This is a genomic window from Microbacterium sp. NPDC056569, from assembly GCF_042793475.1.
Classification (GTDB): domain Bacteria; phylum Actinomycetota; class Actinomycetes; order Actinomycetales; family Microbacteriaceae; genus Microbacterium.
On sequence record NZ_JBHTUV010000023.1, the window covers coordinates 1 to 44719 of the forward strand.

The window sequence follows — 44719 nt, forward strand, 5'->3', positions numbered from 1 at the left end:
CGGGGCGCCAGGGGGCGACCGTCGCGGCCGGGCGGCGGGGGGTCAACCTCGTCAGGCGGGGCGGCGACGTCGCCGCCCGGCCTGACGTCAGAACGCCTGCGGCCGCGCCGCGCCCTGTGCGTGGCCGGGCATGCCCGGCACCCCGGCGTGGGCGGGCGGGCCCGGCACACCGGCGTGCGCGGGGGCGCGACCCTGACCGCCCCCGGGCTGGGCCGGATCGGCCAGCCCGCCGTGCGTGAGGCTGAGGTGCGGCGCCGAGTGGATGGTGGTCATCGGCCCCTCCTCGGCGAGCAGCGCGTCGAGGGCCGCCGACGGGTGATGGTTCGCCGCCAGCTCGAAGTAGCTCATGCTGTGCGCGATCACTCCGACGGCGCGCAGATAGTCGATCGTCCGGACATTGGCGAGCTTCGCGACGTCCCCGGTGTAGTACGGGAAGCTCTCGGGCGCCGCCACCCACGAGCTCGCCGCGGCGACGGCGTCGCCGAGCCCGGTGCCGGCGGTGTTCACGTACGAATGCAGGTCGTATCCGTGTGCGCCGAGCGTCTCCGCCGTCAGCATGAGCGGCAGCAGCGAGAAGTGCGTGTACCAGATGCCGTAGTCGCCCACGCCGTTGTTGCGCGTGACCTCCTCGGGCAGATGACCGTCGGCGTCGATCTGGTGCTCCAGCAGCTCGGTGGCACGCGTGTGCGCCGCCTCGATCCCCGCGTCGTCAGCGAGATACGCCGCGGTCGCCGCCGTCAGCTCGAGCGCCCAGCTTCCCCAGTTGTTGGTGCGGTGCAGGATGGAACCGGCCACGGGCGTCGCGGTCTCGGAGAGGAAGCCGGCGAACCGGCGCTCGCCGTCCTCGGTCCACGCCGGAGTGCCGCGCAGCAGTTCCGCCGCGAAGACGAAGGCGGGGAAGTGATAGCTGAACGCCAGCGCGGAATCCTCGCTGGTGCGCACGCACTCGACCGTTCCCGTCCATGCATCGATGAACGCGGCGGCGTGTGCGCCGTATGCCTCGTCGCCGGTCAGCCGGTAGGCGAGGGCCAGCTGATACGCGGTGTTCGCGTCGTTCTGCAGCCCGTCGCGCGCCGCGCGATGGGCCGTGGGGTTGTTGTAGAAGAACGGCACGAAGAACACCTCGGGCGGCGCCGGTGTGCGCGCCATCCCGGCTGCGGCGTCGGTCATGAGCAGATCGAACGCGGATGCCTGAGGCTCGACTCCGCGAGCGACACGGGACGCGACCGCGTCGATGCGCTCGGGGCTGTTGAGGACGACGCCGCGTTCGCTCGTGACGGCCGCCTCACCCGACCACGCGACGCAGTCCGCCGGCGCCGGCTCGTCGCGTTCGACCACGCCCGTCAGCACCACGGAGTCGACGACCATGCGCAGGTCGCGGTGGGAGGCGAGCGAGAATCCGCCGGCGTCGAACGTGGCATCCGTCACCGAGAGCGCGGGCTCGGCAGCGCCGCCCAGCGAGACGTCGAGCCGGTCTCCGTCGAGGCGTGCGGTGAGGGTCACCCAGTCGACGCCCGGCCGGGCCGACGTGGCAGTGGCGCCGAGGTAGGTCACCGCGGAACCGCCCGCCGCCTTGATGACGGCCAGTTCGCCGTTGTTGCGGACCAGGACCGTGTACCCCGACTGCGTGTAGTCGTCGGTCGTGCCGGCGCGGTGAACGGTGAATCCCGCCCACGCGCTCGCGCCGCCGCCCTCGGTGCGGAAGGTCGCCGTCGCCGTGCTCGTGGCACCGAGTCCGAGATCGGTGAGTGCGAGCACGGAGCCCCGCGTGGATCCCGGCGTGACGACGCGCGCGGCGCCGTCCGAGGCCCGCCAGTCGCCTGCCGCGACCGCCCACGCACTGCTGAGCGTGTCGAAATCGTCACGGAACGTGCCGTCGTCGCCCGTCTGGGCCAGCGCGGGCTGCGCCGCCCCGACGAGCACGAGCGCCGCCACGACGGCGATCCCCGCTCTCCATCGCGTCTTCATCATGTTGTTTCCTCTCCCTCGATCTGTCTTCCGGCGGTGGTCATCGAACGGTCACGGTGATGGGCCTCGAGGCGGTCTCGCCGTGTGCGTTGGCGAAGACGGCGACGAGGGTGCGCACCCCCGGTGGGATGTCGTCCAGCCGTACGGTGGCGCGCTGTGCGTCCGGCGTGTGAGCGGGCAGCGCTCCCGAGCCGACGACCTCGCCGTCGAGCTCGAAGCGGTACGACGTCGCGTTGGTGCCCCACCACAGGTCCGCGGTCACCGTGAACGAGCTGTCGCGATCCCAGTTGTCATGACTGACGACGGGCGCGGCCGGCGCCGCGTGGGCGACCGTGACCGTGGTCGATGTGGTGCTCGTCGTGCCCCGGGCGTTGATGAGCTCGGCGGTGTAGACGTACGTGCCGTTCGGCTTGCCCGTGAACGCGATGCGCGTCGCCTGAGACATGCCGGCTGTCGGCTCGAGCACCCTGGTCTCTACCAGAAGTCCGTTCTCGTAGAGACGGATCGCTCCTCCCGGGATGCCCCACCACAGATTCATCACCACGTCGTACACGCCGTCGTGCAGGCCGTACGCGCGACCGCTGGTGTTCGCCAGCGTCCCTCGGCCGGGTGCGGCGATCGGATCGGTGTCGGCGTACACGTGGATCGTGGCGGTCGCCTCGGTGGCGAGGCCTGCGCCGTTGACGGCGCGCACGCTGACGGTGCGGGCCCCGGCCTTTCCGGAGAGGTCGATGGCCGCGTCGGGGTCGACGAACTCCCCGTCGAATGAGACGTAGAGCTCTGTGATCCCCGACTCCGCGTCGGAGGCGCCGACACCGAGGTGCAGCGTCTCACTGTCGGCCAGCAGCGTGCCGTCCGCCGGCGCGCCGGTGAGCACCGGCGCGGTGACATCCGGCTCCGCGACGGCGGTGACGCGCAACGACGCGGTCCGCGCGAACGGGCCGACGCCGTGGGCCACGGTCACCGTGTCGCCCTCGTGAACACCGAGGTCGCCCAGGTCGAGCCGGCCCGTATAGTCGCGCGCGTTGACATCGGTCTGCGACACCGTGATCGTCGCCGCCGGCCTGCCGTCCACCGACACCCGCACCTCGCCGGTGTTGCCGCCGGACGCGTCCATGTTGAGCGGCGCGCGCAGCGTGACCGTGGCGATTGCGTGGGCCGGCGCCTCGTCGACGTCGAGCGCGATCGCGCTCGAGGTGAAGGCGCGCCAGGCGAGGGACTCGATCCAAGCGGTCGTGAAGGTCACCCACCCCTCGGTGTGGCCGATGTTCGCGACTCCGGTGTTGAACGGGTAATGACCGTTCTTGGGGCTGCCGTCGAAGACGCCGCGCGCGCCCTGGAGCAGCCCGTAGCCGCCCTGGTACTCGGAGAACCAGCCGAGGTCGAGGCCCTCGAACGCGAGCGCCGGGTCGGCGATCCGGTACTGCGCGGCCCGGCCGGTGGGGTTGCGTCCGAAGACGTCGTCCACGTGCGCCTGGGCGATTTCGGCGAGCCGGACGTCGATCCCGTCGTCTTCGATCAGCGTTGAGGCGGCCAGCGCCGCCGCGGGGAACCCGAGTACGTTGCCGGATTCGTTGGGATCCTCCGACGAGCCGCCGGTGAAACTCGGGATGGTCCAGCGGTCGTCGCTGTACTTGCGGAAGTCCCACATGTTCGCCGACCGGGCGATCGCGATGTCGGCCCACTCGCGGGCGAACACCCCGAGCCCGTCGGGAGCATCCGCAGGCACCGTCGCCGCGAGTGTCGCCAGGGAGGTCATCAGGTGGTACTCGCCCTGGCGCTGCCCCTTCGTGGTGGCGGGATCGGCGAGGTCGAGGTTCGCCACCAGCCACTGGGCCTGGGCGATGGCGGCGTCGCGGAACTGTTCCGCGTCGTCGCGGCCCTCGCGGACGGCGACCTCCCACATCCGCAGGTTCGGCACGATCGAGTGGCCGGGCGGGAACTCGCCCTTGCCGGTGCCGATCTGCGTGTAGACCTGCAGCAGGTCTGCCGTGTGGGAGGTGTAGTCGTGCCAGAAGTACCTGCTGTACTCGGCTTCGCCCCAGATCGGGAACAGATAGTCGCGGACGTCTTGGTAGAGCGATTCGGGGATCCACTCCTCGAACTCGGGGTAGGCCCAGAGGAAGGAGGCGAGCTGCTCCTTCACGAGGACGTGGTCGTACTGCCCGCGCAGGTAGATCTCGGCTCCCCACGCCAGCAGACGGGCGATCTCGGGGCTGCCCTCCGCGGTCGGGTACTCGAGGCCCTGGTACACGGCCTCCGGCATCCGGATCGCGGCGATCGCCGACGGATTCGCCGTGTAGAGGTCCACGAGGCTCGACAGCTCGAACGACATCTGATGCGAATCCCGCCAGCCGAGCCCTCGCATGCACTGCGGATGCGTGCCGTTGAGCGGCTTGGCGGTCACGTCTCCGAAGAAGCACCTCACGTCACTCATGAACGCGATGGCGTTGTCGTAGCTGATGCGCTCCGTCCAGTCGGCGCCGATGCCGAACTCGTACGAATCGCCTTCGCCCGCCACGCCGTGGACGAGGATGCGATAGGGCCCGGTCGCCGCCGGATCGAACTCGGTGAAGTCGCCGATCCCGCCCTGGATCGTCCCTTCGTAGACGATCGCGTCGGAGGCGTCGACCACCTGGAAGCTCTCGCCGTCCTGCGCGTTCGGAGCGGTGAAGCGCTTGGGTCCGCCCAGGTCGTAGCCCGTCTGGTTGATGACGACGGGTTGCGGCGCGCCGGTGCCGGTGGACGGCGTCCAGTCGCAGCCGGTGGCGCTGGTGGGGTGGGTGGCCGGTGCGGAGGTCAGTTCCTCGATGCCGATGCCGCCGATTCGTGCATCGGCGCGGTAGGCGCCGATGCCGATCGTGCCGCCCGCGTTGTCGGCGGGCACGGCGGCGACCAGGGTGCTGTCGAGCCACACCGCGATGATGCCGTTCGCGCGGGTGATCTCGACGTTGAACCAATCGCCCAGTTCGAACGGCGCCCGGCCCGAGCACAGCACGGTGCCGCCGTTGGGCCGGGCGAGCTTGATGCCGGTCGCTGTGAGCTGGATGGCGGTGTTGCGCGCGACGTGGCTGACGGGCGCGGTCGCGTCGACCAGGAGTGACACTGTTCCGTTCGCTGCCAGCTGGTCGACTCGGATCGAGGTGCGCAGCGTGTAGGCATCGGGAAGCGCGATCTCCGACGTCGGACGCAGATAGCTGCCGGACGTGGCGGTCAGGTTCGCGATCGCCGCTGCGTCTACTTCACCGCTCTGCACGCTCCAACTGCCGAGCGTGCCGGACAGGGGCGTCCAGCCACCGAGTCCGCCCGACCACGTCTCGGTGAACGGCAGGCCGGAGATGCCGGGCTCCGGGGCGTCCTCCACGGCCACGAGACGAACACCCGCGGCGCGGGTGTTCGTCGCGCTCGATGTCGCCTGCCGCGCGAGCTCCACGGTCGCCATCTCGCCCGCCGCCAGCCGGATCGACCCCAGCGGCGTCCAGGTGCCGCGCTGCGCATTCTGGTCCACGGCGGTCGTCGTCGCGGGGCCGGCTCCGCCTGACACGGTGTACCGCGCGGAGGTCTCTGAGTTGGCGGCATCCGGCACGCCTGCCTCTACCCGGTAGGTGCCCTCACGCGCGACGGGCAGCGTCCAGATGGCGGTGGCGCCCAGGCTGTTGGCGTACAGCGAGGACGCGCCATCGGGGCCGGTTACCGCGCTGCGAAGCCACGAGCCGGTGGTCGAGAACGGCACAGAGCCGTCCGGCCGCGCCGCCGTGTCGGTCACCTGCACGGTGACCTCGGGCGCCGACGCAGTCACGGCTGCCGCGGCGGGTTCTGCCCCGGCGACCGCGGCGGCAGGAGCTCCCGCGGCGGTGAGGGCGGCGACGGCAAGGGATGCGACCACGACGCGGCCGCGTCTGCGCAGGCGTCGTGGCACCGCGCGAGTGACGGGAAGAGGCATCCGGATCTCCTTCGATCGGTTCTCGCGCGGCGGTCCGCGCCGGTCAGTACACGCGGATGGACACCACGTGGGCCTGCGGGGCGCCGTTGGTCGCGAGCACCCTCAGCCGCAGCGCTTGCACGGTGGCGGCCGATACGCCGTGCACGCGCTGGCGCCGGCGGTTGGCCTCGACGCGCACCAGCTCGCGCCAGCCGTCGCACTCCCTCGCCTCGAGCACGTAGTCGCGCACGAGCTCCGGGAAGACGCGGTCGGGCGTGCGGTGGTGGTGGAGTGTGTTGAGCTCCACATCCGTGTCGTCGTCGAACACGAGGCGGATCTCGCGCAGGCTCTGCGGCTCGTCCCACGTGAGCGTGAGGGCCGGCTCTTCGTCGGACGGCAGGGACATCCAGAGGTTGGGGCCTCCGTAGAAGCGCTGGTAGCCACCGACGGCCTTGCACGGGGCGAACGCGTCGGTGTCGGGGCTCACCCGCACTCGAGGCGTGCGGCCTCGCAGCGGGATCGCGGGCCAGGCGATGACGCTCTCGGACTCGTCCACGGCGACGTTCGCGTCGCCGTCGGCCTGCGGGCGATGGGGGAGCGCGAGGATGCCGGGCACCTGCGCGTGCGCGAGCACCGCCGACACGCCTTCGGCCGCCTCCACCACGACGACCGCGTTCTCGGGTTCGTCCGGCGCCCACGCGAGCGGGAACCGCACCCACTGGGGCTCGTCGGATCCGATCGCGTCGACCTCGACGCGCGCGCGCTGGTCGATGGGGACGGCGTTCTGCCGGTGCCCGGTGGTCCACAGCGACGCCGCCAGCCGCGTGTCGGCCGGAACGTGGAGCAGCAGCTCGACGTGGTCGATCCGCGGATCGACGGGGACGAGCACCCCGAGGTCGCGCTCGAGCGCGAAGGGCGCGGCGTCGGCGGCCGGGTCGAGCGCGTGGGGGTCGAGGGTGCGCGCGGTGCTCGACGCCGTGATGCGCGCCCGCCGGGCGAGGTCGTCGGGGTCCGAATTGCGGATGCCGAAGACCGCGGCATCCTGTCGCAGCAGGGTCTGGCGCAGCGTGTCGGCGTGCGCGCCCGCGAGGTCCCGGGGCCGCACCCCCAGGTCGAGCGCCAAAGCCGCACCGGTGCCGGCCGCCTCGCCGCCCGCGCCGCAGGTGGCCATGACGCGCGTCGACCCGAAGGCGACGTGGCTGGCCGAGATGTCGCGGCCCGCCAGCAGCAGGTTCGCGACGTTGCGCGAGTAGTAGCTGCGGAACGGGATGCCGTAGATGCCGTTCGAGTAGCGCTGGTGCGCGCCGGCCTCGGTCGCGTACATGCCCTCGACGGGATGGAGGTCGATCGACCAGCCGCCGAAGGCGACGGCATCCGCGTGGTCGACCTGGTCGAGGATGTCGTTCTGCGACAGCACGTGGTCGCCGAGGAACCGGCGGTACTCCCGCTTGCCGGGGAGCGCGCCGATCCATTCCAGATCGAGGTTCGCGGCGTCGAACTTCCCCGAGTTCTTGATGTAGTCCCAGATGCCGAAGATCACAGAGCGCAGCTCGTTGCGGATCGCCTCGTTGTCGTGGACGGTGTCGAGGTGCCCGCCCCACTCGATCCACCAGTAATGCGCGCCCGAGTCACCCGACCGCAGGATGCGGGACGTCGGGATCGGGGTCTTCGTGATGTCCTTCGCGGAGTCCGGTGCGACGAAGTCCACCGGACGGCCGAGATCCTTCGTGTAGAAGAGGATCGTCGAGCCGAGCAGCTCGGCGTCGGCCTCGTCGGGCGCCCAGCTCTCGCCGAGCTCGTGCGCCGCCTCACGTCCGATGCGGTACTCCGCCCCGGCGAGATGCCCGACCAGCCCGTCGCCCGTGCAGTCGAGGAAGTACGGGCTGCGGAACGTGGTGAGCGTCTCGGAGCCCATCGTCCAGCCGTGGACGGCGGTGATGACGCGCTCGCCGCCCCGGTCCTCGGCATCCACCTCCCGGACGTCGGTGTTGAGGAACAGCCGGATGTTCGGCTCGGCGCGGACGGCGTCGTGCACGACCTCGTCCCAGATGATCGGGTTCCCCTCGGGATTGCGGTACTGGTTCTCGACGTACAGCTCGCCGATGACGCCGCTCTCGCGCGCGAAGCGCTGCACGCCGTGCCCGGTCGCGCCGACGACCCACACACGCACCTCAGACGACGAGTTGCCGCCGAGCACCGGCCGGTTGCCGATCAGCGCGACCTGCTTGCCGAGCCGGGCCGCGCTGATCGCAGCGCAGACGCCGGCGAGGCCGCCTCCCACGACGGTGATATCGGCTTCGACGTTCTGAGTGCGCATGATTCCTTCGGCGTGTCGTGGTGGGGGCAGCGGCGGTCACCGGCCCGGGGCGGACCCCGGGCCGGTAGGGGAGGAGGGGATCAGATGAGGCCGTTGATCGTCTCGCCGGCGGCCTTCATCGCGTCGGATGCCGAGCTCTGGCCGATGAGCACGGCCTGAACCTGCTCGGCGATGGCGGTCTCCATCTGCGCGTAGGCGGGGTACTGCCAGAGGGGGCTCGGCTTGGCGGTGGCGGTGATCGTGTCGGTGAACGCCTGGACGAACGCGTTCGACGTGACCGCGTCGGAGCTCAGCGCTGCCTCCGTCGTGGGCGGGAGTCCCAGCGCGGTGAAGTATTCCTCGCTCTGCGTCGTATCACTCGTGAGCCACTGTGCGAAGTCGGCGGCGGTCTCGGCGCCCTCCCCGTCGACGACCACGACGAGGTGCCCCCACAGCACGTGCTGCGGCTGGGCGCCCGCCTTCAGGACGGGGCGTGCGATCGGGGTCATCTTGTCGCCGAGGGACGCGTCGGGCGACTGCGAGAGGACGGACGACTTGCCGACCGGGGCGTCGTCGTACAGTGCGGTCGCACCCTGCGCGAAGAGCGTGCGTGCAGCGGCACGGTCGACGTCGGCGGCGATGAGACCGTCGTCGTAGAGCTTCTTGTACCACTCGACCGCTTCGATCGAGGCGTCGTCGCCGATGGTCGCCTTGCCGTCCTCGATGATGGGCGAGCCGAAAGTCTGCATCCAGACGACGATGTCCTTCAGCTGCGCGGCCTTCGTGCTCGCGGCGTAGGGGATCACCCCGATGCCCTTGAGCGCCCGCAGGCCCTCCTCGAACTCCTCGATCGTGCCTGGGGTCAGTGACGCACCCGCCTTGTCGAAGAGCTCGGCGTTGCCGATCAGACCGATGGCCCCGATCGTCCACGGAAGTCCCAGCTGCGTGCCCGCGGAGGTGCCGGCGCCCAGCGCCGCCTCGGTGTATCCGCGACCGCCGGTGTAGGCAGAGAGGTCGACCAGCTTGCCCAGCGCGGCCAGGGCCGACAGCCACGCCACGTCGAGCTGCGCGGCACCGGCGAACTGGCCGCCGCGCACCTGCAGGGTGAGCTGATTGAGGTACTCGTTGTACGGGTACGCGCTGGTGTCGATCGAGATGCCCTCGGCGTTCGAGAAGGTCTTCAGCGCCGACTCGATCGCGGGCTTGGCCGCCTCCTCCGAGAGGCTCCACGAAGCGAATGCGAAGTCGGTCGCCGCCGCCGCGCCGGGCGTCGAGGCGGGTGTCGTGGAGCCGCCCGTCGAGCAGCCTACGAGGCCGAGCACCGCGGCTCCGCCGAGGCCGAACACGGAGTAGCGCAGCAGGGACCGCCGCGAGATGTCGTTTGCCATGAGTTCTCCTTCGAAACAGTGCGATCGGGTGGTGGATGGAAGCAGGACGAGAGGGTTCAGCCCTTGACAGCGCCGGCGGTGATGCCGCCGACGAGGAACCGCTGGAGCAGGATGAAGGCGATGCAGACGGGCACCGAGACCACGAGCGAGGCCGCCATCAGAGCGGGCCACGACGTGCTCGCTTCGGAGATGAAGGTGTTCACGAGACCCGGGGGCAGCGTCTGCCGATCCGGGCCCGCGAGGGTGAGCGCGAAGATGAAATCGTTCCAGCCACGGACGAACGCGAAGAGTCCGGCGGCGACCAGGCCCGGAGCCGCCAACGGCAGCACGATCGAGTGGAAGATCCGCCACGGGCCCGCACCGTCGATGCGCGCAGCCTCGATGAGGTCATCCGGGAGGGCGTCGAAGAAGCCCTTCAGCATCCACACGCACAGCGGCAGCGTGAACGTGGTGAACGACAGGATGAGCGCGAGGTAGGTGTTGAGCAGTCCGAACTGGGCGAACACCAGGTACAGCGTCACCAGCAGCAGCGCCTGCGGGAACATCTGGCTCGACAGCACGAAGTACATGAGGGACTTGCGCCCGGCGAACCGGTACTTCGAGAAGGCGTAACCCATGTACATCGAGACGATGACCGACAGCACCGCCGTGATCACCGACACGATCACGCTGTTGCGGAAGTACACGAAGATCAGCTCGTTGCCGAAGACCGTCGCGTAGTGGTCCAGCGTCACCTCGCGGGGGAACAGCGTGGGCGGGAACGTGAAGACCAGGTCGCTCGGGGTCAGCGAGGTGACCAGCAGCCAGTAGACCGGGGCGAACCCGAAGAACGTGATCACCCCGAGGGTGATCCAGGTGCCCCAGCGCACGCGCCGGCGACGGCGCCGGGCCTGCGCGGGCGGGTTGTCCTCGGCGAGGACCGTGATGGGCGTTGCCGTGATGGTGGTCACCGGGTTGCTCCCTTCTCGCCGCGCTCGGAGAGCCAGACGTAGACGACGACGAGGACGGTCAGCAGGGCCATCCAGACGATGCCCAGCGCCCCGGCCTGCCCCAGGTCGTATCCCTTGAACGCGGTGTCGTACACCTCGGTCGCGAACGTCTGCGTCGTGCCCGCGGGGCCTCCGCCGGTGAGGACGAAGATGGTGTCGAAGTGCTGGAAGTTCCAGATGAACTCGAGCAGCACCACGAGCCCGGCGACGCCGCGGATGTGCGGCCAGGTCACCGTGAAGAACCGCCGCACGGTGCCGGCGCCGTCCATCGCGGCTGCCTCGTGCAGTTCGTTCGGGACCGTCTGCAGCGCCGCCAGGAGCATCACCATGATCCAGGGGAACGTGTTCCACGTCTTCGCGACGATCAGCGCGACGCGCGCGGTGTCGGTCTGGAAAAGCCAGGCGACGGGGCTGTCGATGGCGCCGAGCGAGAGCAGGATGCCGTTGAGCACGCCGTAGTTGGCGTCGAAGATCCACATCCAGAGGAACGAGACCACCACGCCGGGGATCAGCCACGGGATGAGGAAGGCGCCACGGAGGAATCGCTGGCCGGGGAAGCTCTGGTTGAGCACGAGGGCGAGGGCCAGTCCGATGACGAACGGCGCCACCGTCGCCCCGATGGTGAAGATGAGGGTCTGGACCAGGAGCGGACCGAATTCGGTGGTCAGGACGTGGGCGATGTTCTCGAAGCCGACGAACGTCATTCCGGGATACAGCAGGCTCTCGTCGAAGAAGCCCGAGACCAGCGAACGGATCAGCGGATACAGCACGATCGTGCACAGCAGCACGACGCCGGGCAGCAGCAGGAACGTCAGGAACGCGCGGTCGCTCAGCGCGGTGCCGCGCGTGCGCCGGGCGGCGGCGGGTGCTGCCACACGGGAAGTGGTCATCGTCGTCCTTCGCAAGTCGATCCGGTGCGTCATCGCTGAGCGACCGGAGTGGCATCTTCGTGTGATGCCGACTACAGAGTGCACGAGCTGCGCAATATCCGCAACTGGCATGCACTATGTGCATGAGTGTGCTTTACTGGGTTCGCTCGGGGCCGATGACGAACCGGAGGACACATGGCTGCAGACAAGGGCGCGAACCAGAGCGTCGAGAAGGCGATCGCCGTTCTGGAGAGCTTCTCCGGGGGCGAGCCGATGCGCGTGGGCGACGTCGCCCGTGCCGCCGGCATCGGCCAGTCGACGGCCTCCCGCCTGCTGGCGACCCTCGAGGCCGGGGGGCTCGTCGAGCGCGACGCGCAGACGACGCTGTACTTCCTCGGCTCGGAGCTGCTGACACTCGCGGGCATCGCCATCAACCAGAACCGCGTGCACCGTGTGGGCCGCCAGATCGCGCAGGGGCTGGCGGGCAAGCTCGGCCTCGGCGTGAACCTGGCGCTGCTGCGCGATGCCGAGCTCATCTACCTCTGCAACTTCGAGGGACCCCAGTCGCCGAAGTCGCACACCCTGATGGGGCAGCGGGTGCCGCTGCACGCGACGAGCATCGGGAAGTCGACCCTCGTGGGCACGTCGCGCGAATCGCGGTACGCGCTGATGCCGCGACTCGCGGGGTACACCGAGGCGACCATCACGACGCACGAGGTGCTCGACCGCGAGGTGGCCCTGATCGCCCGCCGCGGATACGCCACGGAGGTGGAGGAGTTCGTGCTCGGACGCGCATCGGTCGCCGCGCCGATCCTCGACCAGTCCGGTCGGATCGTCGCCGCTGTCTCGATCTCCGGCCCGCGGTCCACCATCGATCTGGAGACCCGCGAGGCCGAGCTCGGCCGGATCGTCATCGAGGCTGCCGACCGCATCAGCTCCGGCCTCGGGTACCAGGGCCCCGCAGGCTGAGCCCGCCCGCGGGGCCGCATGTCGACGGAGCGGCGTAGCCTGAACGGATGCTGCAGCCCCCGCCTCCGCCTACGGGCGAGGCGCCTCCGGGTCAAGCCCTCGGAGCGCGCGCCCAGCTCGCCGCGCTGGCCGAGGGCGATGGCGCCGGAACGCGCCCGCTGCTCGCCCTGCCGTCGCCGGCCGATCCGCGCCCGGCGGCGGTGCTGATGCTCTTCGGCGTGCTCGACGCGCTCCCGAGCGACCACGACGCGCAGGCGCAGGCGGTCTCGCGCGACCTCGATGTGCTGCTCCTCGCCCGCGCGACGACCTTGCGCGCGCACCCGGGGCAGGTGGCGTTCCCCGGCGGCAGGATCGACCCCGGCGACAGCGGCCCCGCGGCGGCGGCGCTGCGTGAGGCGCAGGAGGAGACCGGCCTCGACCCCCGCGGTGTCGAGGTGCTGGGCGAGCTCGCCGACATCCCGCTCGCGTTCTCGCAGCACCTGGTGACTCCGGTGCTGGCGTGGTGGCAGCATCCGTCCCCCGTCCGCGTCGTCGACGAGGCCGAGTCCGCGGCCGTGTTCCGGGCGCCCGTCGCAGACCTGCTGAACCCCCTGAACCGCGGTGTCACGGTGATCCGCCGCGACGGCCAGGAGTGGCGCGGACCCGCGTTCCTCGTGCGGCATGCGACCGGCGAGCACCTCGTGTGGGGCTTCACCGGCATGGTGCTCGAGGCGCTGTTCGACCGGCTCGGCTGGACGGAGCCGTGGGACGGCACCCGGGAGCTGCCCCTCGTGCTGCCCGAGCCGGGAGGGGGCCGTCAGCGGTAGCGATAGTGGTCGGCGCTGCTGTTCACCCAGCTGATGAAGCGCCGGGCCTCGGCGTCCCGCGCGGGCGGGAACGGCGCGACCCACAGGTGCGAGCCGGCGATCACGAGGTGCGGTGCGGCGCGGTTGATCACCCGGTTGATCGTGCGCGGAGTGATCGGGCCGGCGGGGCCGAACATGCGCCGCTCCACCGCCGCCTTCGTGAACTCCGGCCGTCGCAGCAGCGCATCTCCCGAGTCGGCGGATGCCGCCACCTCGCTCACCGGCTGGCTCAGGTCGCCGAAGTGGATCCACCGGCCGTCGATCACGATCCCCGCGAAGTCCTGCTCCTGGCCGCTGTAGCGCACCTCGCTCGTCCAGCGCCGGCCGTCCCACCAGCGGGTGCGACCGCGCTGGTCGTCGTACCAGCCGGGCTGGGCGGGGCCGGACGCGGCGGGTCCGGCATCCGTCCGGAGCTCGGTGTCGCGCTCGCGCAGGTCGATGTACTGGTCGGTCCAGTGCGCGCCGTCCCACCAGCGCTGCTTGCCGGAGCCGTCGTCGTACCACCCCGGTGCGGGCTGCGTCGCCATGATCCGAGGGTAGTTCGTGACTGGCCGGTGTCCAGCGAGGTCGGCTATCCTCGACCCGTGCATTTCTACTTCTTCATCTGATCCGACGGCGCGGCCACGCCCGCACGTCGCTCGTCGAGTCATCCGAGCGACGCGTGTCCGCGGCATCCGGGCCCTCCGCGGGCCCTTCCGTCAGATCACCGCGCACGCGCGCGCCGGACCGGCGCCGTGCGCCGCAGAGGCCCCGGCCTCGGAAGTGGAAGCTCATGCCCTCCCTCACGCACACCCCTGCGCGCGATCGCGCGCAGCTCACCGCCGCCCGCGTCTCGTTCGCGCGCGCGGGTCACCGGATGCTGAACGACGTCGACCTCGTCGTCACCGCAGGCTCCCGCATCGCGATCGTCGGCGAGAACGGTCGCGGCAAGTCCACGCTCCTGCACCTGCTCGCGGGCACGCTGCTCCCGGATGCCGGCGAGGTCGCACGCGTGGGCACCCTCGCGCTGGCCGAGCAGGAGATGCCGGCGCATGATCGGCGCACGGTCGGAGATGCCGTGGCCGAGGCCATCGCGGACGCCCTCGCGGCGCTCGCGGCGCTGGATGCGGCATCCCTCGCTCTCAGCGCGGCCACCGCGTCCGACGCCGCCTCCGCCACGTACGCCGAGGCCCTCGACCGCGCCGTCGCGCTGGATGCCTGGGATGCCGAGCGGCGGGTCGAGGTCGCCCTCGAGGCGCTCGATGCCGAGACCGATCGCTCGAGACCGCTCGGTGAGCTCTCGGTCGGGCAGCGCTACCGTGTGCGTCTCGCGTGCCTGCTGGGCGGGGACCACGACTTCCTGCTGCTCGACGAGCCGACGAACCATCTCGACCGGAGGAGCCTCGACTTCCTCGCGGCCCAGTTGCGCGCCCGTAAGGGCGGCGTCGTCGTGGTCAGCCACGACCGTGCGCTGCTCGCGGACGTCGCCGACACGTTCGTCGACCTCGACCCGACGCCGGACGACCGCGCTCGCGTGTACGGCGGGTTCGACGCCTACCGCGAGGGCCGCGCAGCCGAGCGCGAGCGCTGGGAGCAGCTGTACGAGCGCGAGCAGGCCGAGCGTTCGCGGTTGCACGACGACCTGAGCGCCGCGCAGAATCGGCTCGTGACGGGGTGGCGCCCCGAGAAGGGGTCTCCGAGGCACGGTCGCGCCACCCGCGCCGCAGGCATCGCGCAGACGGTGCACCGCCGGCGGGCAGCCCTCGAGGCGCACGCGGTCACCGTGCCGCCACCGCCCATGCGGTTCGCGTTCCCGGCGTTGCCGTCACGCGGTGGCACGGCGCTGCTGGTCGCGGAGGATGTGCATGTGGACGGACGTCTGCTGCAGCCCGTGTCGCTGGTGCTGCACAGCGGTGCGCGGGTCGTGGTCACGGGCCCGAACGGCACCGGCAAGTCGACGCTGCTGGCGGTGCTCGCGGGCGACGTCGAAGGCCTCGACCCCCTCGCTGTGACCGGCGCGGTGCGCCGGGGCGGCGGCATCCGTCTGTCCTTCCTCCGCCAGGAATCGCTGCTCGATCCCGCCCGGCGCGCGTCGGAGCTGTTCGACGAGCGCGTCGGGGCCTCGCAGGCGGTGGGCCTCAGCGCGCTCGGCCTGCTCACGTCACGCGAGACCGGGAAGCGCATCGGCGAGCTGTCGATGGGACAGGTCCGCCGGCTCGATCTGGCCCTGGCCCTCGCAGGGCGTCCGCACGTCCTGCTGCTCGACGAGCCCACGAACCACCTCTCGTTCACGCTCGTGGACGAGCTCACCGTCGCGCTGCAGGCGACGGACGCCGCGGTGGTCGTGTCGACCCACGATCGGCAGCTGCTCCGGGACATCGACGAGTGGGACCGCATCGACCTCGGAGTGCGCGTGTGACGCCTTTGGGCCCTCGCGCTGCGCAGCCACGGCAGACTGGTGACATGCCTCACGTCGACGACATCGTCCCCGCTGACCGCCGCCACCTGCTCGACCTCCCGGTGTACGCGCACCTCGGGACCATCCGGCCGAACGACACCGTGCAGGTCAACCCGATGTGGTTCGAGTTCGACGGCGAGCACGTCCGGTTCACGCACACGAACTACCGGCAGAAGTACCGCAACCTGCAGCACAACCCGTCGATGTCGCTGTCGATACTCGACCCCGACTCGCCGTTCCGCTACCTCGAGGTGGCCGGCAAGCTCGTCGACGTCGTCCCCGACCCCGAGGGTGCGTTCTATGTCCGCCTGCAGAACCGCTACGGCAACCCGAGCTCCACGCCGCCGCGCGACAAGGAGGACCGCGTGATCCTCGTCATGTCGATCGACCGCGCGACCCGGCAGTAGAGCTCGCAGACGGAGAAGGGGACGGATGCTGCAGCCGCAGCATCCTCCCCACGCCCTCTCCACGCATCGCTTCGCGCTGCGCGGAGCCTCGGGGCGCGTGGGCCCACCTCGGGGAAGAGCATCCGCCACGCTCAGCGAGCGTGGCGGATGCGTCCCCTGTCGTCAGGCGTCGACGCGCGCGGCCTCCACGGCGGCGCGCAGCCCCTCGGTGACCGGAGTGGTCGGGCGCCCGAGCAGGCGTGCGAGCGTCGGGTCGGCGTCGGCGAGGACGCCGCGAGCGATGCCTGCCTCCATCTCGGCGACGAAGCCGACGGTGCCGGCATCCAGTCCTGCCTCGGTGAGCGCGGCCTCGAGCTGCTCGCGCGAGACCGGCACGTAGGCGACGTCGCGGCCGACGACCTCGGCGGCAGCCGCCGCGAGATCGGCGTACGAGACGGCGGCGTCGCCCGACAGCTCGTAGGTGCGACCGAGGTGGCCGTCCTCGGTGAGTACGACGGCAGCGGCCTCGGCGTAGTCGGCGCGGCTCGCGGCGGCGACCTTCGCGTCGCCCACCGACGCCGCGATCATGCCGGTCTCGGCGGCGCGCAGCACGTCGGGCGTGTAGTTCTCGGTGTACCAGTTGTTGCGCAGCACGACCGCGGGCACGCCGCTGGCGGTGAGGTGCTCCTCCGTGGCCTTGTGCTCGGGGGCGAGCACGAAGTCGACCGAGTCGGCGTGGGCGAGGCTCGTGTAGACGACCTTCGCGATACCGGCCGCCTTGGCAGCCTCGATCACGTTCACGTGGCCCTCGTATCGCCTGCCGGGCTCCGACCCCGAGATGAGCAGCACGGCGTCGACGCCCTCGAGTGCCGCGGCGACGGACTCGGGCGCGTTGTAGTCGAGCGGGACGACACGGATGCCGCGGTCCACCAGCTCGGCGACCTTCGAGGTCGTGCGGGCGCCCGCGACGATGTCGCCCGGCGCGACGCCGCGGTCGAGGAGGGCGTCGATGACGAGGTGGCCGAGCTGTCCGCCGGCGGCGGTCACGAGGATGGTCATGGGTGTCCTTTCGGTGGGGAGGCGCTCCGGGCGCGCTCACCGGACGCCAACGCCGACTGCGATCGCCTGCATTCCAGCCGGAGGGTACCCACTTTGAGGTAAGGTACCCACGTGGTGGTGAGTTTTGCGGAAATCCGGGCCGAGATCCCCGGCGTCTTCGACGAGGCATGCCCGACGCGCGTGGTCCTCGACCACGTTATGAGCAAGTGGGGCGTCCTGGTGCTCATGGCTCTCACCGAGGGCACGATCCGGTGGGGCGAACTCCGCCGCGCCGTCGAGGGCATCAGCGAGAAGATGCTCGCGTCGACCCTCCGCACGCTCGAGAAGGACGGCTTCGTCGCCCGCACGTCGTACCCCGAGGTGCCGCCGCGGGTCGAGTACTCCCTGACGCCACTCGGCGATGAGCTGATGGAGCGCATGATGCCGCTGATGGCGTGGATCGGCGTCAACGCCGGCGACATCGTGGACCGCTGAGGCGCCCGGCCGACGCGCCTGCCAGGATGACGGCATGGCGACCGTCCTGTTCTGCCCCGTGACGTTCAACCTCGCCGAGGTCACGCGCATGATCGAGGTGGCGCGCGCCCTCGATCCACGGCACCGGGTCGTGTTCCTGGGGTACGAGCCGGACTTCGCGCACCTGATCACCGACGCGGGCTTCGACTACCGCGCGGGTGAGCCGGCGATGAGCGCTGTACAGCGCGAGCAGCTGATGCGGTTCGATCAGGGCAGGACGCTGCGCAGCCCGCTCACCGATGACCTGGTCTCCGCGCGGGTCGATGCTGAGCGCGCACTGATCCGGGAGACGGATGCCGCAGCCGTCGTCATCGGCTCGAACGTGACGTCGATGATCTCGGCGCGGGCAGAGAAGGTGCCGCTGTTCTACGCGGTGCCGTTCGCCCTCACCCGCCCCCAGGTCGCGCAGACCGCGCGGCTCGGGATGGTGCGGGGGAACGGACGCGTCGCGCACGCGCTCGACCGTGTGGCGACCAGCCTGCTGCGCCTCGCGTACAACCGCCTGCCGCTCGCGCCACGGGCCTTCGGCCGGGTCGCGCAGGCGAACGGGGTGCCGCCGCTCAAGACGGTGGTGTCGCTGCTCGAGGCCGACCGCAACCTGCTGACCGTCATGGCGTGGGAGCTCGAGGGGTACACGCTCCCGGGCTCCTACCAGCGCGTCGGGCCGATCTTCGCGCACATCGACGCACCGATGCCGCCGATCGTGGCGGAGCTCGCCGAGCGGCCGGAGCCGCTCGTCTATCTCGGACTCGGATCGTCGGCGAACCGCGAGATGGTGCTCGCCGCGGCGTCGCAGCTCGGCACGCTGCCGGTGAACGTCGTCGCGCCGGTGCGGCACTACCTCGCGGCCGGCGACGTGCTGCCCGCGAACGTGTTCGCCACCGATCTGCTGCCGGCGCACCGGCTCGGCGGGCTCGTCGATGCGGCTGTGCTGCACGGCGGGCAGGGCACCGTGCAGACGGCGTGTGCGACGGGCATCCCGTTCGTCGGCATGGGTCTGCAGCCCGAACAGGTCTGGAACGTCGACCAGTGCGTCCGGCAGGGCAACGCGCTCGCGCTGACGCCGAAGCAGGCGGGGACGCCGGCGCTCGCGGCCGCGGTGCGGCGACTGCTGGCCGACGACCGGATGCGCGCCGCCGCCGAGCGCGTGCGCGCCGCCTATGCGGGCGAGGACGGGGCCGCAGCATCCGCTCGCGTGATCGAGAGGATCATCGCGTGACGGCGCATCGGCTCACGCGGGATCAGGCGCGGCGCATCGTCGTGCGCGCGCAGCTCCTCGACGCGGAGCGGCCCGGTGACGTGGTGGAGGTCGCCGAGCAGCTGGGCTACATCAAGATCGACCCGACCGCGACGATCGCGCCGTGCGAGCACACCGTGCTGTGGTCCCGGATCGGCTGGTCGTACGAGCCGGGGCAGCTCCGCAAGGTCGTCGAGGACGACCGGCTTCTCTTCGAGTTCGACGGCACGTTCCGGCCGATGAGCCTGCTGCCGCTCATGCTGCCGGCGATGCGTCGCTGGCCGCAGCGCGAGAGCAGCAGGCAGTGGCTCGAGGCGAACGCCGGCTTCCGCGCGGACGTGCTCGCGCGGCTGCGGGCCGAGGGGCCTCTGCTCGCGAGCGGCATACCCGACACCGCGCAGGTGAGCCGAGCCCCCGACGGCTGGTCGGGGTCGAACCAGGTGCCCCACATGCTCGACTTCCTGCTGCGCCAGGGCGAGGTCGCGGTGACGGGCCGTGAGGGACGGCATCGGGTGTGGGATCTCGCCGAGCGGGTGTACCCGCAGGACCTGCCGGAGTACGCCGATGACGAGGCCGCCGAACTGCTCGCGGCACGCCGCCTCCAGTCCGCGGGCCTCACGAAGCCGCATTGGTACTGGAGCGGGGTCGCGAAGGACACCGGTGAGCTCGCCGTCGTCGAGGGGAGCGCCACGAAGTACCGGGTCGACCCCGAGGCGCTCGCCGCGCTCGACGAGGAGGACTCCGGCGGTCGCGTCGCGTTCCTGAACCCGTACGACAGCCTGCTGTTCGACCGCAAGCGCCTCGAGGAGCTGTTCGAGTTCACCTACGTGCTCGAGCAGTTCAAGCCGAAGGCCCAGCGCCGCTACGGCTTCTTCGCGCATCCCATCCTGATGGGCGACCGGTTCGTGGGGATGCTCGACGCCGAGGTCGACCGCGACCGCGACGTGCTCAAGGTCACCGCCGTGCACGAGTTCCTGCCGTTCGAGCCGGAGGAGTCCGAGATGGTCCGCGCCGAGATCGCCGACCTTGCAGAGTGGCTCGGGGTCTCCGTCACCGGTCTGCCCTGACGGCCACGGACGCTCCCGGGCATCGGCACGCTCGGTACGCTCGAGCGCATGATGTCTCGCACGCTCTCGGCCGACGCGACCCTCCGTGAAGCCCGCCCGGGAGACGAGCCGGGGATCCTGAGCCTGATCCGTGAGCTCGCGATCTACGAGAAGGAGCCGGACGCCGTCGAGAACACCGTCGAGGCGTTGCGGGCGTCGCTGTTCGGCGCCGAGCCGAAGGTCTTCGCCCACGTGGTCGAGCGCGATGGCGAGATCGTCGGCATCGCGATCTGGTTCGTGACCTACTCGACGTGGACCGGTCGCCACGGCATCTGGCTCGAGGACCTCTTCGTCGACGAGTCCCAGCGCGCCTTCGGCTACGGCAAAGCCCTGCTCGCCTCCCTCGCGGCCGTGTGCGTGGCGCGCGGCTACTCACGTCTCGAGTGGTCGGTACTGGACTGGAACGAGCCCGCGATCGGCTTCTATCGTGCGATCGGCGCCGAGCCCATGAGCGAGTGGACCACGCAGCGCCTCACCGGCGGGGCGCTCGGCGCGGTCGCTGCGGCGCTCGGCGACTGAGCGACCGCGGCCGAGTCAAGGCACGCGGTTCGAGACGGTCAGCAGCACGACCGAGTCCTCGAGCGCCGCGAGGCTGTGGCGCTGCGGCGGGACGGTGAGGTGGTCACCGGATGCCCCGTCCCACGCGTCGTCGCCGGCGATGAGTCGCACGCGCCCCCGCAGGACCTGCAGCGTCGCCTCGTGCGGGCTCTCGTGCTCGGCGAGCTCGTGCCCGGCGCACAGCGCGATCACCGTCTCGCGCAGAGCGTGCTCGTGACCGCCGCGGATGGTGCGCGCCGCGCGGCCGCTGGACGCGTCGCGCGCCTTCGCCGTCAGGTCGTCGATCAGGTCGGCCAGGTCCGTGCTGTCCATCCGCGTCGCCTCCATCGCCTCGACAGGCCGGAGTCTACCCGCGTGGGTCGTCGCGGAGACAGATCTTGCGCCGGCCGCGCTCAGGCGAGCGTTTCCGCTGAGCCCCCGTCGTCGGGCGGTTCCGCGACGACGTGGAGGCCGGCCGGGGAGTTCGCGGTGCGCATCAGCGCCTCGAGCCACGTGCGATTCGTCTTCGCGGTCCGGCCGCCGTAGAACGAGAACACGAGACTGGCGCCGGAGTGCACCCACACGGTGGTGCGGCCGCCTCCGGTGCTGACATCGCCCTGCCACGTGAAGAAGAACGGCTCGTTGCGGCGGAGCTTGGTGCCGATCGCGACCTGCAGGTGCGAGAGCACCCGATCATCGAACTCGGCTCGGACGCCGCCCTCGTAGATGAACCTGCCCACGTGCCTCCCTCGACGGGCGCCATGCCCATAGGGAGACTCTCAGCCAGATCGATTCCGAGCCCGGCGTCGCTGACCGCCGGGCGAAAGCGCGGCACCCGAAACGAAACGACTCAGCGGCCTCGCATCGTCTGACGCGGGGATCGTCCGTACGCGTCGCGGTAGTGGCGCGCGAACCGCGACGCGCTGGCGAATCCCCAACGCTGCGCGATCTCGGAGACGGACACGCCCGTCGCTTCCTGCAGGTCTGCGTGCGCCCCGGCGAGCCGCTGCCCCCGCAGATACTCCATCGGCGTCTGGTCCAGCGCCCGCCGGAACGCATACTGCAGCCCGCGCGGCGAGATGTCGGCGGCGAGCGCGACGTCGTCGATCGTGATCGGCTCGTGCGCGTGCCGCTCCATGTAGGCGATCGCGCGGCGCACCGTCCTGGGTGCCGCGCCGCGCTGCGCCGAGCGCTCCAGGGCGGCCACGAAGGCCGGGGAGAAGACGGCGAGCGTGGTGTGCAGCGCGTGCCGGCGCAGCTCCGCCTCGACGATCGCGGAGCTGCGCCCGGGGACGAAGAGCGTGCCGGCGATGTGCTGGAAGACACGCTCCCAGTGCGCGCCGAGGTCGCGATCGACCGGGGACGCCCCGACGGTCGCCGACCGGAGCGAGAACCGGTCGTCGCCCGTCATGCGGCGCGCTCCGTCCTCGGCTTCCGACCGGTCGAACACCAAGGCGCGCACGTCGGCCTGCTGCTGCCAGCGGGCGGTCGTCGGACCGTCCAGCGCCAGCCATGGCAGGCCGGCGTTGAGATCGCCGCGCGGCGTGCCCACCCAGGCACCGCGAGAAGCGACGCGGCAGGCCATCAGCTGATCGTCCGGTTGGATGGCGGACTGGACCGACGCGCTCAGGCGGTAGCTGACGACCGAGAAGCCGGGCAGCGCGGCCGATGTCCACGAGAAGCCGAACGTGCGGGGATCAACGCGCTGCAATGCCGCAGAGGGCACGAACTGGCGCCACGTCTCTTCGACGTCGCCGACGTCGCGCGACGCGAGCGTCAATACCTCGCCCAAACTGCCCCTCCCGGCATCCCGGAGACAGAACATCGTGTCCGGTCCGCACACTCTAACCCGTGCGGGCGGCCGGGTCGCATCGCCGTCCTCGCGGCACGCGCTCGGAGGCTGCCGCGTCGCTAGGCCGCGGACTCGCGCAGGCCTGCCGTGATCAGGTCCGCGAGCGCGGGCAGGTCGGCAGTCTCAGCGGGACCCGTCACCGCGTCCTCGGCGCCGTCGCCTTCGGGCTCGTCGCCACCGACGTGGTCGAGGAGCGTCGGGGTGGTGATGATCGCCACCCAGGCGGCGGCGGCGGTGCGCACCCGGCGCGCCGCGATCGGATGGAGGATGCTCGCGCCCAGCACGCGCTCGACGATCGCCTGCAGCTCGGCGCGATAGTCGCGGAGCCTGTCGCGCACCTCCGGGTGCGTGCGGTGCTCGCGCCACACGATGACTCGGCGTACTGCCGACTCGGACTGCAGCTCGCGCAGCCGGCCGGTGACGTTCAGCAGGGTGCGTGCCGGATCCCCCCGCGCGATCAGCCCGGAGGTGTCGATCGGATCGAGGTCCAGACGCTCACCCACCAGGGCGCGCAGCAGATCGGTCTTGGTGGGGAAGTAGTAGAACAGCAGCCCCTTCGGTACGCCGGCGAGGTCGGCGATCGCCATCGTCGGCGTGGCATCGAAGCCGCGCTCTGCGAAGAGGCGCTCGGCGGCGTCGAGGATGAGTGTGCGGCTCTCGCGACTGCGGGTCATCTCGGGTCCTGGAGAAAGTCGGCGGGGGCGTCGGTGTCATCCGGCGCCCCCGTCTCGGCTCGCACCTCAGTGCGGGAGGGCCTGGTCGTGCATGTGCATGGCGGGTCTCACGGCGAGGGCGGCGACGATCACCGCGACCGCTCCGCCGATCCAGCTGACCCAGGCGGCGCCGGACTGCATGTCGGCGTATCCGCCCAGCCAAGGAGCGACGAACAGCACCGCGCCCAGCGCGAGCTGCACGTACTCCATCGCCACCATCCCCGGCATGGCCAGGTTCGCGACGCCCGCGGCGATCAGCAGGACGCCGACGATCAGCATCCACGGCATCGAAGCGCCCATCTGCGGCAAGACGAACGCGCAGACCGCGGCGACGAGGCCGACACCGGCTGCGACCCAGTCCTCCCAGCGAGTCCACTTCTTCATTCGGATCTCCTCCTTTCGACACGTGATGGCTCCCGATCGGGGGTCGATTCGAACGGTACGCCTGACTGACCGGCCGGTCAAGAACCCGCCGACACGAGGAAAGGCGACCCGGCGGAACCGCCGCGAGGGAACGACGGCGGTCAGGCGCGCGTCGGCCGCCAGCCCAGCTCCGGCGCGACGAGCTTCGCGAACGATTCGACCACCCGCAGGTTGAACTCGACGCCGAGCTGGCTCGGAATCGTGAGCATGAGCGTGTCCGCGGACGCGATCGCCGCGTCCTCTTTGAGCTGCTCGACGAGCTCGTCGGGCTCCGCCGCGTAGGTCTTCCCGAACGTCGACCGGATGCCGTCGATCACGCCGATCTGGTCGCCGTCCTGGCGACCGCCGAAGTACATGCGCTCCTCGCCGGTCGTGATGGGGAAGATCGAGCGGCTCACCGACACGCGCGGCTCGCCGGCGTGGCCCGCCTCGCGCCACGCGGCGCGGAAGGCGTCGATCTGCTGCGCCTGCAGCAGATCGAACGGGGTGCCGTCCGCCTCGGTGAGGAGGGTCGACGACATGAGATTCACGCCCGTGCGGCCGGCCCACTCCGCCGAGTCGCGGTTGCCTGCGCCCCACCACACGCGCGATCGCAGACCGGGGGAGTGCGGCTCGACGCGCTGCAGGCCGGCGGCTCCGGTGCCGAACGGGGACGAAGCATCCCGTTCCGCGAGTCCTTCGCCCTCGATGGCCCGCAGGAACAGATCGAAGTGCTCCCGCGCGATGTCGGCGCCGCGCGGGTCGTCCGAGCCGGTGTAGCCGAACGCCTCGTAGCCGCGCACGACGGTCTCGGGTGAGCCGCGGCTGACTCCGAGCGCGAGTCTGCCGCCGGAGATCAGGTCGACGGATGCTGCTTCCTCGGCGAGATAGAGGGGATTCTCGTAGCGCATGTCGATGACGCCGGTGCCGACCTCGATGTTCTCGGTGCGTGCGGCGATCGCGGCGAGCAGCGGCATGGGGGAGGACTGCTGGCGTGCGAAGTGGTGAACGCGGAAGTACGCGCCGTCCACGCCGAGTTCGTCCATGCCCTGGGCGAGGTCGATCGCCTGCAGCATCGAGTCGGCGGCGGTGAGCTGCCGGCCGCCGCCGAGCGGGCCGTAGTGTCCGAAGGAGAGGGTTCCGAATCGCTGCATGTCGTCTGCAACGGTACGCGCGCAGCATCCATTCCGGTGAATGCATCCCGTCGCGCGGAGCGGCGTCGGGTCTTTCCCTGCGGCGCGAGGCCGGCTTGCCCCTCACTCCCGCCGTGCCCGATCCTCGTGACGGACCTCCGCCCCGGCGAGAGCGTCCGAGAGCTCGGAGCGCGAGCCGATCCCCAGCTTCGTGTAGACCTTGCGCAGGTGGTACTCGACCGTCTTCGGGCTGAGGAACAGCGCGGCCGCAGCCTCCCGGGTCGTCCGCCCCTCGGCGAGGAGCACGCTGACCTGGAGCTCCTGCGGGGTGAGGGCGGAGACCGCGCTCCCCGCGGCGGCCCCGACGTGCTCGCCGGTCGCGGTGAGCTCCGTCGCCGCGCGGTCCCGCCACATCGCGGCGCCCAGCTCGGTGAAGTCGTCGAGCGCTCGTCGCAGCTGCACGCGCGCGTCGATCCGCCGACCCGACCGGCGCAGCCGCTCGCCGTAGGCGAGACGCGTGCGAGCCGCCTCGAACCGATCGAGCGTCTGCTCATGCCAGTCGAGCGCGGACTCGAACCATGTGTCCGGGTCGCCGTCCTCGCCGGCGATGCCCATCGCCCGATCGCCGCGGGCGCGCGCCCACGGCTGCCCCTTCGTCACCGCGCGCTCACGATACGACGAGGCACTGGCGCCCGCCTCCGCACGGCGCCCGACGCGCATGAGGGCGTCGGTGTACTCCGGCCCCGGGGCGAGGTCGACGTCATCGAGGCCGAGGCGCGCGAGCAGGCCGGTGAGCTCGGCGAAGATCTCGGCCGCGGCCTCAGGGCGTCCCAGCGACAGTTCGAGATCGCCGAGCGCCTGGCCGACCCAGGCTTCACCGACGTGGATGTCGCGCTCGGCGCACTGCGAGCGCGCCGCGTCGCCGTGGGCGCGGCAGGCGTCGGCTCGCCCGGCTCGTGAATCGAGCCGGGCGAGCCCGGCCAGCGACATCGCCAGCTCGGTGGTCTGGCCGGTTTCTCCGGCGAGCCGGATGGCCTCGGTGAAGTTCGCCTCGGCGCGCACCCACGTGGCGGCTGTCGTCGCCTGGTCGACCGCGACGTGGAAGAGCAGAGCGGGCAGGGCGCCGATCCCGGCGGCGCCGCGCACCTCGTCGACGAGCTCCCGAAGGCGCACGCCGCTGGTCGCGTCGCGCAGGTACAGCGGTGCGAGCATCAGCCACGAGAGGCGACGCGGATCCGCGCCCAGTTCGGGGTCGGTCTCGAGGAGCGGCACGGCGGCGCGGATCTCACCGGCACCCCCATGCCCCGCGAGCGTCTTCGCCATCCCCGATGCCATCAGTCCCAGTGCGTGGGCTCGCGTGGTCCGCACCTCGGGCCGAAGGGCGGCGATCCGCTCGGCCAGGGTGATCGCCGTCCGGGCGTCGCCCAGGTAGTACGTGGCGTGCACGGCGTCCGCGAGTGCGACCGTCGCAGCATCCGGTGATGTCGCACGATCGGCGGCACCCAGCAGGATGTCGAGGGCCTTCCGCAGGGAGCCTGTGCGGGCGGCGACGGACGCGCGCAGCTCGACCTCGCGGATCGCGTCGGTCGCCGCTTCCGGCGCGGCGGCCTCTGCTTCGCCCGCTCGGCGGTCGAGGAGCGTGACCGCGCGGTCGCCGTCGCCGGCCTCCCACGCCGCGTCCGCGGCCCGCAGCAGGCGGGCGGAGCGCACCGCCGCTTCCGAGGTCAGGCGCGCAGAACGCTCGAACGCCCCGGACGCCACCGCATACGCGGCGCGTCCCACCGCGTGGTCGCCGGCTTTCGAGAGGAGGTCGGCAACCGCCTCGTCCGGGTGGGGTGTCGCCTCCGACAGGTGCCAGGCGCGCCGGTCGACGTCTCCCGAAGGCGAGGCGTCGGCAGCAGCACGATGCGCGGAGCGTCGCGCGTGTGCGGATGCGCCCGAGTACACGGCTGCGCGCAGGAGCGGATGCCGGAAGGCGACCTGTCCGTCGCGCACGCTGACCAGGCCGAGATCCTCGGCGGCATCGAGCCTTGCCACGTCGACGCCGTACGTCGCGCACGCCGCGCTGACGAAGCGCAGGTCGGAACCGCACACCGCCGCGACGAGCAGCGCCGCGCGGCAGTCGGCATCCAGCTCCGCGAGACGTCGGCCGAACGCGTCGATGACCGCGCGCGGCACCCGCAGCGGCAGGCCGGTCTCGATGCTCTCGACCACGTCGAGGTCGGCGGCGCGCAACTCGAGCATCGCGAGCGGATTGCCGTCTGTGGCGCGATGCAGCGCCTGCACCCTGTCATCGGAGACGGCCTCGCCGGCCGCGCGGTCGAGGATCACGCGCGCGGACTCGAGATCCACCCCGCCGAGCGACAGCGACGGCAGGCCGGTGACGACGTCGTCGCCCTCGGGGCTCCGCACGCCGAACAGGGCGACCACCGGGTCCGCCGCGAGTCGCCGCGCCGCGAAGACCAGGGCATTCGACGAGGGCGCGTCGGCCAGGTGCAGGTCGTCGACGACGACGGCGACCGGGCCATCCTCCGCGTAGCGACAGACGAGGCTCAGCACAGCGGCGCCGATCGTGAACCGATCCCGCCCGTCGGCGACCCGAGACGCCCCGGGCAGAGCGAGGGCCGCGGCGATCGCCTCGGCCTGCATCGAGGGGATGCCGTCGAGTGCGGTCAGTGCCGGGCGCAGCAGCTGGAGCAGCGTCGCGAAGGGGATCTCGCGCTCCGACTCGAGCCCGGTCGCCCGGAGCACCCGCATGCCTTCGAGCCGCGACACCGCATCCTCGAGGAGCGCCGTCTTGCCGACGCCGGCCTCACCGCGCACGGCGAGCACGCCGCTCGTCCCGAGACGGGCGGCCGCGCCGAGCCGCTCCAGCATCTGCTGCTCGGCCTGCCGACCCGCCAGCATGGCCCGAGTCTACGACCGTGCCACGGACTAGGGGGGTGCCCGGATGCGGTGCCGGCCGGCGTCTTCCTACCGTCGAGACAGCGGCTGACCGCAGCCGTGGGCAACCGACCGAAGGAGCCGCTGATGTCTCTCGCCGCCCCCGCCACGCAGATCGACACCGACAAGCTGATGAGCTTCGTCTTCCGCGCCGTCGACGAGGTCGGCGCGACCCTCAACGCCGCCCTCGTCGTGATGGGCGACAAACTCGGGTACTACCGGGATCTCGCCGAGCACGGCCCCAGCACGCCCGCGCAGCTGGCGGAGCGCACGCAGACGGCCGAGCCGTACGCCCGCGAGTGGCTGAACGCCCAGGCGGCGGGCGGCTACGTCACCTACGACCCGGTCGTGAAGCGGTACACCCTCCCGGCCGAGCACGCGCTCGCGATGACCGATCCCGAGAGCGCTGCCTTCCTCCCCGGCTTCTTCCAGATCGCCCTCGGGACGGTGCACGACACCGAGCACATCGTGGCGGCCGCGCGCAGCGGCGCCGGCTACGGCTGGCATCAGCACGGCGAGGACGTGCACGTCGGCTGCGAGCGGTTCTTCCGGCCGAGCTATCACGCGAACCTCGTCGACTCGTGGATCCCCGCCCTCGACGGTGTCCGCGAGAAGCTGGAGGCCGGCGCGCTCGTCGCCGACGTCGGCTGCGGGCACGGGGCATCCACGATCCTCCTCGCGCAGGCGTTCCCGAACACGACCTTCGTGGGTTCGGACTATCACGCCGACTCGATCGCGACGGCGCGTGCCCGCGCGGCCGAGGCCGGCGTTGCGAACGTCCGCTTCGAGGTCGCCTCGGCCCAGGAGTTCGGCGGCAGCGGCTACGACCTGATCGCGATGTTCGACTGCCTGCACGACATGGGCGACCCGGTGGGCGCCGCACGCCGCGTGCGCGAGGCGATCGCCGACGACGGCACATGGATGATCGTCGAGCCGATGGCCGGCGACAGCGTCGAGGAAAACCTCAATCCCGTGGGTCGCGCGTACTACGGCTTCTCGACGCTGCTGTGCACGCCGTCCTCGCTCTCACAGGACGTCGGCCTGGCGCTCGGCACCCAGGCGGGGCCTGCGCGCATCCGCGATGTGACGGCGGCGGCCGGCTTCACGCGGTTCCGCACCGTCGCCGAGACGCCGTTCAACCGGGTCATCGAGGCAAGGCCCTGACGGGGAGGGGACGGGAGGAGCACACTGGGCCCGAGCACGAGGAGAGGGCAGCCATGGGCATCCGTCACACCTGGGTCCGGGCGCAGCGTCGCCCGCGGAGGGCGCTGTTCCTCTCGTCCCCGATCGGACTCGGTCACGCGCGCCGTGACGTCGCGATCGCACAGGAGCTGCGCCGGATCCACCCCGACCTGCAGATCGACTGGCTGGCGCAGCACCCGGTGACGCGAGTGCTCGAGGATGCGGGGGAGCCCGTGCACCCGGCATCCGCTCTCCTCGCGAACGAATCCGCGCACATCGAGGATGAGTCGGCCGACCACGATCTGCACGCCTTCCAGGCCATCCGGCGCATGGACGAGATCCTCGTGAACAACTTCATGGTCTTCAACGACGTCGTCGAGGAGACCTACTACGACCTCGTGATCGGCGACGAGGCGTGGGACGTGGACTACTTCCTCCACGAGAACCCCGAGCTCAAGAGGTTCGCGTTCGCCTGGATGACCGACTTCGTCGGGTGGTTGCCGATGCCGAGCGGCGGGGAGGCCGAGGCGGCCCTCACGGCGGATCACAACGCCGAGATGCTCGAGCAGCGGGCGCGATACCGCCGGCTGCGGGATCGCTCGATCTTCGTCGGGAACCCCGATGACATCGTGGATGCCGGCTTCGGACCGGGGATGCCGCGCATCCGGGAGTGGACGGAGGCGCACTACGACTTCGCGGGCTACGTCACCGGCTTCACGTCGCCGACCGAGGAGGAACGCCGGCGGACGCGCATGCAGCTGGGTTACCGGCCCGACGAGGTGCTGTGCATCGTCACCGTCGGCGGCTCGGGCGTCGGCGACGCCCTCCTTCGCCGAGTCATGGATGCCGTGCCCCTGGCGCGACGGATGCTGCCGAGCCTTCGCTTCCTCGTGGTGACCGGGCCCCGCATCGATCCGTCGTCGCTGCCGCGGCGGCAGGGGGCGCGGGTGCGCGGGTTCGTGCCGGATCTCTATCGCGCCCTGGCCGCGTGCGATGTCGCCGTGGTGCAGGGCGGCCTCACGACGTGCATGGAGCTGACGGCTGCCCGCAGGCCGTTTCTGTATGTCCCGCTGGAGAACCACTTCGAGCAGAACTTCCACGTCCGCCACCGGCTGGATCGCTACGGCGCGGGCCGCTGCCTGCGCTACGCGGAGGCGTGCGATCCGGCGGTGCTCACCGAGGCGCTTGTGGCGGAGCTGTCGCGCGAGGTCGAGTACCGTCCCGTCGAGACCGATGGCGCGGCTCGCGCGGCGGCCATGCTCGCGGAGCTGATCTGATGCGCGCGCTCGAGCCGACCACGGCCGGCGACCTCGATCGGGACGGTGTGTCCGTGCACTACGAGGTCTATGGCTCCGGGTCGCCGACCGTCTACCTGCTCATGCCCGACGTGATCGTGCACAGCCGAGCGTGGAAGGCGCAGATCCCGTTTCTCGCGCGCTCCTTCCGCGTCGTGGTGAGCGATCCCCGAGGCAACGGTCGCAGCGGCCGCCCCGAATCGCCGGACCAGCTCGGCGACCGCCTGCTCCTGGACGACCAGTGGGCGGTCCTGGATGCCGTCGGCGCCGAGCAGGCGGTGCTCGTCGGGGTCTGCACGGGCGCGGGACACGCCCTGATGATGGCGGCCGAAGCGCCCGAGCGCGTCCTCGGAGTCTGCGCCATCAACCCCGGGCTGCTCCTCACCGAGCCGCTGCCGCACCGGATCGCCTTCGACTTCGACGAACCGCGGACGTCGTACGAGGGGTGGCAGCAGCAGAACCGCCACTTCTGGCGCGAGGACTGGCCGGCGTTCTCCCGATTCTTCTTCGCCGAGATGTTCCCCGAGCCGCACTCCACGAAGCAGCGCGAGGACTGCGTCGAGTGGTCGCTCGGCGCCGGACCTGACACGATGCTGCTCGAGCACGACTCGCCGCCGTATCTCGCCAACGCGTCGGGCACCGCGACCGCCGTGTGCGAGGCGGTCCGCTGCCCCGTGCTCGTCATCACGGGCTCTCTCGACCAGTGCCAGAATCCGCTGAGAGGCCCGATCGTGGCCGACCTGACCGGCGGCGATCTCGTCATCATCGACGGCGCGGGCCATCTGCCGCAGGCGCGCGATCCGGTGAAGGTGAACCTCCTGCTGCGGGACTTCATCCGCCGCGTGTGACCCTCTGTCCGATGCCAGTCCGCCGTGCCACGATGGCGGAGACGGATGCCGCGAGGTGAGGGGGTGCACGATGGTCCAGGTCCGCGTGGCCGGCGTGGCCCTCGACGCGTCGGGCCAGCACGTGCTGCTGCTCAAGCCGGTCGACCAGATCCCCGGTGACGGCTTCGTGCTCCCGATCTGGATCGGCCAGCTCGAAGCCACCTCCATCCTGGTCGCCGTCGAGAACGCCGACGTGCCTCGCCCGCTCGCGCACGACCTCATGGGTCTCATCCTGACCGCGCTCGACGCGGTGGCGACGAGGGTCGAGGTGACGCGCATCGAGGACGGCACGTTCTACGCCGAGATCACGCTGTCGACCGCGCTCGGGGACCGCGTTGTCGACGCCCGCCCCTCCGACGCCGTCGCCCTCGCCTGCCGCGTCGGAGCGCCGATCTGGGTGGCCGACGCGGTGCTGGCGGAGGCGGGAGTGCCCGATGTGCTCACCGAGACCGATGCCGCCGAGCGGCTCGACGAGTTCAAGCGGTTCCTCGACGACGTCGAGCCGGAGGACTTCGAGAGTTGAGCGCGCATCTGCGCCGTCCATGTATCTGGCGCGGCGGAGAACGCTCTTCCCCGGGGTGGCCGCCACGTGTGGCGCGGCCGCACCGACGGCGCCCGCCGGGCGCTCCGTCGCACGCGATCACCGAAAGGCATCCCCATGTCCCTCAACGACCTCGCCATCGACGTGCCGCGCGCCGCCGTGGCCGCCGCCGCGTCGGAGCTGCGCGCCACCCTCGGCGACCGCGTGCTGCTGCGCGGCGACGCCGGCTACGACGACGCCCGGACGCCATGGAACCTGGCCGTGGCGCAGCATCCGTTCGCCGTCGTGATCCCGCGGACCGCGCAGGACGTCGTCGACGTCGTCCGCGCCGCCACGCGCTCGGGACTGCGCATCGCGCCGCAGTCGACCGGCCACGCCGCGGGGGCGCTCAGCGACACGGATCTCACGCACACCGTGCTCGTGTCGCTGCGGGCTCTGCGCGGAGCCACCGTCGACCCCGAGGCGCGCACCGCGCGGGTGCTCGGCGGCTCGCTCTGGAACGACCTGCTCGAGGCGGCGGCCCCGCACGGGCTCACCGCGCTGCACGGCAGTGCCGGCGACGTGTCGGTCGTGGGGTACTCGCTCAGCGGGGGGCTGTCGTTCTACGCCCGCGCGCACGGCCTCGCCGTGAACGCGGTGCGCGCGGTCGAGGTCGTCACGGCCGACGGCTCGTTGGTCCGCGCGACGGCCGACGAGCACCCGGACCTGTTCTGGGCGCTGCGCGGTGGCGCGGGCTCGTTCGGCGTCGTCGTCGCGATCGAGATCGATCTGCTCCCGCTCGCCGACGTCTACGCGGGCATGCTGCTGTGGGATGCGTCGCGCGCGTCCGAGGTGTCGCAGGCGTGGGCGGAGTGGACGCGCTCGGCTCCCGAGACGGCCACGACGACACTGCGCATCCTCAACCTCCCGCCGCTGCCCGAGCTTCCGCCGTTCCTGTCGGGCCGCGCGGTGGTCGTGATCGACGGCGCGATCGAGGAGACGGATGCTGCGGCAGTCGCTCTGCTCGAACCGCTGCGCGCGCTTCAGCCCGAGGTCGACACGTTCGACCGGATCCCGGCGCCCGCCCTCGTCGGTGTGCACATGGACCCGCCCGAGCCGTCGCCGTCGGTGACGTGCCACGCCGTCCTGGGCGAGCTGCCGGCTCGTGCGGTGGAGGCGTTCGTCGCCGCCGCGAAGACGCCGGGGCTCTTCGTGCAGGAGCTCCGCCACCTCGGTGGGTCCGTGAACCGGCGGCCGGAGGACGGCGGCGCGATCGCGTCGCTCGCCGGCGAGTACCTCGTGCACTCGGTCGCGATGGTGCCGGCGCCCGATGCCGCGCCGGCGGCGACCGCGGCAGTGCGCGCCGGTGTCGCTGCGCTCGTGGCATGGCGGGTCGATGCGCTCGCGCTGACGTTCGTCGACGCGCCCGGAGCCGATCGCGGGGTGGCGTTCGGTGCCTCATGGACGCGACTGCGTCAGCTGAAGCTCGCGTACGACCCGGCGAATCTCTTCGCAGCGGCCCGACCGGTCTGAGTCGTCCTCGTCGTGTTCGGACGCGTGCTGCTCAGGCGGCACCGCGGACGGCGGCCGCGACATCCGCGGGCGACCCCTTCCACGGGGCGCCGTGGCCGGGCAGCACCCACGACGCCTGCAGGCCGGCGAGCCGTTCGAGGGACGCGGATGCCTCGGCAGGGTCGTCGGTGAAGGGTGCGGGCTGCATGCCCTCACGGCCGGTGAGCACGTGACGTGTGGTCAGCGCGTCACCCACGAACACGGCGTCGGCGAGGGGGATGTGCACCGCGATGCTGCCCGGCGAGTGGCCGGGCATGCCCACGATCACGGGGGAGCCCGGAAGGTCGAGCACGTCGCCGTCGTGCACCTCGACGACCTCGGAGACGTACGTCGTGGGCATCGCGCGCTTGCGCAGGGCGTACCCGAAGAAGCCGAGGGTCGGCCCGAGCTTCATCGGCCCGGTGGAGACCTTCGGCTTCTCTCCCGTGCGGGCGCGCTCGGCGTCGGCCGCGTGCACGTAGACCGGCACGCCGTGGTCGCGGCGCAGCCGTTCGGCGAATCCGATGTGGTCGCTGTCGCCGTGCGTGAGCACGACGCCCTTGACGTCGGCGGGGGAGAGGCCCAGGGTCTCGAGCTCGCGCAGGAGGTCCTTCCAATGGCCGGGCAGGCCGGCGTCGACGACGGTCACGCCGTCGTCGGCGACCACGAGGTAGGCGGCGACGATGTCATTGCCGATGCGGTGCAGGTGCGGTGCGAGCTTCATGGGGGATCCTTCGCGGGAGCCGTCGGTGTCTCCGAACTTGGCATGGCTACGATACGTAGCTATCATGGCTACTGTCAATAGCCATCGCAGGCTTCTTGGAGGATGTCTCATGCCGACGCCGGAGCGCACGTCGTACGCCGAGATCGTCGCCGCCGGGCGAGACCTCCTCGAGGATTCGGGCCTCGCGGGCCTGACGATGCAAGCGATCGCCCACCGTGTCGGGGTGCGCGCACCGTCTCTCTACAAGCGTGTGCGGGATCGCGACGCCCTGATCGAGGCCGTGGCGACCGCGACCGTGGATGACCTGATCGGCAGGCTGGAGGCATCCGATCGATCTCTGGACGGCCTCGTGCGCGCCTACCGGGCGCTTGCGCTCGAGCGCCCGGAGGGGTTCCGGCTGATGTTCGCCGCGGCAGCACCGCAGGAGCTGCTCGATCGCGCAGGGCTGACGATCGTCGGCAGTGCGGCGGCGATCGCGGGCGAGGAGCACGCCCTCGACGCCGCGCGTCTCGTCACGGCGTGGGCGACGGGATTCATCCATATGGAGCTGGCAGGCGCCTTCCGGCTCGGCGGCGACGTCGACGGGGCGTTCGACTACGGGCTTGCGGCGCTCCGCCGCGGGCTCGGCGCCTGACACGGCGGTCGGGGCCGTTCCGGTAGGCGTCGGCTCGATACAGCAATCGCTGTACTATTGCGGCCATGACCTCGGCGACCGCCACCGTGTCCCACACCGCGGCCCTCGCGCGGCTAGGCTACGCGCTCGCCGACCCGACACGCAGCGCCGTCCTCCTGGCCCTGAGAAGCGGGCCGTCGTACCCCTCCGACCTGGCCGACGCCGTGGGGGTGTCGCGTCAGGTGATGTCGAACCAGCTCGCCTGCCTGCGCGGCTGCGGCCTTGTCGAGGCGACGCCCGAGGGGCGACGCTCGTCCTGCCGGCTCGCCGACCGTCACCTCGCGCCCGCGCTCGACGAGCTGCTGCAGGTCGTCCTGTCGGTCGACCCGTCGTGCTGCACCGGCGAGACCTGCGGGTGCGCATGAGCGCCGGCGTCCTCACCCACGAGCGGCGGCGCACCCTCGAGCGCCGTATCCGCTGGATCGTCGCGGCCACGATCGCCTACAACCTCGTCGAGGCGCTCGTTGCGATCACGGCCGGCACGATCGCCTCATCGGCCGCGCTCATCGCCTTCGGGCTGGATTCGACCATCGAGGTTCTGTCGGCGGCCGCGGTGGCGTGGCAATTCACGCGCCGCGACCCGGAGCGGTGGGAGCGGCCCACGCTGAGAGTGATCGCTGTGGCGTTCTTCGCGCTGGCCGCGTACGTGACGGCGACCTCGGTTCTGGCGCTCGTCGCGCGGGTCGAGGTCGAGCACAGCCCGGCAGGCATCGCGATCACCGCGCTGAGCGTCGTGATCATGCCCGTCCTCTCGCTCGCCGAGCGGCGCGCGGGCAGGGAGCTCGGGTCGGCGACAGCCGTCGCCGACTCGAAGCAGACGCTCATCTGCGCGTACCTCTCGGCCGCGGTGCTCGGGGGACTGGTCGTCAACAGCCTGTTCGGCTGGTGGTGGGCCGATGCCGTTGCCGGGCTCGTGATCGCCGTCTTCGCCGTCCGTGAGGGGCGGGAGGCCTGCCGCGGCGAGGCCTGCGCGACGTCGGTCGGCATGCTCCTCGAGGACGACGGCCAGAGCCGCGACGAGTAGAGGACGACACTCGAGGGTCGGCGGGACGCTACTGGTCCTCGGAGGTGCGGGATGCCCTGCGGCGTTCGAGCCGCCAGTGGATCTCGTGTGTGTCGGGGTGCCGCCACTCGTGCATCCGGTATTCGAATCCCGGCAGCAGCACGATCGGGATGGGGTCGGGGGACGCCGGGGCGACGGCGCCGACCACGATCTTGGCATCCGCCGGGATGAAGGGCGACTGAGCCGGAACGGGTGCGGTGATGATCTCGACGGGGTCTCCGTAGGGGCGCGCCATGCGGGCACCTTAGCACGCCCAGGGAAGTGGCTGAGAGACCGGTTAGAGTCTATTTACAGCATGGATAAGTGCCACTTAAAGTCGTCATAGAGGACGAACTGCGCGTTCATCGTGTCGTGGCCGAACCCGAACGGTCACGTTTCTCGCCAGTGTGTGGGGCTGGTGAGACGCGGCGCGGCCCAGCGTCCTCTAGCCGGTGCGGGTTGGGGGCGTACTCGATACGCGGGGGAACCCGGTCCACAGCACTGCGGCGGCTCGCCTCTGGACGCAGGACGTCCAGGGGCGAGTCGGCCCGGCCGGCGAGACGAAAGGAAACCACACATGCTCGACTCGGCCCCCGGCACGGCGAAGGCCGGCTGGTACCCCACGCCCGTGCCCGCGACGGAGCGCTACTGGGACGGCGTACGTTGGACCGAGATGTTCCGTCAGGCGCAGGCGAGTGCACCGACGCCGATCGACGAGGACGTCGCGTCCGAAGCCTTGACCTGATCGTCATGCGAACGGGGGAGGGGCGACCGGGTAGCACGGCCGCCCGGCACGCACAATCCCTGCCCAGGCCACGGCGTCAGTCCGTACGGTCGTCGTCATGACCACCACGACGAAGAACTCATCGACGAAGGCCTCCACTGCGTCCGCCACCCGCAATAAGCGGCGCCCCGCTCGCGGAGCGCAGCTCACCGAGGAGCAGAACGCCGAGAGCGGGTTCACCGCCTCGGCCACGCTCAGCGACAACCTCCAGAAGGTGCTGGTCGACCTGATCGAACTCGCCTCGCAGGGCAAGCAGGCCCATTGGAATGTCGTCGGCAAGAACTTCCGCGACACTCACCGCCAGCTCGACGAGATCATCGAGTCGGCCCGCGAGTTCAGTGATGCCGTCGCCGAGCGGATGCGGGCGCTGCACGCCCTTCCGGACGGTCGCAGCGACACCGTCGCCGAGTCGACTAGTCTCCCCGAGTTCCCGCAGGGCGAGATCGCCACCAGCGACGTGATCGACCTCATCACTGAACGGCTCGAGAACACGGTTGCGACGTGCCGGGATGTGCACGACGCGGTCGACGAGGAGGATCCCACCAGTGCGGATCTGCTGCACCAGATACTGGAGAAGCTTGAGCAGTACGCATGGATGGTCAGCGCGGAGAATCGGGTCCCGAATCGGGGATGACTCCGAGCCGCTGAACGTGATGGCTGACCCCCGTCGCTGCCGGCTGCGCGGCCGTCGCGCGCGTCGATCGCAGACGCCGCGGGCACTGAGACGCGGGGCGCACCGCCGTGGTGCGCCCCGCGAGCCGCATCCGGGAGGGTGACGTTCACCCGCTCGGCGATGGCGATCACCGATAGAAGTCGCCGTAGTAGGTGTCGAGCTGACCGCGGTACGCGTCATCCTGCCCGGTTGTCGACTCGTCCCACTCCGGAGAGTTCTTGATCTGGTCCTTCGTCAGGTCGACGTACACCTTCTCTTCGTCGTCGTCGACGCGTTGGACCGTACCGGCCGGGAGGATCACCTTCCGCCCGAAGATCCACGGCCCGGTGTCCACGACGAGCCGGCTGGCGCCGGCATCGTTGCTCGCCTCATCGATCTTGCCGATTCCTCCGTCGGTGGCCTCCACGTGGTAACCCACGACATCGCGCGAACCAGGCCCGCGCTCGGCCGACTGACGGTAGTCCCAGGCGTCCCAACTCGAGGACATGAGTGCTCCTTGTCTTCATGCGAGGGGTTTCGGGGTCGACCGGATGGTCGCTCCGGTGCCCACGCTAGGAGCCGCTTCGGAGATCCGGCGACCCCCTGGCGAATCGCACGCAGGAGGCGTATTGGCTCTGAGTTCGCACCCATGAAGCGCGACATCGTCATTTGCGAGGAATCGGCCGGATCCACCCATGAGGGCTCAGCGGGCGTGTGGGGGCGACGAGGTCGACGGGGGAGCCGGCGCCCCGAGCAGCGCCGCAGCCGCGTCCCGGTGCACCTCGACGGCCAATGGCGTCGCACCACCGCTCGCCTCGAAGGCCCCGCGATCTCCCGCTGGGAGGTTTGCGATCGCCGCGGAATACCCCGTGTCCGCGTCGACATCAGCGAGCACCAGGTCGAGAGCCGGGCGATTCCCGACCGAGAGGACGGATGGTGGGGCGCCGGACTGGCCGAGGACGACCGAGGTCATGGGCGTCGCCAGTCCTGTTCCCAGCGACTTGAGGACGGCTTCCTTTCGCACCCAGGTCCGGAAGAACCCCTCGTGGGTCTGGGCGGATGGTGCTTCTTCCGGAGAGTGCACGAGGGGCCATAGTCCGCTGAGGTCGATCGGGCTCACCCGCTCGACGTCGACTCCCACCGTGCCGTCGGTGCTCAGGCCGAGCATCACTCGTCGAGCCGAGTGCGCGATCGACACGCTGAACCGGGCGCCGACGATGGTCGGTCGACCGTGCGGCTCGCCGCACCGGGGGCAGCGACGGTCCACCGTCACCCGTTCCGGCGGCAGGCCGAGCCGCCTGCCGGCGACCAGTCGCAGCAGTGCCGCAGCGACGACGAAGTTGGCCCGATCCGTCTCGAGCCGGTGGCGCGCCGCCCGCGCGCGCTCCGTCGGGTCGAGCAGCTCATGATGCCAGGACTGCAGCCATCCAGGATCCGCCCACCAGACCTCAGCCGTCATCCGGCCCACGCTCGTCTCCTCGGTGTCGGGCCGCGAGTGGAGGCTCGCGAGTGCTCGGGCGGGTGCTGATCGGTGTGGAGGGCGCCCAGCGCGATCCGGGACGGTCCGCTTTTTCAGGCATCGCCGTGCTTCGACTCTAGAGATTCCCCGGTCCGGGCGCTTCCGGTGCCGTCGCCCGGACGACGGTCATCGACGGATGACGAGGACGCCCCCTAGTGCGCACACCGCGGCCATCGCGAACGCCATCGATGCGTACGACCCGAGCGCACCGGCGACGAGCGCCGCAAGTCCCGGTGCGAGGGCGGTGAGCGCCGTGACGGGTGCCGCAAGGACGCCGTTGAGCCTGCCGTAGGAATGTGCGCCCCACCGGTCGGCGACCGCCGACGCCTGGACGAGCGTGAGCGCGCCGCGGATCGCGCCGGCGACGACTCCGGCGACGACGATCCCCGGCGGGCCCGAAGCGAATCCGTAGGCCGCCAGGGCCGCCGCGCCGAGAGCACCCACGGATGCGGGCGCAATCCAAGGTGCAGCGGTGTGGGGGACGGCCAGGTACACGAGGCGGCCGATCACCTGGCCGGCGCCGATGAGTCCGAGCACCCACGCCGCGGCCTGCAGATCCAGACCTTTCTCGACGGACGCGGGGACGGCTGACAGCGTCACGGCGTAGAGCGAGAAGGACATGAGGCCGAACGCGCCGGCGACGATCCAGAATCGCGGGGAGCGCAGCACCCGTCGCGCCTCGCCGTTGCCGACCGCGTGAGCATCGAGGTGAGCCCAGCGGCCCTCGATCGTGAGCGCGTAGACGGGAACTGACACCGCGAGCAGAGTCGCGGCGAGCACGAGGAACGCCGCTCTCCAGCCGATCGCCACAACAAGCCACCCGGTGACCGGTGCGAAGATCGTCGATGCGAGGCCCCCCGCGAGCGTCACCAGCGTCAGGGGACCACGTCGCGCGGACCGGTAGCGGTGGGTGATCACGGTGAAGGCCGCCTGGTAGAGCACGGCGGACTGCGCTGCGCCGCACACGATCCACGCCGCGGTGAAGATCCCGATCGTCGGGGAGGCGGCGGCGCCGACCAGCGCGAGGATCGCGACCAGGGCACCGGTCAGCATGACGCGTCGCGGATGTCGATCCAGCCAGTGCCCGACGGGGATCGCGCAGGCGGCGGAAGCCAGCAGCCCCAGGGTGATGGCGATGAAGATCCAGCCGTCATCCCACCCGGTGTCGTCGGCGACCTCGGGGGCGGCGACCAGGACTGCGTAGTACAGCACGCCCCACGCGACGACCTGTGCGAACGCGAGCGCTGCCAAGCGCGTGCGGCGCGGAGCTTCTTCCATCAGCCTCGGGCGACAGCGGGCTCGGGCGCGGCCACCGGGAACAGCGCTCGCACCACCGCGTACCCGAGCGCTGCGCCGATGAGCTGCGCGGCGATGAACGGCAAGGCGGAAGCGGGGGCGATTCCCGCGAAAGTGTCGCTGAACATGCGGCCGAGGGTGATGGCAGGGTTGGCGAAGCTCGTCGATGAGGTGAAGAAGTAGGCGGCGCCGATGTAGGCGCCGACAGCGGGCGGTGCGAGATGCGATCGTCCGGTGCGCACCAGAGCGAAGATCAAAAGGACGAGCCCAGCGGTCGCCACCACCTCCGACAGCAACAGCGGCCAGCCCGAGCGGTCGGTGGTGCTCCATGAGATCGCGGGAGCGTCGAACATGAGGTTCGCGAGCACCGCGCCGGCTACGCAGCCGAGCACTTGCACAGGCAGGTAGACCGCCGCGGTCGCCCAGGTCCGTCGGTGGAGACCGATGTCGACGATGGTGACGACGGGGTTGAAGTGCGAGCCCGAGACGGTCGCGAAGACGAGGATCAGCACTGCGAGGCCGAGTGCAGTGGCGAAGGCGTTCTCGAAGAGCTGGAGCCCGACGTCGCCAGGGGACAGGCGCTGTGCGGCGATACCGGATCCGACCACGACGGCCGCGAGGCCGGCGCTGCCGAGGAATTCACCGGCGGCGGCGCGAGCGGTGTGGCTCACGAGGCGACAAGGAGCTGCGAGACGCGGTCGAGCGCGCCCGGCACCAGCTTGAAATAGGCCCACGTCCCACGCTTGCTGCGCGTCAGAAATCCGGCTGTGGTGAGGATCTTCAGGTGGTGGGAGACCGTCGGCTGGCTGAGCCCGACCGGTTCGATGAGATCACAGACACACGCCTCGGAATCCTCGGAAGCTGCGACGATGGACAGCAGCCGCAGGCGAGTCGGATCGGCGAGAGCCTTCATCGTGGCGGCGAGCTGATCGGCTTCTTCGGCGGTGAGCGGCTCGCGAACGAGCGGGGTGCAGCACACGCCGGCGGTGATGTCCGTCACGTCGAGCATCGTGGTCATATATCGAGACTAGTCGATATTGACAGACGTCGATAGATGGGTTCAGAATCAGGTATCGAAGTTCATCGATATCCGTTGGAGGACGTTGTGACCCTGCTCGATCTGACCCCCCGCGTCGCTGACTCCGGCCCGCTGTCGACCCTCCCCGTCGCAATCATCGGCGCTGGTCCGATCGGGCTCGCCGCCGCGTCCAACCTGGTCGAACGAGGGATCGACTTCGTCGTCTTCGAGGCGGGCGATGAGATTGCCGCGAGTGTCCGGGCGTGGGGGCATACCCGCTTGTTCTCCCCCTGGAAGCACCTCGTGGATCCGGCGTCGCGCCGCCTCCTCGAGGAGCGCGGGTGGGAGCTGCCCGACCCCGAGCGTGCACCCACCGGGACGGAACTCGTCGAGAAGTACGTCGCACCGCTCGCCTCACTCGAAGAGATCGCGCCCCGCGTCCGCACCGGCGTGGAAGTCGTCGGCGTTACGCGTGAGGGGATGGATCGAACGCGCTCCGCGCGGCGCGCGGCGACTCCCTTCGCGGTGCGTATCCGGATGGCGAGCGGCGACGTGGAGGACTTTCCTGCTCGCGCCGTGATCGATGCCTCAGGCACGTACCTGTCGCCCAATTCGCTCTCCTCCAGCGGGCTCGAGCTGCTGGGGATGGCCGACATCGCCGGCCGTGTCACCCCCGCTCTTCCCGATGTGCTCGGCCGGGATCGTGCCGATTTCGCGGGTCGGCGAGTGACGGTCGTGGGCGCCGGGCACTCCGCGGCCAACACCTTGCTCGCCCTCGTGCAGCTGGCCCGCGAGGAGGCCGGCACCACGGTCACGTGGCTGATTCGCAACGCGAAGGCCGTGCGGGTCTCGTCCTCACCCGACGACGAGCTGATCGGTCGCGCGAACCTCGGCAGCCGCGTGGATGGCGCTGTGGAGCGCGGCGACATCGCTCTCGTCGACGGCTTCGAGATCATCCGTGCCCGGCGGTCGGGCGAAGCCGTCGAGCTGGTTGGACATCGCACCGGGGAAGTCGTCGCCCACGAGACCGACATCGTCGTGAACGCCACCGGGTTCCGCCCGAATCTCGACATCCTGCGGGAGATCCGCCTCGAGCTCGACGAGATCGTCGAGGCGCCCAAGCGCCTCGCGCCGCTCATCGACCCGAACGTGCACTCGTGTGGCACCGTCGAGCCGCACGGCTTCCGTGAACTCACCCACCCCGAGCCGGGCTTCTTCATCGTCGGCATGAAGTCGTACGGACGCGCGCCGACATTCCTGCTCGCCACCGGCTACGAGCAGGTGCGCTCAGTGACGGCCTGGCTTGCCGGCGACACCGCATCCGCGTCGAACGTGGAACTCGCGCTTCCTGCGACGGGCGTGTGCTCCACCGACGCCGGCAGTGGCGGCGGATGCTGCTGATGATGGAAGTGCGAAGGATGGTCGCGGCGGATTGGCCTGCGGTCGAGCAGATCTACGCGCAGGGCATCGAAGACGGGGAGGCGACCTTCGAGGTCGCCACCCCCACCTGGCAGACGTTCGATGCCGGGAAGCTGCCCGCACTGCGATTCGTCGCCGCCGACGCCAACGGCGGTCTCCTCGGCTGGATCGCCGCCTCGCCGGTGTCCTCCCGCCCGGCGTACCGTGGCGTCATCGAGCATTCGGTCTACATCGATCGGAGCGCGCGCGGACGAGGCGTCGGTCGCCGCCTCCTCGACGTCTTCATCGCCGCCGCCGAAGACGCGGGGATCTGGACGGTCCAGTCGAGCATCTTCCCCGAGAACGCGGCGAGCCGCAGGCTCCACGAGGCGGCGGGGTTCCGTGTGGTAGGTCGGCGGGAGCGCATCGCGCGGTCAGGCACCGGTCCGCACGCAGGCCAATGGCGCGACACGCTCCTGATCGAGCGACGCAGCAACACCGTGCACGCCAGTGCGTCGACGGTCGCCGGGCAGTGAAGACTCCGGGGTGATCCGCGCGGGGCCTGGCGGCCGCGCTATCGCAACCCGGTCGTGTGCGTTCGGGTAGATAGACTGGTATCTATGGATCTCGCGACGAGCTTCACCTCTCTGGGGGATCCGACCCGTCTCCGCATTCTCCGGCTGATGCGCGATGCGGAGGACGGACGCGCTCTCGTCGGCCGACTCGCGGAGGTGCTGGAGCTTCGGCAGCCGACCGTCAGTCATCACGTGAAGGCATTGCACGACGATGGCATCGTCGTGCGCGAACCGGAAGGGCGGCGGGTCTGGTACTCGATCGCGGACGAACACGCAGATCGCGTCGACGCGCTCATCGGAGCCGCCGCGGAGCTCCCCGGGCAGCCGGACCTGGAGCGTATCGCTCGCGACCTGACAGTGCGCTTCCGCGGGGTGTTCAGCCCAGAGACCGTCCATGCGACGGTTCAGGAGAGCTATAGGCTCCTGGCCGGCAGCTCGCAGTCTCCGATGCTGGCCAGCCGTACGGCGACATTCGCCGCCGAACGCCTCGGCGCCCTCAGTGACGAAACCCCGATCGCGCCCCCGGTTCCCGCGGTGCTCTTCGTCTGCGTGCAGAACGCGGGTCGCTCGCAGATCGCGGCGGGCATCCTCCGACAGCTCGCGGGCGACCGTGTCACCGTGAGGACGGCGGGTTCTGAGCCGGTGAGCGACGTGCGTCACAGAATAGCGGCAGCACTTGAAGAGATCGGCGTTTCCCTCGCTGGGGAGTTTCCCAAGCCGCTCACCGACGAGGTGGTACGCGCGGCCGACGTCGTCGTCACGATGGGTTGCGGTGACGCATGCCCGGTCTATCCCGGCCGTCGGTATCTGGACTGGGAACTGGAAGACCCGGTGGGCAAGTCGCCCGAACGAATTCGTGCGATCAGGGATGACATCGAGGTCCGCGTACGCGGCCTGCTCCGTGAGCTGTTCCCTGAAGGTTCATCCTCGCCGGCTCGTTGAATAGATAGATCACGGTCTATGCTTCCTCTTGAGAGAAAGCGAGACCGCCATGAGTGACAAGCCCAGCGTCTTGTTCGTCTGCGTGCACAACGCGGGCCGTTCGCAGATGGCCGCAGGCTACCTTCGCACCCTCGGAGGCGACGATGTCGAGGTGCTCTCCGCAGGGTCCGCACCCAAGGACGTCATCAATCCCGTAGCCGTCGAGGCGATGGCCGAGGACGGCATCGACATCGCGGGCAACACCCCGAAGGTGCTGACGGTCGACGCCGTGAAGGAATCGGATGTCGTCATCACGATGGGCTGCGGCGACGCATGTCCCATCTTCCCGGGCAAGCGCTACGAGGACTGGGAGCTCGACGACCCCGCCGGACAGGGGATCGACGCGGTGCGTCCGATTCGTGACGAGATCCGCCGCCGGATCGAGGCTCTGATCGCCGATCTGCTCCCGGAGCGGGCGGCGTAGCGCGGCGCTGGTCGCGTCGGCGGCGGTCCTCGCCACGTCGGGCCTGAGCGCATGTGCGGGACAACCCGCGGCGGACACCACCGACGACAGCATCACGGGGACTGTCGTCACCGACGGATCCTCGACGGTCGGCCCGCTCACCACGGCAGCCTTCATTCCGTCCGCGCCGGGCGCGGACATGGTCCGCTTCGCGCAGGAACTGCGGCCGAGTGGGCCCTGGACTCCAGTTCGGCGCGCCGGGACCGGACACCGCACATCGTCGGAGACAGGCCGCGGCCGTAAACGCCTCGTTGCCCGATTCCGCCAGGGGGTCCTCCGTTTGTCCGTGCCTTCCTGGCGTGCGAGGGCAAGAAGCCGGATCGAGCCACGCGTCGAGCGCTGTCAGCCCTGACGCCGTAATAGAACCCAGCCAGGACCGTCTCTTGAGTAGGCGGGAATCGGGGAATGCTGTAACGGCCGAGGCCAGGGCGGTGCCGATGGGGGATCGGGGGACGTTCGTGTCGGATCACTGGACGCTCGAAGACCTGTACACGGGGGTTGTGAAGTCGTGGTGGGTGCTCGCGGCCACCGTGGTCGCGTTCGTCGGGATCGGTGCGGCGGCGTGGGCGATCCTGCCGCAGACGTACACCGCGAC

The 44719-nt window shown here is 70.8% G+C and carries 44 protein-coding genes; 22 read left to right on the forward strand and 22 right to left on the reverse strand.

Annotated features, from left to right (window positions below; translation table 11 throughout):
- Positions 1-87: 87 nt before the first annotated feature.
- From ACFQ7C_RS19395 to ACFQ7C_RS19420, 6 genes are all read right to left on the reverse strand, one after another.
- The gene (locus ACFQ7C_RS19395; RefSeq protein WP_378905266.1) at positions 88-1971 is read right to left on the reverse strand and encodes an alginate lyase family protein; all 1884 of its coding nucleotides are present in this window, start codon (positions 1969-1971) and stop codon (positions 88-90) included.
- Positions 1972-2008: 37 nt separating this feature from the next.
- Entirely contained in the window at positions 2009-5911 is a 3903-nt protein-coding gene (locus tag ACFQ7C_RS19400; protein WP_378905269.1) for a cellulase N-terminal Ig-like domain-containing protein, read from the reverse strand.
- A gap of 43 nt (positions 5912-5954) precedes the next feature.
- A complete protein-coding gene (locus ACFQ7C_RS19405; protein ID WP_378905272.1) occupies positions 5955-8207 on the reverse strand; it encodes an FAD-dependent oxidoreductase in 2253 nt (750 codons plus the stop codon).
- A gap of 80 nt (positions 8208-8287) precedes the next feature.
- Positions 8288-9574, reverse strand: coding sequence for an extracellular solute-binding protein (locus tag ACFQ7C_RS19410; RefSeq protein WP_378905275.1), 1287 nt, complete (start codon positions 9572-9574; stop codon positions 8288-8290).
- A 56-nt stretch (positions 9575-9630) separates the two neighbouring features.
- Positions 9631-10524, reverse strand: coding sequence for a carbohydrate ABC transporter permease (locus ACFQ7C_RS19415; RefSeq protein ID WP_378905278.1), 894 nt, complete (start codon positions 10522-10524; stop codon positions 9631-9633).
- Positions 10521-11453 carry a carbohydrate ABC transporter permease gene (locus ACFQ7C_RS19420; RefSeq protein WP_378905281.1) on the reverse strand — a complete coding sequence of 311 codons (933 nt, stop codon included), beginning with the start codon at positions 11451-11453 and terminating at the stop codon, positions 10521-10523. The genes ACFQ7C_RS19415 and ACFQ7C_RS19420 overlap by 4 nt, the downstream gene beginning before the upstream one ends.
- Positions 11454-11627: 174 nt before the next feature.
- On the opposite strand from ACFQ7C_RS19420, the gene ACFQ7C_RS19425 reads away from it, so the two are divergent.
- Positions 11628-12401 (forward strand): IclR family transcriptional regulator, encoded by a 774-nt coding sequence (locus ACFQ7C_RS19425; RefSeq protein WP_378905284.1) that lies wholly within the window; start codon positions 11628-11630, stop codon positions 12399-12401.
- A gap of 47 nt (positions 12402-12448) precedes the next feature.
- Positions 12449-13207 (forward strand): NUDIX hydrolase, encoded by a 759-nt coding sequence (locus ACFQ7C_RS19430; RefSeq protein WP_378905287.1) that lies wholly within the window; start codon positions 12449-12451, stop codon positions 13205-13207.
- On the opposite strand, the gene ACFQ7C_RS19435 is transcribed toward ACFQ7C_RS19430, so the two are convergent.
- Positions 13198-13773 carry a DUF2510 domain-containing protein gene (locus ACFQ7C_RS19435; protein WP_378905290.1) on the reverse strand — a complete coding sequence of 192 codons (576 nt, stop codon included), beginning with the start codon at positions 13771-13773 and terminating at the stop codon, positions 13198-13200. The two genes, ACFQ7C_RS19430 and ACFQ7C_RS19435, sit on opposite strands and share 10 nt — an antisense overlap.
- Positions 13774-14018: 245 nt before the next feature.
- Here ACFQ7C_RS19435 and ACFQ7C_RS19440 point away from each other — a divergent pair, with 245 nt between their 5' ends.
- Together ACFQ7C_RS19440 and ACFQ7C_RS19445 are read left to right on the forward strand one after the other, a co-directional pair.
- Positions 14019-15644, forward strand: a complete 1626-nt coding sequence (locus tag ACFQ7C_RS19440; protein ID WP_378905293.1) for an ATP-binding cassette domain-containing protein — start codon at positions 14019-14021, stop codon at positions 15642-15644.
- A gap of 44 nt (positions 15645-15688) precedes the next feature.
- The gene (locus tag ACFQ7C_RS19445; RefSeq protein WP_378905296.1) at positions 15689-16090 is read left to right on the forward strand and encodes a PPOX class F420-dependent oxidoreductase; all 402 of its coding nucleotides are present in this window, start codon (positions 15689-15691) and stop codon (positions 16088-16090) included.
- Positions 16091-16252: 162 nt separating this feature from the next.
- On the opposite strand, the gene ACFQ7C_RS19450 is transcribed toward ACFQ7C_RS19445, so the two are convergent.
- Entirely contained in the window at positions 16253-17128 is an 876-nt protein-coding gene (locus ACFQ7C_RS19450; protein ID WP_378905299.1) for an SDR family oxidoreductase, read from the reverse strand.
- A gap of 111 nt (positions 17129-17239) precedes the next feature.
- Between ACFQ7C_RS19450 and ACFQ7C_RS19455 the strand changes: the two genes are divergently transcribed.
- From ACFQ7C_RS19455 to ACFQ7C_RS19470, 4 genes are read left to right on the forward strand one after another with little or no spacing between them, the layout of a single operon-like run.
- A complete protein-coding gene (locus ACFQ7C_RS19455; protein WP_378905302.1) occupies positions 17240-17602 on the forward strand; it encodes a winged helix-turn-helix transcriptional regulator in 363 nt (120 codons plus the stop codon).
- 34 nt (positions 17603-17636) lie between these two features.
- Entirely contained in the window at positions 17637-18860 is a 1224-nt protein-coding gene (locus ACFQ7C_RS19460; RefSeq protein WP_378905305.1) for a glycosyltransferase, read from the forward strand.
- A complete protein-coding gene (locus ACFQ7C_RS19465) occupies positions 18857-19945 on the forward strand; it encodes a DNA glycosylase AlkZ-like family protein (protein WP_378905308.1) in 1089 nt (362 codons plus the stop codon). The genes ACFQ7C_RS19460 and ACFQ7C_RS19465 overlap by 4 nt, the downstream gene beginning before the upstream one ends.
- Positions 19946-19996: 51 nt before the next feature.
- Positions 19997-20503 (forward strand): GNAT family N-acetyltransferase, encoded by a 507-nt coding sequence (locus ACFQ7C_RS19470; RefSeq protein ID WP_378905395.1) that lies wholly within the window; start codon positions 19997-19999, stop codon positions 20501-20503.
- A gap of 15 nt (positions 20504-20518) precedes the next feature.
- Here the strand turns inward: ACFQ7C_RS19470 and ACFQ7C_RS19475 are convergent, their stop codons facing one another.
- From ACFQ7C_RS19475 to ACFQ7C_RS19505, 7 genes are all read right to left on the reverse strand, one after another.
- Complete coding sequence (locus ACFQ7C_RS19475) at positions 20519-20854, reverse strand: cupin domain-containing protein (protein ID WP_378905311.1); 336 nt, start codon at positions 20852-20854, stop codon at positions 20519-20521.
- An 80-nt stretch (positions 20855-20934) separates the two neighbouring features.
- Positions 20935-21261 (reverse strand): ATP-dependent DNA ligase, encoded by a 327-nt coding sequence (locus tag ACFQ7C_RS19480; RefSeq protein WP_378905314.1) that lies wholly within the window; start codon positions 21259-21261, stop codon positions 20935-20937.
- A gap of 110 nt (positions 21262-21371) precedes the next feature.
- Positions 21372-22313, reverse strand: coding sequence for a helix-turn-helix domain-containing protein (locus ACFQ7C_RS19485; protein WP_378905317.1), 942 nt, complete (start codon positions 22311-22313; stop codon positions 21372-21374).
- Positions 22314-22432: 119 nt separating this feature from the next.
- A complete protein-coding gene (locus ACFQ7C_RS19490) occupies positions 22433-23047 on the reverse strand; it encodes a TetR/AcrR family transcriptional regulator (RefSeq protein ID WP_378905320.1) in 615 nt (204 codons plus the stop codon).
- Between the two features lie 66 nt (positions 23048-23113).
- Entirely contained in the window at positions 23114-23470 is a 357-nt protein-coding gene (locus ACFQ7C_RS19495; protein WP_378905323.1) for an SPW repeat protein, read from the reverse strand.
- A 140-nt stretch (positions 23471-23610) separates the two neighbouring features.
- Complete coding sequence (locus ACFQ7C_RS19500) at positions 23611-24642, reverse strand: LLM class flavin-dependent oxidoreductase (RefSeq protein ID WP_378905326.1); 1032 nt, start codon at positions 24640-24642, stop codon at positions 23611-23613.
- Between the two features lie 102 nt (positions 24643-24744).
- Positions 24745-27528 carry an AAA family ATPase gene (locus tag ACFQ7C_RS19505; RefSeq protein WP_378905329.1) on the reverse strand — a complete coding sequence of 928 codons (2784 nt, stop codon included), beginning with the start codon at positions 27526-27528 and terminating at the stop codon, positions 24745-24747.
- Positions 27529-27651: 123 nt separating this feature from the next.
- Between ACFQ7C_RS19505 and ACFQ7C_RS19510 the strand changes: the two genes are divergently transcribed.
- The 5 genes from ACFQ7C_RS19510 (at position 27652) to ACFQ7C_RS19530 (ending at position 32981) form a co-directional block, all read left to right on the forward strand.
- On the forward strand, positions 27652-28728 hold the full coding sequence (locus ACFQ7C_RS19510) for a class I SAM-dependent methyltransferase (protein ID WP_378905332.1): 1077 nt from the start codon (positions 27652-27654) through the stop codon (positions 28726-28728).
- 53 nt (positions 28729-28781) lie between these two features.
- Complete coding sequence (locus ACFQ7C_RS19515) at positions 28782-30023, forward strand: glycosyltransferase (RefSeq protein WP_378905335.1); 1242 nt, start codon at positions 28782-28784, stop codon at positions 30021-30023.
- Complete coding sequence (locus tag ACFQ7C_RS19520; protein ID WP_378905338.1) at positions 30023-30889, forward strand: alpha/beta fold hydrolase; 867 nt, start codon at positions 30023-30025, stop codon at positions 30887-30889. The genes ACFQ7C_RS19515 and ACFQ7C_RS19520 overlap by 1 nt, the downstream gene beginning before the upstream one ends.
- Positions 30890-30959: 70 nt before the next feature.
- Positions 30960-31451: a bifunctional nuclease family protein gene (locus ACFQ7C_RS19525; RefSeq protein WP_378905341.1), complete on the forward strand. Its 492-nt coding sequence runs from the start codon at positions 30960-30962 to the stop codon at positions 31449-31451.
- A 135-nt stretch (positions 31452-31586) separates the two neighbouring features.
- A complete protein-coding gene (locus ACFQ7C_RS19530; RefSeq protein WP_378905344.1) occupies positions 31587-32981 on the forward strand; it encodes an FAD-binding oxidoreductase in 1395 nt (464 codons plus the stop codon).
- Between the two features lie 31 nt (positions 32982-33012).
- On the opposite strand, the gene ACFQ7C_RS19535 is transcribed toward ACFQ7C_RS19530, so the two are convergent.
- Positions 33013-33723: an MBL fold metallo-hydrolase gene (locus tag ACFQ7C_RS19535; RefSeq protein ID WP_378905347.1), complete on the reverse strand. Its 711-nt coding sequence runs from the start codon at positions 33721-33723 to the stop codon at positions 33013-33015.
- Between the two features lie 109 nt (positions 33724-33832).
- On the opposite strand from ACFQ7C_RS19535, the gene ACFQ7C_RS19540 reads away from it, so the two are divergent.
- The 3 genes from ACFQ7C_RS19540 to ACFQ7C_RS19550 all read left to right on the forward strand — a co-directional run bounded on the left by ACFQ7C_RS19540 (position 33833) and on the right by ACFQ7C_RS19550 (position 35420).
- Positions 33833-34357, forward strand: a complete 525-nt coding sequence (locus tag ACFQ7C_RS19540; protein WP_378905350.1) for a TetR/AcrR family transcriptional regulator — start codon at positions 33833-33835, stop codon at positions 34355-34357.
- A 65-nt stretch (positions 34358-34422) separates the two neighbouring features.
- Positions 34423-34761 carry an ArsR/SmtB family transcription factor gene (locus ACFQ7C_RS19545; protein ID WP_378905353.1) on the forward strand — a complete coding sequence of 113 codons (339 nt, stop codon included), beginning with the start codon at positions 34423-34425 and terminating at the stop codon, positions 34759-34761.
- The gene (locus tag ACFQ7C_RS19550; protein ID WP_378905356.1) at positions 34758-35420 is read left to right on the forward strand and encodes a cation diffusion facilitator family transporter; all 663 of its coding nucleotides are present in this window, start codon (positions 34758-34760) and stop codon (positions 35418-35420) included. Before ACFQ7C_RS19545 ends, ACFQ7C_RS19550 begins: the two co-directional genes overlap by 4 nt.
- 28 nt (positions 35421-35448) lie before the next feature.
- Here the strand turns inward: ACFQ7C_RS19550 and ACFQ7C_RS19555 are convergent, their stop codons facing one another.
- Complete coding sequence (locus ACFQ7C_RS19555; protein WP_378905359.1) at positions 35449-35694, reverse strand: hypothetical protein; 246 nt, start codon at positions 35692-35694, stop codon at positions 35449-35451.
- 321 nt (positions 35695-36015) lie between these two features.
- Here ACFQ7C_RS19555 and ACFQ7C_RS19560 point away from each other — a divergent pair, with 321 nt between their 5' ends.
- A complete protein-coding gene (locus ACFQ7C_RS19560; RefSeq protein ID WP_378905362.1) occupies positions 36016-36183 on the forward strand; it encodes a DUF2510 domain-containing protein in 168 nt (55 codons plus the stop codon).
- Between the two features lie 97 nt (positions 36184-36280).
- The gene (locus tag ACFQ7C_RS19565) at positions 36281-36856 is read left to right on the forward strand and encodes a Dps family protein (RefSeq protein WP_378905365.1); all 576 of its coding nucleotides are present in this window, start codon (positions 36281-36283) and stop codon (positions 36854-36856) included.
- 166 nt (positions 36857-37022) lie between these two features.
- Here the strand turns inward: ACFQ7C_RS19565 and ACFQ7C_RS19570 are convergent, their stop codons facing one another.
- The 5 genes from ACFQ7C_RS19570 to ACFQ7C_RS19590 all read right to left on the reverse strand — a co-directional run bounded on the left by ACFQ7C_RS19570 (position 37023) and on the right by ACFQ7C_RS19590 (position 40707).
- On the reverse strand, positions 37023-37382 hold the full coding sequence (locus ACFQ7C_RS19570; protein ID WP_378905368.1) for a PRC-barrel domain-containing protein: 360 nt from the start codon (positions 37380-37382) through the stop codon (positions 37023-37025).
- 195 nt (positions 37383-37577) lie between these two features.
- Complete coding sequence (locus ACFQ7C_RS19575) at positions 37578-38333, reverse strand: 4'-phosphopantetheinyl transferase family protein (protein WP_378905371.1); 756 nt, start codon at positions 38331-38333, stop codon at positions 37578-37580.
- A gap of 186 nt (positions 38334-38519) precedes the next feature.
- On the reverse strand, positions 38520-39671 hold the full coding sequence (locus tag ACFQ7C_RS19580; RefSeq protein ID WP_378905374.1) for an MFS transporter: 1152 nt from the start codon (positions 39669-39671) through the stop codon (positions 38520-38522).
- Positions 39671-40360 (reverse strand): aquaporin, encoded by a 690-nt coding sequence (locus ACFQ7C_RS19585; RefSeq protein ID WP_378905377.1) that lies wholly within the window; start codon positions 40358-40360, stop codon positions 39671-39673. The genes ACFQ7C_RS19580 and ACFQ7C_RS19585 overlap by 1 nt, the downstream gene beginning before the upstream one ends.
- Positions 40357-40707, reverse strand: a complete 351-nt coding sequence (locus ACFQ7C_RS19590; RefSeq protein ID WP_378905380.1) for a metalloregulator ArsR/SmtB family transcription factor — start codon at positions 40705-40707, stop codon at positions 40357-40359. The genes ACFQ7C_RS19585 and ACFQ7C_RS19590 overlap by 4 nt, the downstream gene beginning before the upstream one ends.
- Positions 40708-40794: 87 nt before the next feature.
- Here ACFQ7C_RS19590 and ACFQ7C_RS19595 point away from each other — a divergent pair, with 87 nt between their 5' ends.
- From ACFQ7C_RS19595 to ACFQ7C_RS19610, 4 genes are all read left to right on the forward strand, one after another.
- The gene (locus tag ACFQ7C_RS19595) at positions 40795-42108 is read left to right on the forward strand and encodes an FAD-dependent oxidoreductase (RefSeq protein WP_378905383.1); all 1314 of its coding nucleotides are present in this window, start codon (positions 40795-40797) and stop codon (positions 42106-42108) included.
- Entirely contained in the window at positions 42108-42641 is a 534-nt protein-coding gene (locus ACFQ7C_RS19600; protein ID WP_378905386.1) for a GNAT family N-acetyltransferase, read from the forward strand. The genes ACFQ7C_RS19595 and ACFQ7C_RS19600 overlap by 1 nt, the downstream gene beginning before the upstream one ends.
- 84 nt (positions 42642-42725) lie before the next feature.
- Complete coding sequence (locus ACFQ7C_RS19605) at positions 42726-43622, forward strand: metalloregulator ArsR/SmtB family transcription factor (RefSeq protein WP_378905389.1); 897 nt, start codon at positions 42726-42728, stop codon at positions 43620-43622.
- Positions 43623-43671: 49 nt separating this feature from the next.
- Entirely contained in the window at positions 43672-44085 is a 414-nt protein-coding gene (locus ACFQ7C_RS19610; protein ID WP_378905392.1) for an arsenate reductase ArsC, read from the forward strand.
- Positions 44086-44719: the final 634 nt, after the last annotated feature.

Excerpts from the sequence above, each read along its gene's own strand:
- ACFQ7C_RS19395 (WP_378905266.1), bottom strand. The coding sequence starts at position 1,971 with ATGATGAAGACGCGATGGAGAGCGGGGATCGCCGTCGTGGCGGCGCTC.
- ACFQ7C_RS19400 (WP_378905269.1), bottom strand. The coding sequence starts at position 5,911 with ATGCCTCTTCCCGTCACTCGCGCGGTGCCACGACGCCTGCGCAGACGC.
- ACFQ7C_RS19405 (WP_378905272.1), bottom strand. The coding sequence starts at position 8,207 with ATGCGCACTCAGAACGTCGAAGCCGATATCACCGTCGTGGGAGGCGGC.
- ACFQ7C_RS19410 (WP_378905275.1), bottom strand. The coding sequence starts at position 9,574 with ATGGCAAACGACATCTCGCGGCGGTCCCTGCTGCGCTACTCCGTGTTC.
- ACFQ7C_RS19420 (WP_378905281.1), bottom strand. The coding sequence starts at position 11,453 with ATGACCACTTCCCGTGTGGCAGCACCCGCCGCCGCCCGGCGCACGCGC.
- ACFQ7C_RS19425 (WP_378905284.1), top strand. The coding sequence starts at position 11,628 with ATGGCTGCAGACAAGGGCGCGAACCAGAGCGTCGAGAAGGCGATCGCC.
- ACFQ7C_RS19430 (WP_378905287.1), top strand. The coding sequence starts at position 12,449 with ATGCTGCAGCCCCCGCCTCCGCCTACGGGCGAGGCGCCTCCGGGTCAA.
- ACFQ7C_RS19435 (WP_378905290.1), bottom strand. The coding sequence starts at position 13,773 with ATGGCGACGCAGCCCGCACCGGGGTGGTACGACGACGGCTCCGGCAAG.
- ACFQ7C_RS19440 (WP_378905293.1), top strand. The coding sequence starts at position 14,019 with ATGCCCTCCCTCACGCACACCCCTGCGCGCGATCGCGCGCAGCTCACC.
- ACFQ7C_RS19445 (WP_378905296.1), top strand. The coding sequence starts at position 15,689 with ATGCCTCACGTCGACGACATCGTCCCCGCTGACCGCCGCCACCTGCTC.
- ACFQ7C_RS19450 (WP_378905299.1), bottom strand. The coding sequence starts at position 17,128 with ATGACCATCCTCGTGACCGCCGCCGGCGGACAGCTCGGCCACCTCGTC.
- ACFQ7C_RS19460 (WP_378905305.1), top strand. The coding sequence starts at position 17,637 with ATGGCGACCGTCCTGTTCTGCCCCGTGACGTTCAACCTCGCCGAGGTC.
- ACFQ7C_RS19470 (WP_378905395.1), top strand. The coding sequence starts at position 19,997 with ATGTCTCGCACGCTCTCGGCCGACGCGACCCTCCGTGAAGCCCGCCCG.
- ACFQ7C_RS19475 (WP_378905311.1), bottom strand. The coding sequence starts at position 20,854 with ATGGACAGCACGGACCTGGCCGACCTGATCGACGACCTGACGGCGAAG.
- ACFQ7C_RS19490 (WP_378905320.1), bottom strand. The coding sequence starts at position 23,047 with ATGACCCGCAGTCGCGAGAGCCGCACACTCATCCTCGACGCCGCCGAG.
- ACFQ7C_RS19495 (WP_378905323.1), bottom strand. The coding sequence starts at position 23,470 with ATGAAGAAGTGGACTCGCTGGGAGGACTGGGTCGCAGCCGGTGTCGGC.
- ACFQ7C_RS19500 (WP_378905326.1), bottom strand. The coding sequence starts at position 24,642 with ATGCAGCGATTCGGAACCCTCTCCTTCGGACACTACGGCCCGCTCGGC.
- ACFQ7C_RS19505 (WP_378905329.1), bottom strand. The coding sequence starts at position 27,528 with ATGCTGGCGGGTCGGCAGGCCGAGCAGCAGATGCTGGAGCGGCTCGGC.
- ACFQ7C_RS19510 (WP_378905332.1), top strand. The coding sequence starts at position 27,652 with ATGTCTCTCGCCGCCCCCGCCACGCAGATCGACACCGACAAGCTGATG.
- ACFQ7C_RS19515 (WP_378905335.1), top strand. The coding sequence starts at position 28,782 with ATGGGCATCCGTCACACCTGGGTCCGGGCGCAGCGTCGCCCGCGGAGG.
- ACFQ7C_RS19520 (WP_378905338.1), top strand. The coding sequence starts at position 30,023 with ATGCGCGCGCTCGAGCCGACCACGGCCGGCGACCTCGATCGGGACGGT.
- ACFQ7C_RS19525 (WP_378905341.1), top strand. The coding sequence starts at position 30,960 with ATGGTCCAGGTCCGCGTGGCCGGCGTGGCCCTCGACGCGTCGGGCCAG.
- ACFQ7C_RS19530 (WP_378905344.1), top strand. The coding sequence starts at position 31,587 with ATGTCCCTCAACGACCTCGCCATCGACGTGCCGCGCGCCGCCGTGGCC.
- ACFQ7C_RS19535 (WP_378905347.1), bottom strand. The coding sequence starts at position 33,723 with ATGAAGCTCGCACCGCACCTGCACCGCATCGGCAATGACATCGTCGCC.
- ACFQ7C_RS19540 (WP_378905350.1), top strand. The coding sequence starts at position 33,833 with ATGCCGACGCCGGAGCGCACGTCGTACGCCGAGATCGTCGCCGCCGGG.
- ACFQ7C_RS19545 (WP_378905353.1), top strand. The coding sequence starts at position 34,423 with ATGACCTCGGCGACCGCCACCGTGTCCCACACCGCGGCCCTCGCGCGG.
- ACFQ7C_RS19550 (WP_378905356.1), top strand. The coding sequence starts at position 34,758 with ATGAGCGCCGGCGTCCTCACCCACGAGCGGCGGCGCACCCTCGAGCGC.
- ACFQ7C_RS19555 (WP_378905359.1), bottom strand. The coding sequence starts at position 35,694 with ATGGCGCGCCCCTACGGAGACCCCGTCGAGATCATCACCGCACCCGTT.
- ACFQ7C_RS19560 (WP_378905362.1), top strand. The coding sequence starts at position 36,016 with ATGCTCGACTCGGCCCCCGGCACGGCGAAGGCCGGCTGGTACCCCACG.
- ACFQ7C_RS19565 (WP_378905365.1), top strand. The coding sequence starts at position 36,281 with ATGACCACCACGACGAAGAACTCATCGACGAAGGCCTCCACTGCGTCC.
- ACFQ7C_RS19570 (WP_378905368.1), bottom strand. The coding sequence starts at position 37,382 with ATGTCCTCGAGTTGGGACGCCTGGGACTACCGTCAGTCGGCCGAGCGC.
- ACFQ7C_RS19575 (WP_378905371.1), bottom strand. The coding sequence starts at position 38,333 with ATGACGGCTGAGGTCTGGTGGGCGGATCCTGGATGGCTGCAGTCCTGG.
- ACFQ7C_RS19580 (WP_378905374.1), bottom strand. The coding sequence starts at position 39,671 with ATGGAAGAAGCTCCGCGCCGCACGCGCTTGGCAGCGCTCGCGTTCGCA.
- ACFQ7C_RS19590 (WP_378905380.1), bottom strand. The coding sequence starts at position 40,707 with ATGACCACGATGCTCGACGTGACGGACATCACCGCCGGCGTGTGCTGC.
- ACFQ7C_RS19600 (WP_378905386.1), top strand. The coding sequence starts at position 42,108 with ATGATGGAAGTGCGAAGGATGGTCGCGGCGGATTGGCCTGCGGTCGAG.
- ACFQ7C_RS19605 (WP_378905389.1), top strand. The coding sequence starts at position 42,726 with ATGGATCTCGCGACGAGCTTCACCTCTCTGGGGGATCCGACCCGTCTC.
- ACFQ7C_RS19610 (WP_378905392.1), top strand. The coding sequence starts at position 43,672 with ATGAGTGACAAGCCCAGCGTCTTGTTCGTCTGCGTGCACAACGCGGGC.